Annotated in this window: 55 protein-coding genes and 2 pseudogenes; 20 read left to right on the forward strand and 37 right to left on the reverse strand. The window is 63.5% G+C overall.

The window, feature by feature from the left end:
* Positions 1-111: 111 nt before the first annotated feature.
* From AYJ54_RS46035 to ltnD, 6 genes are all read right to left on the reverse strand, one after another.
* Complete coding sequence (locus AYJ54_RS46035; protein WP_063709181.1) at positions 112-1,314, reverse strand: efflux RND transporter periplasmic adaptor subunit; 1,203 nt, start codon at positions 1,312-1,314, stop codon at positions 112-114.
* Positions 1,301-4,480 (reverse strand): efflux RND transporter permease subunit, encoded by a 3,180-nt coding sequence (locus AYJ54_RS46040; protein WP_063709182.1) that lies wholly within the window; start codon positions 4,478-4,480, stop codon positions 1,301-1,303. Before AYJ54_RS46040 ends, AYJ54_RS46035 begins: the two co-directional genes overlap by 14 nt.
* 339 nt (positions 4,481-4,819) lie before the next feature.
* Positions 4,820-6,511, reverse strand: a complete 1,692-nt coding sequence (locus AYJ54_RS46045) for a methyl-accepting chemotaxis protein (protein ID WP_063709183.1) — start codon at positions 6,509-6,511, stop codon at positions 4,820-4,822.
* Positions 6,512-6,680: 169 nt separating this feature from the next.
* On the reverse strand, positions 6,681-7,958 hold the full coding sequence (gene otnK, locus AYJ54_RS46050) for a 3-oxo-tetronate kinase (protein WP_063709184.1): 1,278 nt from the start codon (positions 7,956-7,958) through the stop codon (positions 6,681-6,683).
* Complete coding sequence (gene otnI / locus AYJ54_RS46055) at positions 7,955-8,737, reverse strand: 2-oxo-tetronate isomerase (RefSeq protein ID WP_063709185.1); 783 nt, start codon at positions 8,735-8,737, stop codon at positions 7,955-7,957. The genes otnK and otnI overlap by 4 nt, the downstream gene beginning before the upstream one ends.
* Before the next feature lie 14 nt (positions 8,738-8,751).
* On the reverse strand, positions 8,752-9,732 hold the full coding sequence (gene ltnD, locus AYJ54_RS46060) for an L-threonate dehydrogenase (protein WP_430641479.1): 981 nt from the start codon (positions 9,730-9,732) through the stop codon (positions 8,752-8,754).
* A gap of 42 nt (positions 9,733-9,774) precedes the next feature.
* Between ltnD and otnC the strand changes: the two genes are divergently transcribed.
* Complete coding sequence (gene otnC, locus AYJ54_RS46065; protein WP_063709187.1) at positions 9,775-10,449, forward strand: 3-oxo-tetronate 4-phosphate decarboxylase; 675 nt, start codon at positions 9,775-9,777, stop codon at positions 10,447-10,449.
* A 199-nt stretch (positions 10,450-10,648) separates the two neighbouring features.
* On the opposite strand, the gene AYJ54_RS46070 is transcribed toward otnC, so the two are convergent.
* The 6 genes from AYJ54_RS46070 to AYJ54_RS46095 form a co-directional block, all read right to left on the reverse strand.
* Entirely contained in the window at positions 10,649-11,353 is a 705-nt protein-coding gene (locus tag AYJ54_RS46070; RefSeq protein ID WP_063709188.1) for an ABC transporter ATP-binding protein, read from the reverse strand.
* On the reverse strand, positions 11,337-12,068 hold the full coding sequence (locus AYJ54_RS46075) for an ABC transporter ATP-binding protein (RefSeq protein WP_063709189.1): 732 nt from the start codon (positions 12,066-12,068) through the stop codon (positions 11,337-11,339). The genes AYJ54_RS46070 and AYJ54_RS46075 overlap by 17 nt, the downstream gene beginning before the upstream one ends.
* Positions 12,065-13,060, reverse strand: a complete 996-nt coding sequence (locus AYJ54_RS46080; RefSeq protein ID WP_063709190.1) for a branched-chain amino acid ABC transporter permease — start codon at positions 13,058-13,060, stop codon at positions 12,065-12,067. The genes AYJ54_RS46075 and AYJ54_RS46080 overlap by 4 nt, the downstream gene beginning before the upstream one ends.
* Entirely contained in the window at positions 13,060-13,938 is an 879-nt protein-coding gene (locus AYJ54_RS46085; RefSeq protein WP_063709191.1) for a branched-chain amino acid ABC transporter permease, read from the reverse strand. Before AYJ54_RS46085 ends, AYJ54_RS46080 begins: the two co-directional genes overlap by 1 nt.
* 192 nt (positions 13,939-14,130) lie before the next feature.
* Positions 14,131-15,375 carry an ABC transporter substrate-binding protein gene (locus tag AYJ54_RS46090; RefSeq protein ID WP_063709192.1) on the reverse strand — a complete coding sequence of 415 codons (1,245 nt, stop codon included), beginning with the start codon at positions 15,373-15,375 and terminating at the stop codon, positions 14,131-14,133.
* 89 nt (positions 15,376-15,464) lie between these two features.
* Positions 15,465-16,280: a putative hydro-lyase gene (locus tag AYJ54_RS46095; protein ID WP_063709193.1), complete on the reverse strand. Its 816-nt coding sequence runs from the start codon at positions 16,278-16,280 to the stop codon at positions 15,465-15,467.
* Positions 16,281-16,399: 119 nt separating this feature from the next.
* On the opposite strand from AYJ54_RS46095, the gene AYJ54_RS46100 reads away from it, so the two are divergent.
* The 4 genes from AYJ54_RS46100 (at position 16,400) to AYJ54_RS46115 (ending at position 20,696) form a co-directional block, all read left to right on the forward strand.
* Positions 16,400-17,317: a LysR family transcriptional regulator gene (locus AYJ54_RS46100; protein ID WP_063709194.1), complete on the forward strand. Its 918-nt coding sequence runs from the start codon at positions 16,400-16,402 to the stop codon at positions 17,315-17,317.
* 119 nt (positions 17,318-17,436) lie between these two features.
* The gene (locus AYJ54_RS46105) at positions 17,437-18,687 is read left to right on the forward strand and encodes a Zn-dependent hydrolase (RefSeq protein WP_063709195.1); all 1,251 of its coding nucleotides are present in this window, start codon (positions 17,437-17,439) and stop codon (positions 18,685-18,687) included.
* Positions 18,688-18,699: 12 nt separating this feature from the next.
* Positions 18,700-19,611, forward strand: coding sequence for an NAD(P)-dependent oxidoreductase (locus AYJ54_RS46110; RefSeq protein WP_063709196.1), 912 nt, complete (start codon positions 18,700-18,702; stop codon positions 19,609-19,611).
* Between the two features lie 11 nt (positions 19,612-19,622).
* On the forward strand, positions 19,623-20,696 hold the full coding sequence (locus AYJ54_RS46115) for a malate/lactate/ureidoglycolate dehydrogenase (protein ID WP_063709197.1): 1,074 nt from the start codon (positions 19,623-19,625) through the stop codon (positions 20,694-20,696).
* A gap of 234 nt (positions 20,697-20,930) precedes the next feature.
* Here AYJ54_RS46115 and AYJ54_RS46120 read toward each other — a convergent pair whose 3' ends face one another.
* Positions 20,931-22,004 carry a tartrate dehydrogenase gene (locus AYJ54_RS46120; protein WP_063709231.1) on the reverse strand — a complete coding sequence of 358 codons (1,074 nt, stop codon included), beginning with the start codon at positions 22,002-22,004 and terminating at the stop codon, positions 20,931-20,933.
* Positions 22,005-22,159: 155 nt separating this feature from the next.
* Here AYJ54_RS46120 and AYJ54_RS46125 point away from each other — a divergent pair, with 155 nt between their 5' ends.
* Both AYJ54_RS46125 and AYJ54_RS46130 read left to right on the forward strand, forming a co-directional pair.
* Positions 22,160-22,936: an SDR family oxidoreductase gene (locus tag AYJ54_RS46125; protein ID WP_063709198.1), complete on the forward strand. Its 777-nt coding sequence runs from the start codon at positions 22,160-22,162 to the stop codon at positions 22,934-22,936.
* A 158-nt stretch (positions 22,937-23,094) separates the two neighbouring features.
* Positions 23,095-24,510, forward strand: coding sequence for an amidase (locus AYJ54_RS46130; protein ID WP_430641476.1), 1,416 nt, complete (start codon positions 23,095-23,097; stop codon positions 24,508-24,510).
* A 138-nt stretch (positions 24,511-24,648) separates the two neighbouring features.
* Here AYJ54_RS46130 and AYJ54_RS46135 read toward each other — a convergent pair whose 3' ends face one another.
* The 3 genes from AYJ54_RS46135 to AYJ54_RS46145 form a co-directional block, all read right to left on the reverse strand.
* A complete protein-coding gene (locus tag AYJ54_RS46135) occupies positions 24,649-24,858 on the reverse strand; it encodes a hypothetical protein (RefSeq protein WP_136624394.1) in 210 nt (69 codons plus the stop codon).
* Between the two features lie 210 nt (positions 24,859-25,068).
* Positions 25,069-26,178 (reverse strand): amino acid ABC transporter permease, encoded by a 1,110-nt coding sequence (locus tag AYJ54_RS46140; protein ID WP_063709201.1) that lies wholly within the window; start codon positions 26,176-26,178, stop codon positions 25,069-25,071.
* Positions 26,179-26,180: 2 nt separating this feature from the next.
* Complete coding sequence (locus AYJ54_RS46145) at positions 26,181-27,368, reverse strand: amino acid ABC transporter permease (protein ID WP_063709232.1); 1,188 nt, start codon at positions 27,366-27,368, stop codon at positions 26,181-26,183.
* Positions 27,369-27,456: 88 nt separating this feature from the next.
* Between AYJ54_RS46145 and AYJ54_RS46150 the strand changes: the two genes are divergently transcribed.
* The 4 genes from AYJ54_RS46150 to AYJ54_RS46165 all read left to right on the forward strand — a co-directional run bounded on the left by AYJ54_RS46150 (position 27,457) and on the right by AYJ54_RS46165 (position 31,551).
* Complete coding sequence (locus AYJ54_RS46150; RefSeq protein ID WP_063709202.1) at positions 27,457-28,329, forward strand: MurR/RpiR family transcriptional regulator; 873 nt, start codon at positions 27,457-27,459, stop codon at positions 28,327-28,329.
* 3 nt (positions 28,330-28,332) lie between these two features.
* Positions 28,333-29,682, forward strand: a complete 1,350-nt coding sequence (locus AYJ54_RS46155; RefSeq protein WP_063709203.1) for an aspartate aminotransferase family protein — start codon at positions 28,333-28,335, stop codon at positions 29,680-29,682.
* 12 nt (positions 29,683-29,694) lie between these two features.
* On the forward strand, positions 29,695-30,708 hold the full coding sequence (locus AYJ54_RS46160) for an amino acid ABC transporter substrate-binding protein (protein ID WP_063709204.1): 1,014 nt from the start codon (positions 29,695-29,697) through the stop codon (positions 30,706-30,708).
* Between the two features lie 204 nt (positions 30,709-30,912).
* Positions 30,913-31,551: an aspartate/glutamate racemase family protein gene (locus AYJ54_RS46165; protein ID WP_063709205.1), complete on the forward strand. Its 639-nt coding sequence runs from the start codon at positions 30,913-30,915 to the stop codon at positions 31,549-31,551.
* Here AYJ54_RS46165 and AYJ54_RS46170 read toward each other — a convergent pair.
* The 10 genes and pseudogenes from AYJ54_RS46170 to AYJ54_RS46205 all read right to left on the reverse strand — a co-directional run bounded on the left by AYJ54_RS46170 (position 31,548) and on the right by AYJ54_RS46205 (position 38,465).
* On the reverse strand, positions 31,548-32,195 hold the full coding sequence (locus AYJ54_RS46170; protein ID WP_063709206.1) for a TetR/AcrR family transcriptional regulator: 648 nt from the start codon (positions 32,193-32,195) through the stop codon (positions 31,548-31,550). The two genes, AYJ54_RS46165 and AYJ54_RS46170, sit on opposite strands and share 4 nt — an antisense overlap.
* 121 nt (positions 32,196-32,316) lie before the next feature.
* Positions 32,317-32,538 (reverse strand): alpha/beta fold hydrolase, encoded by a 222-nt coding sequence (locus AYJ54_RS54240; RefSeq protein WP_082906146.1) that lies wholly within the window; start codon positions 32,536-32,538, stop codon positions 32,317-32,319.
* A gap of 379 nt (positions 32,539-32,917) precedes the next feature.
* A complete protein-coding gene (locus tag AYJ54_RS50415; protein WP_063709207.1) occupies positions 32,918-33,148 on the reverse strand; it encodes a YjiS-like domain-containing protein in 231 nt (76 codons plus the stop codon).
* Positions 33,149-33,849: 701 nt separating this feature from the next.
* Positions 33,850-34,230: a Rid family hydrolase gene (locus tag AYJ54_RS46180; RefSeq protein ID WP_082906148.1), complete on the reverse strand. Its 381-nt coding sequence runs from the start codon at positions 34,228-34,230 to the stop codon at positions 33,850-33,852.
* 79 nt (positions 34,231-34,309) lie between these two features.
* The gene (locus AYJ54_RS46185; RefSeq protein ID WP_063709209.1) at positions 34,310-35,122 is read right to left on the reverse strand and encodes an enoyl-CoA hydratase/isomerase family protein; all 813 of its coding nucleotides are present in this window, start codon (positions 35,120-35,122) and stop codon (positions 34,310-34,312) included.
* A gap of 12 nt (positions 35,123-35,134) precedes the next feature.
* Complete coding sequence (locus AYJ54_RS46190; RefSeq protein WP_063709210.1) at positions 35,135-35,953, reverse strand: ABC transporter permease; 819 nt, start codon at positions 35,951-35,953, stop codon at positions 35,135-35,137.
* Positions 35,950-36,223, reverse strand: a 274-nt coding sequence (locus AYJ54_RS54245) for an ABC transporter permease subunit (protein ID WP_430641477.1), incomplete at its 5' end; no start/stop codon positions are given. The genes AYJ54_RS46190 and AYJ54_RS54245, both read right to left, overlap by 4 nt.
* 1 nt (position 36,224) lies before the next feature.
* A pseudogene (locus AYJ54_RS54250) lies at positions 36,225-36,735 on the reverse strand (ABC transporter permease); the annotation flags it as partial.
* A complete protein-coding gene (locus AYJ54_RS46200) occupies positions 36,719-37,510 on the reverse strand; it encodes an ABC transporter ATP-binding protein (protein WP_201724344.1) in 792 nt (263 codons plus the stop codon). The gene AYJ54_RS46200 and the pseudogene AYJ54_RS54250, both read right to left, overlap by 17 nt.
* A gap of 10 nt (positions 37,511-37,520) precedes the next feature.
* A complete protein-coding gene (locus tag AYJ54_RS46205; protein ID WP_136624395.1) occupies positions 37,521-38,465 on the reverse strand; it encodes an ABC transporter substrate-binding protein in 945 nt (314 codons plus the stop codon).
* Between the two features lie 126 nt (positions 38,466-38,591).
* Between AYJ54_RS46205 and AYJ54_RS46210 the strand changes: the two genes are divergently transcribed.
* Positions 38,592-39,251, forward strand: a complete 660-nt coding sequence (locus tag AYJ54_RS46210; protein WP_161491959.1) for a MarR family winged helix-turn-helix transcriptional regulator — start codon at positions 38,592-38,594, stop codon at positions 39,249-39,251.
* A 50-nt stretch (positions 39,252-39,301) separates the two neighbouring features.
* Here the strand turns inward: AYJ54_RS46210 and AYJ54_RS46215 are convergent, their stop codons facing one another.
* The 10 genes and pseudogenes from AYJ54_RS46215 to AYJ54_RS54260 form a co-directional block, all read right to left on the reverse strand.
* Positions 39,302-41,491: a xanthine dehydrogenase family protein molybdopterin-binding subunit gene (locus tag AYJ54_RS46215; protein WP_347337256.1), complete on the reverse strand. Its 2,190-nt coding sequence runs from the start codon at positions 41,489-41,491 to the stop codon at positions 39,302-39,304.
* Positions 41,488-41,952, reverse strand: a complete 465-nt coding sequence (locus AYJ54_RS46220; protein ID WP_063709215.1) for a (2Fe-2S)-binding protein — start codon at positions 41,950-41,952, stop codon at positions 41,488-41,490. Before AYJ54_RS46220 ends, AYJ54_RS46215 begins: the two co-directional genes overlap by 4 nt.
* 35 nt (positions 41,953-41,987) lie before the next feature.
* Entirely contained in the window at positions 41,988-42,380 is a 393-nt protein-coding gene (locus AYJ54_RS46225; RefSeq protein ID WP_063709216.1) for a RidA family protein, read from the reverse strand.
* 28 nt (positions 42,381-42,408) lie between these two features.
* Entirely contained in the window at positions 42,409-43,122 is a 714-nt protein-coding gene (locus tag AYJ54_RS46230; protein ID WP_063709217.1) for an ABC transporter ATP-binding protein, read from the reverse strand.
* Positions 43,119-43,883 carry an ABC transporter ATP-binding protein gene (locus AYJ54_RS46235; RefSeq protein ID WP_063709234.1) on the reverse strand — a complete coding sequence of 255 codons (765 nt, stop codon included), beginning with the start codon at positions 43,881-43,883 and terminating at the stop codon, positions 43,119-43,121. The genes AYJ54_RS46230 and AYJ54_RS46235 overlap by 4 nt, the downstream gene beginning before the upstream one ends.
* Positions 43,884-43,893: 10 nt before the next feature.
* Positions 43,894-44,772, reverse strand: coding sequence for a branched-chain amino acid ABC transporter permease (locus AYJ54_RS46240; RefSeq protein WP_063709218.1), 879 nt, complete (start codon positions 44,770-44,772; stop codon positions 43,894-43,896).
* An 11-nt stretch (positions 44,773-44,783) separates the two neighbouring features.
* Positions 44,784-45,656 (reverse strand): branched-chain amino acid ABC transporter permease, encoded by an 873-nt coding sequence (locus tag AYJ54_RS46245; protein ID WP_063709219.1) that lies wholly within the window; start codon positions 45,654-45,656, stop codon positions 44,784-44,786.
* 24 nt (positions 45,657-45,680) lie between these two features.
* A complete protein-coding gene (locus AYJ54_RS46250; RefSeq protein ID WP_063709235.1) occupies positions 45,681-46,808 on the reverse strand; it encodes an ABC transporter substrate-binding protein in 1,128 nt (375 codons plus the stop codon).
* Positions 46,809-46,898: 90 nt separating this feature from the next.
* Positions 46,899-47,072: substrate-binding domain-containing protein (locus AYJ54_RS54255; protein ID WP_430641480.1), on the reverse strand; the 174-nt coding region annotated here is incomplete at its 5' end.
* 1 nt (position 47,073) lies between these two features.
* A pseudogene (locus tag AYJ54_RS54260) lies at positions 47,074-47,942 on the reverse strand (LacI family DNA-binding transcriptional regulator); the annotation flags it as partial.
* An 81-nt stretch (positions 47,943-48,023) separates the two neighbouring features.
* Between AYJ54_RS54260 and AYJ54_RS46260 the strand changes: the two are divergent.
* From AYJ54_RS46260 to AYJ54_RS46285, 6 genes are read left to right on the forward strand one after another with little or no spacing between them, the layout of a single operon-like run.
* Positions 48,024-49,169 carry an acyl-CoA dehydrogenase family protein gene (locus AYJ54_RS46260; RefSeq protein WP_063709220.1) on the forward strand — a complete coding sequence of 382 codons (1,146 nt, stop codon included), beginning with the start codon at positions 48,024-48,026 and terminating at the stop codon, positions 49,167-49,169.
* Positions 49,170-49,183: 14 nt separating this feature from the next.
* Positions 49,184-50,722: an AMP-binding protein gene (locus AYJ54_RS46265; RefSeq protein WP_063709221.1), complete on the forward strand. Its 1,539-nt coding sequence runs from the start codon at positions 49,184-49,186 to the stop codon at positions 50,720-50,722.
* Positions 50,723-50,732: 10 nt separating this feature from the next.
* A complete protein-coding gene (locus AYJ54_RS46270; protein ID WP_063709222.1) occupies positions 50,733-51,512 on the forward strand; it encodes a citryl-CoA lyase in 780 nt (259 codons plus the stop codon).
* Between the two features lie 11 nt (positions 51,513-51,523).
* The gene (locus tag AYJ54_RS46275; protein WP_063709237.1) at positions 51,524-51,991 is read left to right on the forward strand and encodes an acyl-CoA thioesterase; all 468 of its coding nucleotides are present in this window, start codon (positions 51,524-51,526) and stop codon (positions 51,989-51,991) included.
* Positions 51,992-51,993: 2 nt separating this feature from the next.
* Positions 51,994-52,755, forward strand: coding sequence for an enoyl-CoA hydratase/isomerase family protein (locus tag AYJ54_RS46280; protein ID WP_063709223.1), 762 nt, complete (start codon positions 51,994-51,996; stop codon positions 52,753-52,755).
* Between the two features lie 3 nt (positions 52,756-52,758).
* Positions 52,759-53,403, forward strand: a complete 645-nt coding sequence (locus tag AYJ54_RS46285) for a flavin reductase family protein (RefSeq protein WP_063709224.1) — start codon at positions 52,759-52,761, stop codon at positions 53,401-53,403.
* Positions 53,404-53,472: 69 nt separating this feature from the next.
* On the opposite strand, the gene AYJ54_RS46290 is transcribed toward AYJ54_RS46285, so the two are convergent.
* Positions 53,473-54,060: a TetR/AcrR family transcriptional regulator gene (locus AYJ54_RS46290; RefSeq protein ID WP_063709225.1), complete on the reverse strand. Its 588-nt coding sequence runs from the start codon at positions 54,058-54,060 to the stop codon at positions 53,473-53,475.
* 140 nt (positions 54,061-54,200) lie between these two features.
* Here AYJ54_RS46290 and AYJ54_RS46295 point away from each other — a divergent pair, with 140 nt between their 5' ends.
* Together AYJ54_RS46295 and AYJ54_RS50420 are read left to right on the forward strand one after the other, a co-directional pair.
* Positions 54,201-55,463 (forward strand): epoxide hydrolase family protein, encoded by a 1,263-nt coding sequence (locus AYJ54_RS46295; protein WP_082906152.1) that lies wholly within the window; start codon positions 54,201-54,203, stop codon positions 55,461-55,463.
* A gap of 712 nt (positions 55,464-56,175) precedes the next feature.
* Positions 56,176-56,322, forward strand: a complete 147-nt coding sequence (locus AYJ54_RS50420) for a hypothetical protein (RefSeq protein ID WP_347337257.1) — start codon at positions 56,176-56,178, stop codon at positions 56,320-56,322.
* Positions 56,323-56,615: the final 293 nt, after the last annotated feature.

Below are 56,615 nucleotides of genomic sequence, written 5' to 3' on the forward strand. Positions count from 1 at the left end.
GCCGCCTCAAACACAGTGAGAGCTGGACTCGCGGAGAGTCCCCCTCACCCGGAATCCGCGCTCCGCGCGCATTCCGACCTCTCCCCGCAAGCGGGGCGAGGTGAAGAAACCTCAGCTCCTCGGCGCCTGCTTCTCCGACGCGGTGGCCGGCTTGCCCTTGGCGCCGGCGCCGACGACACGGACCTGATCGCCGTCGGAGAGGCCGTCCGGCGGGGCCGTGATGATGCGGTCGTCCGGGGCGATCCCTGAGGCGAGCTCGATCTCGCGGCCGAGATCGCGCGCGATCGTTACGGTCTTGAACAACACCTTGTCGTCGGGGCCGACGGTCGCGACCCGCAGGCCATTGCTGTTGAAGATCAGGGCGCTGGCGGGAATGCTGAGCGGCGCGGAATCGCGCTGCAGGCTCAGCTTCACGCTGGCATAGCCGCCGGGCATCAGCTCGCCGCTCGAATTGTCGAGCCCGAGCTGCATGCGCGTGGTGCCTGAGGCGACGTCGACGGCCTGCGAGGAGGCTTCCACCGTGGCCTGGAAGGTCCGGTTCGGGTACTCCGGCAGGGCGATGGTGGCCTTGGCACCGATCTTGATCGCCGGCACGTAATTCTGCGGCACGTTGACGTAGACGCGCAGCTTGGTGATGTCAGAGATCACGAACATCGCCGGGCCCGAGCCGCCGCCGGCGTTGATCAGCGCGCCGACGTCGGTGTCGCGCGCCGTGACAACGCCATCGAAGGGTGCGGTGATCTTCTTGTAGCCAGCCAGCGCTTCCAGCCGCTCGACATTGGCCTGGCCCGAGTGGACGGCAGCGTTCTTGTTAGAGAGGTCCGCAGTGCGCTCGTCGATTTCCTGCGCGGAGACGAAGTTGGAGGCGACCAGCGTCTTGCGCCGGTTCAAGGTCGCTTCCGACAGCCTTGCGCTGGCCTGCTGGCTGGCGAGGTCGGCGCGGGCCTGCAAGAGCTGCTGGTCGAGGTCGGGCGCCTCGATCTCGGCGATCACCTGCCCTGCCTTGACGCGAGCGCCGATGTCGGCGCTCCAGCTCTTCAGATAGCCCGAGACGCGGGCGAAGATCGGGGCGCGGTAGTAGGCCTCCAGCCGGCCCGGCAGATCGATGGTGGCGTTGAGGCCCCTGGCATTGGGCAGGGTCACCGCGACGCTGGGAACGGCCTGGTCATCGGTCCATTCCTTCAGCTTGGAGCCCTGTTCCTCGCGGGCGCGGATGCCGGTGCCCACCACGAGGCCTGCCGCAATCAGAGCCACCACGCCGAAGATGCCCAGTTTCCGGTGCGACGCCGGCGAGCGGGGTTCAGTGGGCGACATGCGGAGTCTCCAATGGGGCGGCGGCTTTGGCGCCTTGTTTCTTGTGTACCATGCTGAACACCACGGGAACAAACATCAGCGTGGCGAAAGTTGCAAAGATCAGGCCACCGATCACGGCGCGGCCAAGTGGCGCATTCTGCTCGCCGCCCTCGCCTAGCCCTAAGGCCATCGGCGCCATGCCGATGATCATGGCGAGCGCCGTCATCAGCACCGGGCGGAACCGGACGAAGCCGGCTTCGAGCGCGGCCGCGACGGGATCGCCGAGTTCCTCGTAGCGCTCGCGGGCGAAAGAGATCACGAGCACGCTGTTGGCGGTGGCAACACCCATGCACATGATGGCGCCGGTGAGCGCCGGCACCGATAGCGTGGTTTCGGTCGTGAAGAGCATCCAGATGATGCCGGCGAGCGCGGCCGGCAGCGCAGTGATGATCACGAAGGGATCGGACCAGGACTGGAAGTTCACGACGATCAGGAAGTAGATCAGCACGACGGCCCCGAGCAGGCCGAACAACAGGCCGGTGAAGGCGCTGTTCATGGTCTGCACCTGACCGAGCAGCACGACCGAGGAGCCCTTCGGCACCTCCTTGGCCGTATCGGCAATCACCTGGCGAATGTCGGCGGCGACCGCGCCGAGATCGCGGCCCTGCGTGGTCGCAAAAATCTGCACCATCGACTGGATGTCGTATTGCGACACCACCGCGCTCGACGTCGAGCGCTTGATGTCGGCGATGCCGCCGAGGATCGGCGACTGCGAATTGCCGCTGGCCGTGATCGGCAGCGTCTGCAGCGCGCTGAGCGAGTCGATCTGATATTGCGGCGTCTGCATCACGATGGAGTAGGACACGCCGTTATCCGGATTGAGATAATAGGTCGGCGCGACCTGCGACGAGCCCGCGAGATTGACCACGAGGCTGTTGGTGACGTCGCGCTCGGTCAGGCCGACATATTGCGCGCGGGTGCGGTCGACATCGATGTTGAAGGTCGGGTTGTTCGGCGACTGCTGGATGCGCGCATCGGCGACACCGGGAATCCTGCGCACCTTCGCCAGCAGCTTGTTGGCATAGGCGAAGTTGGCGTCGAGATTGGCGCCGCGGATCTGGAGGTCGATCGGCGCCGGCGCGCCGAAGTTCAGGATCTGGCTGACGATGTCGGCCGGCAGGAAGGCGAAGCTGATGCCGGGAAACAGCCGCGGCAATTGCTCGCGCAGCAGCCGCACGTGCTCGTCGGTCGGCTTGTGGCCCTCCTTCAGCTTGATCTGGATGTCGCCATCCTGCGGGCCGATCACGCCGGTGTTGTTGTAGGTCATGTTGATGCCGGAGATCGGCATGCCGATGTTGTCGGTCATGGTCTCGATCTCACCCGGGATCAGCTTGCGGACCGCCTTCTGCACATCGGCGAGCTGGTTGGCGGTTTCCTCGACGCGGGTGCCGACCTGGGTGCGGACATGCATCAGGATGTTGCCGGCATCGACCGCGGGGAAGAAGTTGCGCCCGAGGAACGGCACCAGCGCAAAGGACGATCCGACCACGCAGAGGAATCCGATCACGAACACCGCGCGGTGCGCGAGTGCGAGGCCGAGGAGGCCGCGATAGCCGCCGCGAATGCGCTCGAACCGCGCCTCGAAACCGCGCTGGAACCACACCAGGGGATTGCGCGACTTCGGCGGCGCGCCCTCGTGATGGACATGCGCCTGCAAGAGGTAGTTCGCCATGGTCGGCACCAGCGTGCGCGACAGGATGAACGACCAGATCATCGCGAACATCACGGCTTCGGCCATCGGCACGAACAGGAAGCGCGCGACGCCGGTGAGGAAGAACATCGGCACGAACACGATGCAGATGCAGAGCAGCGAGACGAAGGCCGGCGTCACGATCTGGTTGGCGCCGTCGAGGATCGACTGCTCGACCGGCTTGCCCTGCTCAAGGTGGTAATTGATGTTCTCGATGGTCACGGTGGCGTCGTCGACGAGGATGCCGACCGCAAGCGCGAGACCACCGAGCGTCATGATGTTGAGCGTCTCGCCAATCGCCGAGAGCATGATGATCGCGCCAAGCACCGACAGCGGGATCGAGACCGCGATGATGATGGTCGAGCGCCAGCTGCCGAGGAACAGGAGGATCATGACGCTGGTGAGCAGCGCCGCGATCACGCCTTCGAAGGCGACGCCTTGAATCGCGCCGCGCACGAACACCGACTGATCGCCGATGAAGCCGATCTTCAGCGCATCTGGCATCTGATCCTTGACGTCGATCACCTTCTGCTTGATGCCCGAGATGATGTCGAGCGTCGAAGTCGCGCCCGCCTTCAGCACCATCATCAGCACCGAGCGGTTGCCGTCGACGTGGACGATGTTGGTCTGCGGCGGATTGCCGTCGCGCACGGTCGCGACATCGCGCACATAGACCATCGCGCCGTTGACCGTCTTGATCGGCAGATTGCCGAGCTCGTCCATCTTGAGCGGCGAGTTGTTGAGCTGGATGTTGTATTCGAACTCGCCGATCTTCTGGGTGCCGACCGGCGTGATCAGGTTCTGGGCGGCGAGCGCGTTGGCGACGTCCTGGCCCGAGAGCGCGCGCGCCTGCAGCGCGGTCGGATTGAGATCGATCTGGACCTGGCGCTGCTTGCCGCCGAATGGATACGGGATCGCCGCGCCGGGCACGGTGACCAGCGGCGTGCGGAGCTGGTTGATGCCGATATCGGCGAGGTTCTGCTCGGTAAGCCCCTCGCCCGACAGCGCCACCTGGATGATCGGTACGGTGGACGCCGAATAGTTCAGGATCAACGGCGGTGTTGCGCCCGGCGGCATCTGCTTGAGCAGCGTCTGCGAGATCGCGGTGACCTGGGCATTAGCGGTGCGGATGTCGACGTTGGGCTGGAAGAAGATCTTGATGATGCCAAAGCCGTTATAGGAATTGGCGACGATGTGCTCGATGTCGTTGACGGTGGTCGTCAGCGCGCGCTGGAACGGGGTGGTGATGCGGCCGGACATCTGGTCCGGTGGCAGGCCGGTGTACTGCCAGACCACGCCGATCACGGGAATGCGGATGTCGGGGAAGATGTCGGTCGGCGTCCGCAGCGCCGCGAGCGGGCCGATGATCAGCAGCAGAAGCGCGAGCACGACAAACGTGTAGGGCCGGCTCAGGGCAATGCGGACCAGAGCAATCATTCGCCAGACATTTCCAAATCAGGGGGACAGGGAACGCGCCCCCACGGGTTCCTCGGCCGATTTACCCGAACTGCAACCAAATGGCCAACGAAGGCGCGTCATATGCAGTCACTTCCCTGCTATCGCAGCGCGAAATCGCATTCCAGCTATGCAGGGGGACGGGCAAACTATCTCGGAGTCGTCCCGGCGAAGGCCGGGACCCATAACCCCAGGGAGCGGTTGCGGCGCGAGCTGGCAACCCCGAGTCTTTGCCAAACCACGTCCTGTGGTTGGGTCCCGGGCTTCGCCGGGACGACGTTGGAGGACGACGTTGGAGATTGTGGGTCGCGACGTCGAGTGTTACGCCGCGCGGACGTTGGTCAGGAACTTGCTGACCTCGGTCTTCAGCCGGCTCGAGTCGTTCGACAGCATCTGCGCCGCCGACAGCACCTGCGAGGACGCTGTCCCGGTCTCGGTCGCGCCGCGCTGCACGTCGGTGATGTTGGAGGAGACCTGCTGGGTGCCTTGCGCCGCCTGCTGCACGTTGCGGGCGATCTCCTGGGTCGCGGCGCCCTGCTCTTCCACCGCGGCAGCGATGGCCGAGGAGATTTCCGACAGACGCTCGATCGTCGAGGAGATCTCCTTGATGGCGCCGACCGAGTCGTTGGTCGCCGCCTGGATGCCGGCGATCTGCTGGCCGATTTCACCGGTCGCCTTCGCGGTCTGCTCGGCGAGCGCCTTCACTTCGGAGGCCACCACCGCAAAACCGCGGCCGGCTTCACCGGCGCGTGCCGCCTCGATGGTCGCGTTCAGCGCCAGGAGGTTGGTCTGGCCGGCGATGGTGTTGATCAGCTCGACCACGTCGCCGATGCGGGAGGCTGCCTTCGAGAGCTCGCTGACGCGATCGGTGGTGGCGCGTGCCTGGCCGACGGCATCGCCCGCCATCCGCGCCGATTCCTGCACCTGGCGGCTGATCTCGCCCACCGACGAGGCCATCTCCTCGGTTGCTGATGCCACCGACTGCACGTTGGTGGAGGCTTCTTCCGAGGCCGCCGCAACCGTGGTCGCCATCTTCTGCGAGCGGTCGGCGGTCGAGGTCAGCGTCGAGGCCGAGGCTTCGAGCTGGGTCGAGGCCGACGACACGGTCTGGACGATCTCGCCGATCATCGACTCGAACTCGCGGGTGATGTTGTCGACGCGGCGGCCGCGCTCGATCTTGGCTTCGGCGTCGCGCGCGGCGGCCTCGTCGGCCGCCTTCTTGGCGATCAACGCCTCCTTGAAGACCTGGAGCACGTCGGCCATGGCGCCGATCTCGGTCTTCTCGCCGCGATGCGGGACTTTCGCGGTCAGGTCGCCCTTGCCGAGCGCCTGCATCGGGTCGGTGATCGAGTTGATGCCGCTGGAGACGTCGTGGACGAGGTAGAAGCTGACGCCGATGCCCGACAGGACCGCAGCGCCCAGGATGATCGCGACGAGGATAAAGGCGTTGTAATAGGTATCGGCGGCATCCGCGGCGGCCTGGTCGCCCCCCTTGGTGTTCAGCTCGATGTCCTTGGCCAGGATGGCGTCGGCTTCAAGCCCAATCTTATTGACCGTCTTGGTGTTCAGCTCATGCGCCTCGTGCGGGATCTTGCCGGCCTCCTGACGCGACAGCGCCATGACTTGCTGGGTGCCTTTCTTGTACTCTTCCCAGGTCTTGGACCACTGATCGTAGAGAGCGCGCTCCTCGGGCGAGGTGATCATCGTCTCATAGGTCTTGCGGAATTTGGTATTGGCCTCGACCACCGACGCGAGCGTCTTCTCCGCCGCGAGCTTCTCCTCCAGCGTCTCCGACAACATGTGCTCACGGATCACGTTCCGGTAAGTAATGACGCCGGCACGGAGATCGCCAATGACGCGCACGCTGGGCATCCAGCTCGTGGTAATGTCGACCGTATTCGCGTTCATCGACCGCATTTTCATGACAGCGAGCAGGCCCATGCCCGTCATCGCGACCAGCAGGAACGCCACGACGCTGATGATCTTGGCGCGAATGGAGATCTTTGAGAACATAATCGGGTCTCGTTGTGCTGGCGCGGCCGCGCGTCGGGGAATTTTACGAATCAACCAAAGGGAGCAGCGCCGACATCAAACCGCAGAGCACCTGCGCAAATGTTAACTACGACTCCGTACGACTACCGAAGCCGAAAGAAGTGAACGAGGGGCTAAGAGCGCTCTGCGCTCAGCGCATGAGCCTAAGCGCGTCGGAGAAAAACTCCGGCCCGCCGAAGTTGCCTGACTTCAGTGCGAGCACCATGTCGCCTGCCTCAGCGCCGACTGCGCGCAACACCGGCACGCCCGCGGCAATTTCCACCCCCACGAGAAATCCGGGAATCCTCAACCGGTCGACCACCGCACCGGATGTCTCGCCGCCTGCGACAATCAAGCGCCGCACGCCCGCCTGCACCAGGCCCTCGGCGATGTCGGCCATGGCTTGCTCGATGGCATGCCCGACCGCATCGCGGCCGTGACGCGCCTGCACCGCGGCGACGGCTTCCGGCGTGGCGCTCGAGGCGATCAGCACCGGGCCACCCGTGAGCCGCGGCTTCGCCCAGGCGAGTGCGCGCTCGGACTCTTCCCTGCCCGCAAAAATACGGTCCGGGTCGAGATGCAGAACGGGCATGACCGCTTCGGCCCGAGCGATCTGCTGGAGCGTCGCCTGCGAGCAGCTTCCGGCAAGGCAGGCCGCGGGTCCCCCGACCGCGGCGCCCGCTTTGCCACCGGCTGCGGTCGACTTGACCTTGCCTGTCGAAACCAGCGCGCGCGCCAGCCCGAGGCCCATGCCGGAGGCGCCGACCGACAGCCGATGCTCGGCGGCGACGAGGCCGATGGTCTCGAGGTCGCGATCGAACACGGCGTCGATGATCGCAGCGCCAATGCCCTTGCCCGATAGCTCGGCAAGCCGCGCCCGCACGGCATCCGCGCCGCGCGTGACCGTCGCTAGGTCGACGAGACCGACTTGCGTCTTGCTCTGGCGCGCCAGCACCCGCACCAGGTTGGAATCGTGCATCGGATTGAGCGGATGATCCTTCAGCGGGCTCTCGTTCAACGGCACGGCGGCGACGAACAGGTTGCCCTGGTAGACCGTGCGCCCGGTCTCCGGAAAGGCGGGTGTCACCAGCACGCCTGCTTCGCCGCAGTCGGCGCGCAACGCATCCATCACCGGTCCGATATTGCCGGCATCGGTGGAATCGAAGGTCGAGCAGATCTTGAACAGCACGTGCCGCGCGCCGCGGCCCCGCAGCCATGTCTCCGCCGCGCGCGAGCGCGATACGGCAAGACCCGCCTCGATCGATCGGCTCTTCAGCGACACCACGACGGCGTCGACCTCGGGCAGCGCCAGGTCATCGGCAGGCACGCCGATGGTCTGCACCGTCCGCAGGCCCGCGCGAGTCAGCGTGTTGGCGAGGTCCGAGGCGCCGGTGTAGTCGTCGGCGATGCAGCCCAGCGCAAGGGTCACGGCTTCACTCCCGCATACGGCTTGAACCAGGCGAGGCCATCGGTGGTCTTGCCGCGTGGATTGTATTCGCAGCCGACAAAACCGGGATAGCCCAGCCGGTCGAGTTCAGTGAACAGGAACGGATAGTTCAGCTCCTCGCCGTCGGGCTCGTTGCGTGAGGGAATGCTGGCGATCTGGATGTGGCCGATGATCGGCATCATCTCGCGCAACCGCATCGTCACGTCGCCATGGATGATCTGACAGTGATAGATGTCGAACTGGAGCTTCAGGTTGGGGAGTCTCAACTCCTGGACCACGTCGCGCGCGAAGCCGAAGTCGTTGAGGAAATAGCCGGGCACGTTGCGCGAGTTGATCGGCTCGATCACGATGTCGATGCCGTGCGGCCCGAAGAATTCTGCAGCCCACGCCACCGATTTGTAGAAGGCCTCGATCGCGAGGCGATCGCCGCGATTGGCGATACCGGCCATCAGGTGCAGACGCTTGACGCCGGTCGCCTTGGCGTAGGGCAGCGCCGTCTCGAGGCTCTGCTTGAGATCGGCGAAACGTGCCGGAAGCGCTGCAAAGCCCTTCTCGCCGGCATTCCAGTCGCCTGGCGGCAGGTTGAACAGGGCCTGCGTCAGACCGTTGCGCTTGAGCCGCTCGCCGACCGCCTCGGCCGGATGCTCGTAAGGAAAGAGGAATTCGACGGCGGTGAAGCCGGCTTGCGCAGCGGCATCAAAACGGTCGAGGAACGGCACCTCGGTGAACATCATCGAGAGATTGGCGGCAAAACGCGGCATTGGAGTCCTCTTGCTTACTTGTCGCCGGGCAGCTTCACGCCGGTGACCTGGGCGTACATCCGCGCTACCGACGCATCGTCGTCGCGGCCCATGCCGGCAGCGGCCGTCATCAGGAACATCTGGAGCGCCGCGGCGGAGACCGGCACCGGGAATCTGGCGCTCCGCGCCATGTCCTGGATGATGCCGAGATCCTTGACGAAGATCTCGACCGCGCTGCGCGGCGTATAGTCGCCGTCGAGGACATGCGGCATGCGGTTCTCGAACATCCAGGAATTGCCGGCGGAGGCCGTGATCACCTCATAGACCTTGCGGATGTCGAGGCCCTGCTTGGCCGCGAACGCCATTGCCTCGGAGGCGGCAGCGATGTGCACGCCGGCGAGAAGCTGGTTGATCATCTTGAAGGCGGCGCCTTGGCCTGCGGCATCGCCGAGCTCGTAGAGCTTTGCAGCCATCGCATCGAGCGCGGGCCGCGCCTTTGCAAAGGCTGCGGGACTGCCGGAGGCGAGAATTGTCAGCTCGCCTTGCGCGGCGCGCTGCGCCCCGCCGGAGATCGGCGCGTCCAGATAATGCCGGCCGGTCGCCTCCAACTGCTTTGCCAGGCGCCGCGCCACGTCAGGATCCATGGTCGCGGAGGATATAAAGACGCTGTCCTTCGGCATGGTCTCGGCGGCGCCGTCCTTGCCGAACAGGATGGCCTCGGTCTGCGCGGCGTTGACGACGACGCTGACGACGATGTCGGCGCCTTTGGCTGCCTCCGCCGGCGTTTGGGCGCCCGCACCGCCATCCCTGACGAAGCGCGCCACGGCGTCCGCCGAAACGTCGCAGCCGGTGACGGCAAGCCCAGCGCGTTTCAGCGAGGTCGCCATGCCAAAGCCCATCGAGCCGAGCCCGATGACGGCGACGCGCTGATTTTGTGACGTGGAGGCGGACATGCAGCTGATCCTCTGGAACGTTCCCCGATGGCCGGCTTTGGTGGGCGGCTTGGCAAACCGAATATCACGGCTTGGCCGCGCTGCCAAAGCATGAGACAAGCAGGCATGACGGCCATGAGCAACGAAACACGGCTTCGCGAGGATATCTGCCGCTTCGGACGCTCTTTGTTCGAGCGCGGACTGACACCGGGCTCCTCCGGCAATATCAGCGTCAAGCTTCCTGACGGCGGCTGGCTGGTGACGCCGACCAATGCCTCGCTCGGTTTCCTCGATCCGGCGCGGCTATCGCGGCTGGATGAGCGGGGGCGGCTCATCTCCGGCGATGCACCGACCAAGGAAGTTCCACTGCACACCGCGCTCTATGACACGCGCGGGACCGCGCGCGCGATCGTACATCTGCACTCGACACACTCGGTCGCGCTCTCAATGCTACCCGAGATCGACCCGCGCGCCGCGCTGCCGCCGATGACCGCCTATTATTTGATGAAATGCGGCGCCACCGCGCTCGTGCCCTATTACCGGCCCGGCGATCCGGCGGTCGCGGATGCGATCAAGGGACTGGCAGGGAAATATTCGTCAGTGCTGCTCGCCAATCACGGCCCGGTGGTCGCCGGCGACACACTGGAAGCCGCGGTGTTCGCGACGGAGGAACTGGAAGAGACGGCGAAGCTGTACCTGCTGCTGCGGGGGATGAACCCGCGCTATCTGTCGCCGGAGCAGGTGACGGATCTGGTGAAGGTGTTCGGGCTGACGCTGCCGGAGCATGGGCAGCATCACTAACGCCCACTGTTATGGGCGCGATCGTGTCCCCACCCACAACTGTCATTCCCCGCGAAAGCGGGGAACCCAGTATTCCAGAGACGCCCAACGTTCCTCGCACCGCCGCGGCGTACTGGATCGCCCGCTTTCGCGGGCGATGACACTGCGAAAGTCGCGTGCGCGTGCCTGGATTGCTTCGCTGCGCTCGCAATGACGGCGGCTACAGCCCCAGATACGCCTTGCGCACGTCCGGGTTGCCCTTGATCTCCGCGGACGGGCCCTGCATCAGCACGCGGCCGGTTTGCAGGATGTAGGCGCGGTCGGCGATCTCCAGGCACTCGGCCATGCGTTGCTCAACGATCAGCACGGTCATGCCGGCATCGCGGATGCGCTGGACGGCCTGGAAGATCTCGTCGACCAGCTTCGGCATGATGCCCTGCGAGGGCTCGTCCAGCATCAGAAGCCGCGGGCGCGTCATCAGCGCGCGGCCGATCGCGAGCATCTGCTGCTCACCGCCGCTTAGCGTCTCGGCGCGCTGCTCGAGGCGTTCGGACAAGCGGGGAAACAGTTTGAAGACCAGATCGAGCGGCCCCTCGCGATCTGCCTCGCCGCGGTAGAGATAGCTGCCGAGACGAAGGTTGTCGCGCACGGACAGGCGGGGGAACAGGCGTCGGTTCTCCGGCACATAGGCGATGCCGGCGGCCGTGATATGATGCTGCGCCATGCCGTCGAGGCGCTTGCCGTCGAAGGTGACGGTGCCCGAGCGCGGGCGCTCGGCACCGGCGATGGATTTCAGCAGCGTCGACTTGCCCGCGCCGTTGGCGCCGGCGACACAGACGATCTCGCCCTTGCTGACCTCGATCGAGACCGCGGAGATCGCGACCAGGCCCTGATAGGAGGTCGTGACTTCATGCACTGACAGCATGACGATCTCCCAGATATGCGCTGATCACCTTGGGATCGCGGACGACGTCGGCGGGCTTGCCCTCGACCAGCACCTTGCCGAGGTCGAGCACGATGGCGCGGTCGACCAGCGGCATCACGATCTCCATGACATGCTCGACCATCAACACGGTGATGCCGGCATCGCGCACCTTGCGCACCAGCGCGACGCCGGTCTGCGCCTCGGTCGGCGTGAGGCCGGTGAGGACTTCGTCGAGCAGGAGCAGTTTCGGTTCGGTCGCGAGCGCGCGCGCGACTTCGAGGCGGCGCTTCTCGGCCGGCACGAGATCGCTTGCGAGCACGTCGGCACGCGCGGCAAGGCCGGTGAACTCCAGGACCTCATGCGCTTTGCGGCGCGCTTCCCGCATCACCGTGGTGCGCACCAGCGCCCCGACGATGACGTTGTCGATGACCGTCATGGTCTCGAAGCTTTTCACCACCTGGAAGGTGCGACCGACGCCGCGCTGGCAGCGCTCCGCCGCCGGCATCCTTGTAACGTCTTCGCCGTCGAACCAGATCGAGCCTTGCGTGGGCGGCAGCACGCCGGCGATGAGATTGAAAAGCGTCGACTTGCCGGCGCCGTTGGGACCGATCAGCCCGACGATCTCGCCGCGGCCGACCAAGATCGAGACGTCGCTGTTGGCGACGAGGCCGCCAAAACGCTGCCAGACGCCGCGGGTTTCCAGGAGCGCGGTCATCGTGTGGCCCCCTTGACATGGTTCTTGGCCTTCGCGCGCGAGAACAGGCTCACCAGGCCTTGCGGCAGAGCCAGCGAGATCAGCACGATCAGCGCGCCGTAGACGATGAGATCAACGCCGCGCCCGGAGCCGCCGATATAGGAGCGCGTCAGCTCCGTCATCGGGATCAGGATGGCCGCGCCGAGCACCGGTCCCCAGAGTGTGCCGATGCCGCCGAGCACGGCCGGCAACGCCATCAGCAGCGAGAACTGGAAGCCCATGACGCTTTCGGGATCGATATAGGCGAGATACTGCGCGTAGAAGGCGCCACCGATGGCGACGAGGAAGGCGGAGACCGCGGCCGCGCCCATCTTGGAATTGAATACGACGACGCCGAGGCTTTCAGCGGCGTCCGGATTGTCCTTCACCGCACGCCACCAGAAACCCCATTTGGAGTCTTCGAGCCACCAGGTGACGAACCAGGCGAGGCAGCACAGCGCCAGCGCGAAATAGAAGTACGGCAGCTTGCTGCGCATGAACTGGAATTTCAGCCAGCTGTCACCGCGGACTGGAATGGTGATGCCGAGCGCGGCGCCCGCCCAGTCCCAGTTCTGGAACAGCAGCAGCCCGATCTCGGCGATGACGATGGTCGCGATCACGAAGTAATGGCCGCGCAGGCGGAAGAAAGGATAGCCCAGCGCCATCGCGATGATGGCGGCGAGCACGCCGCCGCCGAGCATGCCGAACCAGGGCAGCACGCCGAACTTGGTGAACAGGAGCTCGGTCGTGTAGGCGCCGATGCCGAAATAGAGCGCGTGGCCGAGCGATATTTGGCCGCAATAGCCGGAGAGGATGTTCCAGCTCTGCGACAGCGCCGCATACATCAGGGTCAGGATCAGAATGTTCTGGACATAGACGTCCTTCACGAACAATGGCGCGAGCCCTGCCAGGACCGCGAGGACAGCGGCGATGAGAAGGTCGCGGCGGCGCCGCACGGCGAAACTCTTGTCCATCACATCGACCCGAACAGGCCGCGCGGCCGGATGAAGACGACGAGCAGGTAGACGGCGTAGATGCCAACCGATTTCAGTGACGGCGGCAGCACCAAGGCCGTGACGGCTTCGACGAGGCCGACGATGATGCCGCCGGCGAAGGCGCCGAACACACTGCCGAAGCCGCCGAGCGCGACCGTGACATAGGCGATCAGCGCAAAGGACGCGCCGACGTCGGGATAGATGTAGAAGAACACCGCCATGATCGCGCCGGCGAGACCAACCAGCGCGGCCCCAAGGCCCCAGCCCAGCGCGAACACGCGGTTCTTGTCGATGCCGACAAGCGCGACCGCGCCGGGATCTTCACGAGTCGCCTCAAGCGCGCGGCCGAAATCGGTGCGGTTGATGAAGAAGTAGAGGCCGGCAAAGGCTGCGATCGAGACCAGCGCGCCGATGAGCTGCGGCTCCGGCAGGAAGATACCGGCGACCGACACCGTCTTGCCGCCGAGCCAGGACTGCGGAATGCTGCGGTAGTCCGGCGTGAAGAAGAACTGCGCGAGCCCGCGCATGACGATGGCAAGGCCGAAGGTCGAGAAGATCTGCACCATGCCGGCGTTCGCTTTGGCACGCATGGCAAAGCGTACTATCAATAGGTAGACCACCGCCCCGAAGACGAAGAGCGCGGCAGCGACCAGCGGCGCCGACAGCAAGGGGTCGATCGCGAAGAACGCGAACAGGAAGAAGGTCGCGTACATCGCGATCATCAGGAACTCGCCATGGGCGAAGTTCACGACGTCCATCAGGCCGAAGATCAGCGCGAGACCGACGGCGATCAGCCCGTAGAGCAGCCCCATCAGGAGGCCGCTCGCGAGACTCTGGATAATGGCTTGGGCTGTCACCGTTGTTGCGCCTCTGCTCCTGCGTTACTCCGATGTCGTCCTGGCGAAAGCCCGGACCCATAACCACGAATCCATCGATGGGATGAACGACAGCCGATCTTCGCAGAAACGCCTGCCTGTGGTTATGGGTCCCGGATCTGCGCTCCGCTTCGCTGCGCTTGTCCGGGACGACGCTGGGAGATATCTCGCCACTTACTTCATCGGCCAGATCGCTTCGGCGATCGCGGCCTGCGGCGGGAAGACGGTGACGAACTTGCCGCCGACATATTGGAGGAGCACCGGGTCGGCGTCGTTGTTCTGGCCCATCTCGTCGAACTTGACGCGCTTCCAGGGCATGATGGTCTGCTCGCCCGGGATGTCGGTCGCGGCAAGCGCGTCGCGGATCTTCTCGCCGTCGGTCGACTTGGCGCGGTTGATCGCGTCCGCCAGGATGATCAGGCCCATGAACTGGCGCGAGGTGAGATCATTGAAGTCCTTGCCCGACTTGGCCTTGAACATCTCGTTGATCTTGCCGACCATCGGGCGCTTCTGCGCGAGGTCGAGCGAGAAGGTGCCGCGGGAGATCACACCTTCGAGCTTGTCGCCGACCGCGTCATAGAGCGCCTTCTCGGAGAAGCCGGCGTCCTGCGCCACGATCGCGTTCGGTTTGTAGCCGAGCTCAGCCATGGTCTTGACGAGGAGGATGCCGTCGGTGGTGTAGCTCGAGGGCATCAGCACGTCGGCATTGGCGGTCTTGAGCTGCTGCACTTCGGCCGACAGCGACGGCGAGTTGGCGCGGTACTTGATGTCGGAGACGATCTTGTAGCCGCGCTCGCCGGCGATCTTGGCCTGGGCGTTGCCGGAGTCGGTGCCAAAGATGGTGTCCTCGTGGAACAGCGACAGCGTCTCGATCTTGGTGCCCTTCTTCTTCATGGCATCGAAGAAGTCGAACATCGCGGCCGAGTACATCTCGTCGTGCGGGGCGGCACGGAAATAATATTTGAGGCCGCGGCGATGCAGGCTCGGCGAGGAATTGTCGGCGGACACGAACGGGACCTGGTAGCGTTCGCAGATCTGGCTGACGGTCACCGCGACCGCGCTCTGATAGGTGCCGATGATGGCGCAGACCTTCTCCTGGGTGATCAGGCGCTCGGCCTCGGCGCGCCCCTTCTGCGGATCGGCCTGATGGTCGGCGAATACGAGGCGGACTTTTGCGCCGCCGAGGCCCGGCAGGCCCTCGCCCTTCGCCAGCGGCAAGTCGAAATCGGCATCCTTGTTGATGACCTCGAGCGCGGTCTCATAGGCCTTCTGGGCATCGACGCCCTGCTGCGCGCTGCCGCCGGAAAACGGATAGATGACGCCGATCACCACTTCCGAGGTCTGTGCGCGTGCAGCGAACGGCACCAGCGCAGCAGTGGCGGTGGCACCTAACAGCACGTCGCGGCGAGTGATCGTCATGGCAAAGTCCCCTGTTACTAAATTCCGGGTGATCGAATGAAACGATTGATTGATGCGGTAAAGCCTGAAGAAGCGGCAATCGCTGCCCACTAAATCACGGCCATGTTCCTGTTCTTCAGATCCGTCACCAGCATCAGTCCCGGCGAATGCGTGATCGCGAACGGAAGCTTGGCGGCATTGATGACCGATTGCGGCGTCACGCCGCAGGCCCAGAACACCGGGATCTCGTCATCGGCGACCGGCACCGGATCGCCGTAGTCGGGCTTGGCGATGTCCTTGATGCCGATGAGGTGCGGATGGCCGAGATGCACGGGCGCGCCGTGCACGGCGGGATAGCGCGAGGTGATCTGCACCGCGCGGATCGCGTCCGCCGGCTTGAACGGACGCATCGACACCACCATGGGGCCGGCGAACGGGCCGGCCTCGCCGCAGGCGATGTTGGTACGATACATCGGCACCCGCACATTGTGCTCGATGTGCCGGATCGGCATGCCCTCATCGAGCAGCGCCTCTTCGAAGGAAAACGAGCAGCCGAGCACGAAGGTCACGAGATCATCGCGCCAATAGCTGGATACGTCGGTCGGCTCGTCGACCACCTCGCCGTCGCGCCAGACGCGATAGCGCGGCACGTCAGTGCGGATGTCGAGATCGGCCCCTAACGCGGGGATGTGCGGACTGCCGACATCGGACATGCCGATGATCGGGCACGGTTTCGGATTGAGCTGGCAGAAGCGATGAAAGGCGCTGGCGTATTCCGCCGGGAGGATCGCCAGATTGCCCTGGACGAAGCCGGGGGCGATACCGGCGGTGGAGCCGACCTGGCCGCCACGGTAGCCGAGCCGGGCCTGACGGCTCGGGAGGGTGTCGGGCGTTTCAGTTTGCTGCGCTGCCACCAAAACAGTCATTTGATCGACCTGCCTATAAACTCGACAAGGACAGCCAACACCAAGCGTGCTATAAAGTCTAATCGTCGTTTCTAATCAATATCGATAAAGCTGATTTATCGATCGGGAAATTCCCTTCAATGCTGGACTTCAGATCGATCGAAACGTTCCTCTGGGTCGTGAAGCTCGGCAGCTTCCGCGGCGCTGCGGCGCGGCTCAACACCACCCAGCCGGCGATCTCCCAGCGCATCGCCCAGCTCGAGCGCGAGATGGGCGTGAAGCTCCTCAACCGCGATCATCGCGTGGCTTCGCCAACGCCGAGCGGCCGGCAGATGATGGTCTATGCGGAAAAGCTGATCGGCTTGCGCGCCGCGATGATGGCAGAGGTCGGCGATCGCTCCGCCATGCGCGGCGTTATGCGGCTCGGCGTCGCCGAAACCATCGTGCACACTTGGCTGCCGCGGCTGGTGAAGAGCGTGAACGAGGTCTATCCGAACCTGTCACTGGAGATCGAAGTCGACATCACGCCGAACCTCACCGCGCGCCTGCTTGCGCAGGAGATCGAGCTTGCCTTCGTCGTGGGGCCGCTATCGGCCTCCGGGGTGCACAACCGCGTGCTCGCCGACTATCCGATCGGCTTCCTTGCGAGCCCCTCGCTCGGACTCGGCAAGGGCCCGGTGACCCCGGCCGAGCTTGCGCGGTTCCCGATCATCACCTTCCCGCGCAAGACGCGGCCCTACGAAGTCGTGCGCGAGGTGTTCGATCGGCCGGAGCTGCCGCCAATTCGCTTGCACGCTTCGGCTTCGCTCGCCACCGTCATCCACATGGCGGTCGAGGGGCTCGGCATCGCCGTGATTCCGTCGGCGATCGTCGAGAACGAGCTCGCCCACGGGCGGCTGCAACTGCTCGACACCGACCTGAATATCGCGCCGCTGACGTTCACGGCGAGCTGGCTCGCCTCGCCCGACGTCGTGGCGGTGGAGCGCGTCGCCGAGCTTGCGCGGCAGATTGCGCAGAGCAGCCTCGCGGTTGACGCGGCGGTGACGGCGCGTCATTGAACGAGAGCCGGACTACTCCCGTCATTCCGGGGCGACGCGTCAGCGTCGAACCCGGAATCTCGAGATTCCGGGTTCGCCCTTCGGGCGCCCGGAATGACAGCGACAAATGGAATAGACGCATGAGCCGAGCCGCCACCAACCTGCAAATCGATTCCGCCCGCCTCTGGGGCTCCATCCACGAGACTGCGCAATTCGGCGCGACGGCCAAGGGCGGCGTGCGGCGGCTGACCTTGAGCGCCGAGGACAAGCAGGTGCGCGACTGGTTCCGCAAGGCCTGCGAAGACGCCGGGCTGGAGGTGCATGTGGATGCGCTCGGTTCGATGTTCGGGTTGCGCAAGGGACGTGACATGTCGAAGCCGCCGGTTGGCATCGGCTCGCACCTCGACACGCAGCCGACCGGCGGCAAATATGACGGCATCTTGGGCACGCTCGGCGCGCTCGAAGTCATCCGCACGCTGAACGACGCCGGCATCGAGACCGAAGCGCCAATCTGCGTCGTCAACTGGACCAATGAAGAAGGCTCGCGCTTTGTGCCGGCAATGATGGCCTCCGCAGCTTATGTCGGCGACTTCACCACCGACGACATCCTGTCGCGCAAGGACTCCGAGGGCACGACCGTCGGCCAGGCACTCGACGGCATCGGCTATCGCGGCGACAAGCCGGTCGGCTTCCAGAAGCTCGGCTGCTTCGTCGAGCTGCACATCGAGCAGGGCCCGATCCTGGAGGCCGAGGGCAAGACCATCGGTGTGGTTGATTCCGGCCAGGGGGTGCTGTGGTACGACGGCAAGATCACCGGCTTCGAGAGCCACGCAGGATCGACGCCGATGCCGCTGCGGCGCGATGCGCTGGCGACACTGTCGGAGATCGTGCTGGCGATGGAGGCCACCGCCAAGAAGCACGGACCTAACGCCGTCGGCACCGTCGGCGAAGCCATCATCGCCAACCCCTCGCGCAATGTCATTCCCGGCGAGATCGCCTTCACAATGGATTGCCGCAGCGCCGATGCCGCCATCATGGACGCGCTCGATCGCGACTTGCGCGCCGCCATTGCCGAGATCGCCGCGCGCCGCAAGGTCGAGGTGAAGATTGATCTCGTTTGGCGCAAGCCGCCGACGCACTTCGATCCGAAGCTCATTGCAGCCGTCGAGAACGCAGCCAAGACGCTCGGCTATTCCAGCCGCCGCATCACCTCCGGCGCCGGCCACGACGCCTGCAATCTCAACACCGTTATTCCGGCCGCGATGGTGTTCGTGCCCTGCAAGGACGGCATCAGCCACAACGAGCTGGAGGATGCCACGCAGCCCGACTGCGCCGCGGGCACCAACGTTCTGATGCACACCGTGCTGGCGATCGCCGGCGTTGCGTCCTGATCGGAGAGAGTCATGCGCGGAGTTTTCGTCGACGCCAACGAAGCCCTGGCCGTGATCATGGAGCGGCTGGAGAAGCCCGGCGATCCCAAGGTGCGGATCCACCGCGATCCCAATATCAAGCCCGAGCAATACCCCGAGATCCTCGACGGCGACGAGATCGCAATCGTCGACCACACGGCGCTGCCGACCGAGGTCGCGAGGAAGTGCACGGGCCTCAAGCACGTGGTGTTCCTCGGCACCGGCGCGCGCAGCTACATGAATCCGGAGGAGCTTAGCCAGCTCGGCATCTCCGTGCACCTGATCAAGGGCTACGGCGACACGGCGGTGGCGGAATCCGCGATCGCGCTGATGTGGGCGTCGGCCCGCGTCATCGCGATGATGGACCGCGAGATGCGCGTCGGCAACTGGCTGCGTGAGGACGGCATGCAGCTCACCGGCAAGACGCTTGGCCTTGTCGGCTTCGGCGGCATCGCCGCGGAGGTCGCGCGCATTGCGTCGGGCAGCGGCATGAAGTTGATCGCCTGGAACCGCTCGCCGAAGAGCCATCCGGGCGTCGAATTTACCGATCTCGACGCGGTGCTGGCCAGAAGCGACGTGGTGTCACTGCATCTGCTGCTCAACGACGAAACACGCAGCATGATCACGCGCGAGAAGATCGCGAAGATGAAGCCGGGCGTCGTCCTGATCAACACTGCGCGCGGCGCCATCGTCGATGAAGCCGCGATGATCGATGCGCTGAAGTCGGGCCACATCCGCCATGCCGGCCTCGACGTCTTCAACATCGAGCCGCTGCCTGCGGATCATCCGCTGACGAAATTGCCGAACGTGACGCTGTCGGCGCATTCGGCCTTCCGCACGCCGGAGGCGAGCGAGAACCTGATTTTTGCGGCGTGGGAGCACTGCCGCCGGCTCGCAAAGGGATAAGAACAACAACAATGGCCGATTACCGTACCATCAAAGCCGAACCGCTCACCAACGTCATCCGTGCCATCGCCAAGGCCGGCGGCTCCACGGACCGCGAAGCGGATCTCGTCGCCACCAATCTCGTCGAAGCGAACCTCAAGGGCCACGACTCTCACGGCGTCGGCATGATCCCGCGTTATGCCGAAGCGGTCGCCGAGGGCGGCCTCGCCGTGAACCAGTACGTCAAGATCGTGATGGATACGGGCCCCCTGCTCACGCTCGACGGCCTCACCGGCTACGGCCAGGTGATGGGCCATGAGGCGATGGAGCTGGGCGCCGAGCGAGCCAAGCGCAACGGCGTGTGCGTGGTCGGCCTGTCCAACGCGCATCATATCGGCCGCATCGGCCACTGGGCCGAGCAGTGCATCGACCATGGCCTCGTATCGATCCACTTCGTCAACGTGATCTCGCGGCCCATCGTTGCGCCCTGGGGCGGCAGCGATGCGCGCCACGGCACCAACCCGTTCTGTGTCGGCATACCGCGCAAGGACAAAGAGCCCATCGTGCTGGATTTCGCCACCAGCAAGATCGCGCAGGGCAAGACCCGCGTCGCCTTCAACAAGGGCGTCGAGCTCGAGCCCGGCACCATCATCGACAATGAGGGCAAGCCCACCGTCAATCCGCGCTACACCGTGATCGCTCCGCACGGCGCCATCTTGCCGTTCGGCGAGCACAAGGGCTCTGGGCTCGCGCTGGTGTGCGAGATCCTGGGCGGCGCGCTCTCCGGCGGCGAGACCGTCAAAGGCCCTGCCGACGGCAAGCGCCGCGTCCTCAACGGCATGCTCTCGATCATCATCGACCCGACCAAGCTCGGCACCGCCGAGAACTTGGCGCGCGAAGTCGAGAGCTTCGTCGCCTGGCACACCGACTCGCCCCCCGGCCCCGGCGTCGACAGGGTGAAGATCGCCGGCGACCCCGAGCGCGAGACGAAGAAGAAGCGGCTGGCCGAGGGCATCCCGGTCGATCCCAACACCTGGCAGGAAATTCTGGATGCCGGGAAGAAGTTCGGCCTCGATCAGGCGGCGATCGAGAAGATCGCGGGCTGACACTGCCGGACACAGCGCGTTCGACATACGATCGCGCCAACTGCACAACTGTCGTCCCGGACAAGCGCAGCGAAGCGAAGCGCAGATCCGGGACCCACAACCACAGGAAGCAGTTCGGCGAAGACTCGGAGTTACCAGCTTCGCGCTACAACCTCTCCCTGGGGTTATGGGTCCCGGCCTTCGCCGGGACGACATCGGAGTTGGTTGCGGCTACGGAGCCAACTTCCCACAGCCCTACTCCACCATCTCCGCGACCGCCTTGCCGCAGGCCGTCGTGTCGGCATTGCCGCCGAGATCTTTCGTGCGCAGCGTGCGTTCGGCGAGGGTACGCTCGATCGCATCGAAAATCGACTTGCCGGCTTCCTTCTCGCCGAGATGCTCGAACATCATCGCGCCCGACCAGATCATGCCGATCGGATTGGCAATGCCCTGCCCCGCGATGTCCGGCGCCGAACCGTGCACCGGCTCGAACACCGATGGGAAATCGCCCTCGGGGTTGATGTTGCCGGACGGCGCGATGCCGATCGTGCCGGTGCAGGCAGGACCGAGGTCAGAGAGAATGTCGCCGAACAGGTTGGAGCCGACCACGACGTCGAACCAGTCCGGATGCAGCACGAAGTTCGCGGTCAAAATGTCGATGTGGTACTTGTCCCACTTCACGCCCGGGAACTTCTTCGCCATCGCCTCCACGCGCTCGTCCCAATAGGGCATGGTGATGGAGATGCCATTGGACTTCGTGGCCGAGGTCAGATGCTTCTTCGGCCGCGACTGTGCGAGCTCGAAGGCGAATTTCAGGATGCGGTCGACGCCGGTACGGGTCATCACCGTCTGCTGGGTGACGAACTCGCGGTCGGTGTCGGGGAACATCCGGCCACCAACGGAGGAATATTCGCCTTCCGTGTTCTCGCGTACCACCCAGAAATCAATATCGCCGGGCTTGCGGTTTGCCAGCGGCGACGGCACGCCCGGCATCAGCCGTACAGGGCGCAGGTTCACATACTGGTCGAACTCACGGCGGAATTTGATCAGCGAACCCCAGAGCGAGACGTGATCGGGGATCTTGGCCGGCCAGCCGACCGCGCGAAAGTAAATCGCGTCATGCTTGCCGATCTTCTCTTTCCAGTCGTCCGGCATCATCTGGCCGTGCTTCTCGTAATAGTCCCAGGACGAGAAGTCGAAATGGTCGAAATGCACGGCGACCCCGTGCTTCTTCGCCGCCGCCTCCAAAACGCGCAGACCTTCTGGCATCACTTCCTTGCCGATGCCGTCGCCGGGAATGACCGCAATCCGGTATTGCTTCTTGCTCATCGAGAACGTCCTTGGTTGGTCCGGCAGCTGCCGCCGTTCGATCGCACTGCAATGGACCAAACTCGCCGACAGTGCAACGCTGCACTGCAATGTTGACCATGGCGCGGCCGACCGCCTACTGATTTCATCCTGTTCCCACCAATCGAGTAATCCGCATGGACCTGCATCTGCGTGGCAAGCGCGTCCTGATCACAGGCGCGTCCAAGGGCATCGGCGCAGCCGCCGCCGAGGCGTTTGCCGAGGAAGGCTGCCATCTCCTGCTCGCCGCCCGCAGCGGCGAGGCGCTCAAGGCGCTGGCCGCTCGCCTGCGCTCCGCGCACCAGATCGATGCCACGACGAGCGTTGTTGATTTGCGCAGGACTGAGGATGTCGCGCGCCTCGCCAAGGAGGCCGCCGACATCGACATCCTCGTCAACAATGCCGGCGACATTCCCGGCGGCTCCATCGACAAGATCGACGAAGCGACCTGGCGCCACGCCTGGGAATTGAAGGTGTTCGGCTACATCAACCTCACACGGCAGATTTATGCGCAGATGAAGGCGCGCGGCGGCGGCGTGATCGTCAACGACATCGGCGCGGCCGGCGAGAAATTCGACGCCAACTACATCTGCGGCAGCGCCGGCAATGCCGCGCTGATGGCCTTCACCCGCGCGCTCGGCGGCAAGAGCCTCGCCGACAACATCCGTGTCGTCGGCATCAATCCCGGCCCGGTCGGCACCGATCGTCATGTCACGCTGCTCAAGACGCGGGCAAAACACCAGTTCGGCGACGAGAGCCGCTACAAGGAATTCCAGAAGAGCCTGCCGCTTGGAAGGCCTGCGCATGCGCGCGAGATCGGCGACCTCATGGCGTTCCTGGCATCGGATCGTTCCGGCTACACGTCGGGTGTGATCTACACAGTCGATGGCGGCATCAGCGCGGGGTGGGGTTAGTTGGCGAAGTTCACGAGAGCGAACTGACACACAGTCATTCCGGGGCGCCCGAAGGGCGAATTAAGGTGCGCAGTTGCGCAATTGAGAATCTCGAGATTCCGGGTTCGATGCTGCGCATCGCCCCGGAATGACGAATGAAGAACGGGGGAGTTACAGAGTTGTCAGAGTTGATCCGCGAAACCGCCTGCGCCGTCGTCGACAAGCTGCGTTCCGGCGATGTCTCGCCGCTCGAGCTGCTTGATGTGCTGGAGAAGCGCATCGCCGAGGTCGACGGCAAGGTCAACGCGCTGCCGACGCTGTGCTTCGATCGGGCGCGGGATAGCGCCAAGGCGCTGATGCAGAAGCCGGCCGGCGCGCGCGGGCTGCTCGCAGGCCTGCCGGTGCCGATCAAGGACCTGACCGATGTCGCGGGCGTCTTGAACACGCAGGGCTCGCCGATCTTCAAGGACAGCATCCCCGCGAGGTCCGACCTTATGGTCGAGAACCTCGAGGCCAACGGCGCGGTGGTCTACGCAAAGTCCAACACGCCCGAATTCGGCGCCGGCGCCAACACCTTCAACGAGGTGTTCGGCGCAACGCTCAATCCCTGGGATACGTCGAAATCGGCGGCCGGCTCCTCGGGCGGCGCTGCGGTGGCCCTTGCCACCGGCATGGCCTGGCTTGCGCAGGGCTCCGACATGGGCGGCAGCCTGCGCAGCCCCGCGAGCTTTTGCGGCATCGTCGGCATGCGGCCGAGCATCGGCCGTGTCGCGCACACGCCAAAGGCAGCCGTCGATCGCAACCTCGGCGTCCAGGGACCGATGGCCCGCAACGTCGAGGACCTTGCGCTGCTGCTTGATGCCATGAGTGGCGACTATGCGGCTGATCCGCTGTCGCTGCCGGCGCCGGCAACCTCGTTCCTGACGGCCGCGCGCTCTGCAAAGAAGCCGAAGCGCATCGCCTATTCGCCCGATCTCGGCATCACGCCGGTCGATCCCGAGGTGAAGGCGATCACGCGCAAGGCAGCGGAACGCTTTGCCGAAGGCGGAGCCACCGTCGAGGAGGCGCACCCGGATTGGCGGGAGGCTCATGAATGCTTCCACGTGCTCCGCGCCTTCGACTTCGCGATCAGTAAGGCGCAATTGCTGCGGACCAAGCGCGACCTGCTCAAGCCCGAGGTGATCTGGAACATCGAGGAAGGGCTCAAGCTCACGGTCGAGCAGCTCGAACGCGCCGAGGCGCAACGCGTCGGAATGACCGCGCGTGCGGTCGAGTTCTTCAAGACCTACGACCTGCTTCTGGTGCCGACGACGATCGTGCCGCCCTTCCCGGTCGAGAACCGCTATGTCGCGGAATGCGCCGGCAAGAGGTTCGACAATTACGTCGAATGGCTCGGCATCGTCTACGCCATCACGCTCGCCTGCTGCCCATCGCTGTCGCTGCCCTGCGGCTTTACGGAGTCCGGCCTGCCGGTCGGCGTGCAGGTCGTCGGCGCTCCACGCGGCGACGCACAGGTGCTTGCGGGCGCAAAGGTGCTGGAGGACATTCTGGGCTTGCGCGGGACCACGCCGATTGAGCCGAAGGTGAAGAAGTAACGCAGCCTGCACCGGCGGGAACTTTGGCGGCCCGTCCGGTGCCAGCATCCTTGCCATTAGATCGACTCTAGATCACCCCTTACCGGCATCCGATAAGTGGCCGGGCGAGTCACGGGTGTTCGACGCCTTGGTTGGATCCTAGTCGTTCGCTTTCGGCCCGCCGTGATACTGATGCGCATCGTAGCCCGCGTCCTCCGTTGGAGCGGCGAAACCGAAGGAGTTCGGATGCGCCTCCGATATCTGGACGGCGGCTTCCGAAGCCATGTGTGGATGGTGCACCACGTCGTGGGCAGCGGCGGCGGAGCAAAGCGCGACCAGCATGGCCGACGCGGCGAGAACAGACTTCATCATAATTCTGCATGCCTCTTGTTGAGTGCCACCAGCAAAATGCAGATGGATTTCGCAGCGTAGGATTCCCAGTCTGAGTCGAGGTTCGTGTTATAGGCGTGGCATAAAGAATAAGCTGCCGACGATCCGCGCTTTCCCTTATCGAGCTTGCGTGCCTGATCCCGCGACAATGCCGCCTGTGCCGCCTTGTCCAAAGCAAAAGAAGGCGGATCACCTCGACACGGTATGCGCCTCCAGGCTGCGGCTATAGCGCGACATCGCGAAGCAGAAGGCGAAATAGATCGCGGCGACGAAGATGTAGACCTCGACCGAGAACTGCTGCCAGGCCGGATCGATGATCGCGGTCTTGGCGGTCGTGAGCAGGTCGAAGATGCCGATGATGAGAACGAGGCTGGTATCCTTGAAGAAGGCGATGAAGGTGTTGACCAGCGGCGGGATGACGTGGCGGATCGCCTGCGGCAGGATGATCAGTCGGTTCTTGCGCCAGTAGGACAGCCCCAGTGCGTCGGCGGCTTCATACTGTCCGCGCGGCACGGCCTGGAGGCCGCCGCGGACGACTTCGGCAAGATAGGCACCCGCGAACAGGATGATCGCGATCTGCGCGCGCAGCAGCTTGTCGATGTTGAAGCCGCCGGGCATGAACAGCGGAAACATCACGCTTGCCATGAACAAGAGGCTCACCAGCGGCACGCCGCGGATCAGCTCGACATAGAGCACGCAGAGCGAGCGGATCGCCGGCAGTTTTGAGCGCCGGCCGAGTGCGACGAGAATTCCGAGCGGAAAGCCGAAGGCGAGACCGAAGGTCGCGAGAATCAGCGTCACCGGCAATCCGCCCCAGCGGTCCTGCGAGACGAACGACAGGCCCAGCACGCCGCCCCACATCAGCACGCTGATCAAGACGAGCGCGCCGATCCAGAAGTAGATCAATTCGCGCCGCCACCAGGCGCGGCGGGTGGAGAGGTAGTACAGCGCAATGAACAGGAGCACCGACAGTGCCGGCCGCCACTGCTCGTCGAACGGATAGGTGCCGAACAGGATGAAGCGGTACTTTTCAGGGATGATGGCCCAGCAGGCGCCGAGACCGCGCACCGCGCGGCAGGCGCTGGAGTCGTTTGCCGGCGTGAGCCAGACCGCGTTGGTGATGCCCCATTGCACGAAGCTGAAGAGGCCCTTGGCGAGCACGGCCAGCAGCACCAGCGAGATGATGGCGTTCGGGATCGACGAGAACAGGTTCGTGCGGAGCCAGTGCAGCACCGGATTGCCCGTCTGAGGGCGGCGGGCGGCGCGTGGCACTTCCGGAATGTCGGTGATCGCCGTCATAATCAGCGCTCCACCAGCGCGATGCGCGCGTTGTACCAGTTCATGAAGAAGCTGATCCCGAGGCTGATGGTCAAAAACACCGCCATGATCAGCGCAATCGCTTCGATCGCCTGCCCGGTCTGGTTCAGCGTGGTGTTGGCGACCGAGACCACGTCCTGGTAGCCGATCGCGACCGCGAGCGAGGAGTTCTTGGTGAGATTGAGATACTGGCTCGTCATCGGCGGCACGATCACCCGCAGCGCCTGCGGCAGGATGATCTGACGCAGCATGAAGCTTCGGCGCAGGCCAAGCGCATTCGCGGCATCCCACTGTCCGCGCGGCACGGACTGGATGCCGCTGCGCACGATCTCGGCGATGAAGGCCGAGGTGTAGGTGACGAGCGCGATCAGCAGCGCAAAATATTCCGGCGCGAGCGTCAGCCCGCCGACGAAGTTGAAGCCGCGCAGCTCCGGCCAGGCGATGCTCCAGGATACGCCGAGCAGCACGGACACCAGCGTCGGCAGCACAACGATGAGGCCGAGCGCAATCGGCCAGGACTTGCGGGGCTTACCGTCCTGCATCTGCTGCGCGATTTGCCAGCGCCGAATGACATAGAACGCGGCAAGGCCCAGGGCGGCCGTGCCGAGCACCCAGAGCAGCGGCGCTCCGATCGGGATCCACGGCAGGATGAGGCCGCGATTGGACAGGAACACGCCGTCGATCGGCCGCCACGCCAAGCGCGCGGCCGGCAGCGCCTGCATCAGCACGTACCAGAACAGAAGCTGGAGCAGCAGCGGAATGTCGCGCAGCACTTCGACATAGACGGCGGCGAGCCGCGATAGCAGCCAGTTGGCCGACAGCCGCGAGATGCCGATCAGCGTACCCAGGATGGTCGCGAGCACGATGCCGACCACGGCGACGCGCAAGGTGTTGGCGACGCCGACGACGAAGGCCCAGAAGTAGGTGTCCTTCGGACTGTACGAGAGGATGCTGTCGGCGATGGGCATGCCGGCCTCGCGGCCGAGGAAAGCAAAGCCGGTGGTGATGCGGCGGGCCGAGAGATTGGTGACGGTGTTGGACCAGAGGAACGCGATGACCGCGACCGCGATCCCGACGACAAGGACTTGCCAGAACAGGCCTTTCAGCTCGCGCTGTCCCCATGCGCCAAAGAAGCTGCGGCGCGGCGGCGGCCTGGGATGATCGGTGGTCACAGCACAAAAATCCTTCGTCAGAAGCGGTGATTTCCGGCAGCGTACGTCAACTGTTGCACCAATCTTCAATTCGTGCAACAAATGTTTCATGGCCGAGCCCGCGAAATCCTCGCCCTTGAGCGAACTCTGCAGCGCATTGCCATCGCTCCCCCTTCGGCTGCAGGAGGTCGGGCGCTTCGTCGCGGCCAATGATTATGATGCCACCACCCGTTCGATGCGCGATCTCGCCGCCGAAGCCGGTGCCGACCCTGCCGCGTTCACGCGCCTTGCCAAGGCGATCGGCTATTCCGGCTGGGAGGAATTGCGCGCGGCGCTGACGGAGGCGCGGCGTCCGCCGCAGACGGCGCCCTTCTCGGGCCGCGCCAAGAGCCGTCGTCCCGGCCCGAACGCCGACGTCACGCTCGTCGCCGACAAGCTCGAGGCCGAGGCCGCCGGCCTTCCGCGCATTCCGGCCCAGTCGATCGCGGATGCGGCCCGCGTGCTGCACGGCGCGAAGCGGATCTGGATCGCCGGCTATCGAAGCTGCCGCAGCGTTGCGGAATTGCTCAATTACGAACTGCGGCTGTTCCGACCCGACCAGGTCCAGATCGTCGGCGGCTCCGGCCCCGATGATCTCGATCTCGGCGCCTTCCGTCCCGGCGAAGCGGTCATTGTCGTCGGCTTCATGCCGTATACGCACGCGAGCGTCCGCGTCGCGCAGGCTGCCTATCGCGCAGGCGCAACGCTGATCGCGATTGCGGATAGCGTGACAGCGCCGATGGCTGAAGGCGCCGATCACGTGCTGCTGTTCGAGGCGGCTTCCCCGCCCGGATTCTTTCCGAGCCTGACCGGCGCGATCGCAATCGCGCAGTCGCTGGCCGCGGTGACGTTCTCGCTCGGCGGCGCCGCCGCGAAGAAGCGCCTCCAGGACGTCGAGGCGCGCCTCGCCGCGGCGTCCACCTACGTCTCAGAGAAAGGTTGACCCATGGCCGCTCGCACCAGCCGCGTGCTGCACCGCTCATTGCGCGAAACGCCGCCCAAGGCGATCGGCGGCGAAGGCGTCTATCTCTTCGCCGAGGACGGACGGCGCGTGATCGATGCCTCCGGCGGCGCGGCCGTCTCCTGCCTCGGCCATCAGCATCCACGCGTGATCGCGGCGATGGCGAAGCAGGCCTCGACGCTGGCCTATGCCCACACGGCTTTCTTCTCGTCCGAGCCAGCGGAGGCGCTTGCCGAGACGCTGGTCGGCCATGAGCCCGGCGGTCTTGCCTACGCCTATTTCGTCAGCGGCGGATCTGAGGCGATCGAGGCCAGCATCAAGCTCGCGCGGCAATATTTCATCGAGCGCGGCGAACCGCAGCGGCAGCATTTCATCGCGCGGCGGCAGAGCTATCACGGCAACACGCTCGGCGCGCTCGCCGCCGGCGGCAATGCCTGGCGCCGCGCGCCCTATGCACCGCTGCTCTCGGCCGCCTTCAGCCATGTGACGCCGGCCTTTGCCTATCACGAGAAGCACGACGGCGAATCGGATGCACAGTTCGTGGCGCGGCTTGCCGCCGAGCTCGAAGCCGAGTTTCAACGGCTTGGCCCCGACACCGTCGCGGCGTTTCTCGCCGAACCGGTCGTCGGCGCCACCGCGGGCGCCGTGACGGCGCCGGACGGTTACTTCCGGGCGGTGCGCGAGATCTGCGACCGCCACGGCGCGCTGCTCATCCTCGACGAGGTCATGAGCGGCATGGGCCGCACCGGCACCACGCACGCCTGGGAGCAGGAGGGCGTCGCACCCGACATCCAGGCGATCGCAAAGGGGCTCGGAGGCGGCTACCAGCCGATCGGCGCGATGCTCGCGAGCGGCAAGATCATCGACACGATTCGCACGGGAAGCGGCGCATTCCAGCACGGCCACACCTACCTCGCGCATCCCCTCGCCTGCGCCGCTGCGCTCGCAGTGCAAAACGTGATCCGCGAGGACGGCCTGCTCGATTGCGTGAAGGAGCGCGGCAAGCAGCTCGAGCAGCGCCTCACGGAACGTTTTGGCAATCACCGCCATGTCGGCGACATCAGGGGTCGCGGGCTGTTCTGGGCGATCGAGCTTGTCGCCGATCGCGCCAGCCGCACCTCGTTCGATCCCGCGCTCAAGCTACACCAGAAGATCAAGGCGGAGGCGTTCGCCAACGGGCTCGGCTGCTATCCCGGCGGCGGCACCGTTGACGGCGTCCACGGCGACCATGTGCTGCTGGCGCCGCCCTATATCGCTTCGGCAGAAGAGATCGACCTGATCGTCGACAAGCTCGGCACGGCCGTCGACAACGTGTTGCGTAGTGTCAATCACTGAGGGGAGACTAGCATGATGAGGAAAGTGGTTATCGCGGCAGGCTTGCTCGCGGCATCGACAACGGTCGCGTCGGCCGCGACGCTCGACACGGTCAAGAGCCGCGGCACACTGGTGTGCGGCGTCAGCACCGGATTTGCCGGCTTCTCCGCGCCGGACTCGCAAGGCAACTACAAGGGCCTCGACGTCGAGTATTGCCGCGCGCTCGCGGCCGGTGTGCTCGGTGATCCGAACAAGGTGCGCTATGTCGCGCTGACCGCGCAGAACCGCTTCACCGCGCTGCAATCGGGCGAGATCGACGTGCTCTACCGCAACTCCACGCAGACCTATTTGCGCGGCGTCACGCTCGGCCTCCGCCAGGGCCCGATCAACTTCTACGACGGCCAGGGCTTTGTCGTGAAGAAGGACCTCGGGGTGAAGGAGCTGAAGGATCTGAAGGGTGCGACCGTCTGCGTCGCGCAGGGCACCACCCACGAGGTGACGCTCGGCGATTACGGCCGCGCCAACGGCATCGATTGGAAGCCCTTGGTGTTCGACCGCGTCGACACCATGTACCAGACCTTCTTCGGCGGCCGCTGCGATGCCATGACCCAGGACGCCTCCGCGCTCGCCGGCGCAGTGACGACCGCAGCGCCGAACCCGGCCGACTACGTCGTGCTGCCGCAGACCATCAGCAAGGAGCCGCTCGGGCCCTTCACCCGCAACGGCGACGAAGTCTGGAGCGACATCATCACCTGGCTGCATTACGGGCTGATCGAGGCCGAGGAGCTCGGCGTGACGCAGGCCAATGTCGATGAGATGACGAAGTCGACCACGCCCGCGATCCAGCGGCTGCTCGGAACCTCCGGCGATCTCGGCTCGCGGCTCGGGCTCGACAACAAATGGCTGGTCACGGCGATCAAGGCCACCGGAAATTACGGTGAGATCTATGAGCGCAACGTCGGCAAGGCGAGCCCGCTCAAGCTCGAGCGTGGCCTTAACGGCCTCTGGAGCAAGGGCGGCTTGATGTACGCCGTTCCGTTCAAGTAAGGCTCGGTGCGGCTTTCACCTCTCCCCGCTTGCGGGAGAGGTCGGATCGCATCGAAGATGCGATCCGGGTGAGGGGAGCTTCCACGAGTCCAACCCCTCACCGCCCTCGCGAAGACTCCCCCTCACCCACCCCTCTCAGCGCGAGCGGAGCTCGTCGCGGTCCCGTAAGAATGGGGAGAGGGAGAAGAAGCAGCGACGACCTCCATGCGCATCGCCCTCATCCACGCCCTCAAGCACTCCATCGCACCGATCGAGGCTGCGTTCGCAAAGGCCTGGCCGCAGGCGCAGCTGATGAACCTGCTCGATGACAGCCTGTCGGCGGATCTGGCGCGAGACGGCGAGCTCAACGATGCCATGACCGAGCGCTTCCTGGCGCTCGGCCGCTATGCGGCCGCGACGGGAGCGAACGCGATCCTGTTCACCTGCTCGGCCTTCGGTCCATGCATCGAGGCTGTCGTGCGCGCGCATGCGCCGAAGCCGGTGCTGAAACCGAACGAGGCGATGATCGAGCAGGCGGTGACGATGGGCAAAAGGATCGGCCTGCTCTCGACCTTCCCGCCGACGCTGGTCTCGATGCCGCCAGAGTTTCCTGCCTCCGTCCAGGTCGTGCCGAAGCTTGCCGAGGGTGCGCTTGCCGCACTCGACCGCGGTAACCGCGCCGAGCACGACCGGCTGATCGCGGAGGCCTCGCGCGATTTGCGCGACTGCGACGTCGTCGCGCTCGCGCAGTTCAGCATCGCTGCCACGGCGCCGCTGGTCGCGGAGGCAACCGGCCGCCCCGTCGTGACCACGCCGGACAGTGCCGTCGAGAAGCTGATGAAGCTGCTTGGGGCGAAGGCTTAAGCGCCTGTCTTGTCCCTGCGCCGCGCGTCCTTGATCGCGGCCGCAAGCGCGGTCTTCGTTTCGTTGACGAAATCCTCGACCAGCTCCTCGCGCGTGGTGTGTGCGGACTGACCGGTGAGCATCCCCTGCTCGGCCAGCATCACCACGCCGTGCAGCGCCGCCCAGATCTTGAGCGCCTGCCGCTCGCGTAAGTAACCCACCGCCGGTGCTTCCAGGGCCTCGATCACGAGCGCAAGCGTCTCGCGCGTGGCCTCATGCAGCTCGCTGCCCTTGGCCGCGCAGGACACCGTGCGCGAAGCGAACATCAAGCGGTAGATGCCGTTGCGGCGCAGGCCAAAATCGAGTGTTGCCAGGGCCAGCCGCGACAGCTTCGATTGCTTCGACGGCCGCGCCATCGCCTCACGCAGCACGGCGGTGAACTGCCGGAATGCCTCCGCCGTCACCGCGGCGAGCAGCGCCTCGCGGTCGGCAAAATGCCGGTATGGCGCCGGCTGCGAGACGCCGAGTTCTTTCGCCAGCGCCTTGATGCTGATCGCCTCTGCCCCGCCCTGCTCCGCTTCGCGCAAGGCGGCCTTGATCAGGGCATCGCGGAGATCGCCGTGATGATAGGTGTTCTGCGGCTTGCGAGCGAGCTGTGACGGCATGTTGAAGCGAAACCTATTGGTCTGTCGGGCGATCGCTGAGAATGCGACCTTAGCGAAATCAGGCGCTTACGTCACCCGATCAAATTGAATGTGAGAGACTTGTAAGCGATTAGCTGCGAACTCATCGAGCGCGTCTACCAATTGTTGCGAAACGATTCTCATTCCGTGAGAGCCATTTTCGGGCTTCCACGAACCCGCCGGCCGAATGACCGAAGATGACAGCGCGATCGATGCCCAGAAGATCGCAGAGTGAAGCAATGTCGTCGGCCATCTGCTCGAGCGTGCAAAAGGCAAGCGAAGGGCATCCGGAGCGGCCCTGGCCTCGAAGATCTACGTAGACCACCTGCGCATATCAGTGAAGCGGTCCAAGGCCTGGCATCAAGTAGCCATGATCAAAACCAAGGCCGCCATGCAGCCCGATGAGCGTCGGCTTTGCGGCGAGATGCCTTCCGAAGCTTGAAGACCGGCGCCTTCGACTTCGAAATAGATGCCAATGCCATTTACCCTGGTGTGCGTGAATTCCCTCGCGATGCAGAGCTAGCTGCACTGGTGGTGCCTACTCCGGCCTCGGGGGTTGCGGCAGCTCGCGCTCGACCGGACAGGAGTCATCGGCTCGCTGTCCTGACCGACCCGAGTTGGCGAAGACTCATCTTTCAGCAGCGCTTGCGCGGCGACGACGCCGGCGACCAGGGCCGACGCGCAGACGGCTGCGACGATCCACTTCATCTAAAATCGATTTCACCTCTAACGGCGTTCGCTATGTCGGAGCGGTTGAGCCCCATGTCGCGCAGGGCTCGATCATCGAGCGCCTCAAGCTCGATCATGGCGCGGCGCATCGCCCTGCGTTTTCTTATCCCGTTCCACAGGGACACCGTCAGCGTGGAACAGACGGCAAGCACGAACTGTGGAAACGCGGCCGCGAGGGTCGCAGATTGCCGCACGATGTCGGTCATCCGCGTTGCCGGCCCGGACGGAGGTGTATGCTGGGTCGCTCGCGACGGCGGCGCGGAAAGCGGCGTCCCCCGCGAGGCGAATTGGTCCGAACGGCTACGGCCATCCGGTCGGTCAAGCACCCCGGGTGGCGCTTCATCGCATGATAGTTGCTTGGAGAGCGGCATCGTTGTCTCCCATGCCTTGAGGTCTGGGCGATACTGCTGCTGCGATGTTTCCTGAACATTTCGGCGCGAGATAATCGAGCTATGCCTGTAATGCGCCCTATCGCGGATTCGACACTGCGAGCTGTACCGAATGAGGCCCTGGGTTCATTCACTCGATCGTCAGATGCCTCGACGGGCAGCGTGAAGACATAGTCGACGCCCCACTCGTGCGGATGATGGAGGGGCGCGCTCGCGTGCCTCACTCAAGTCCAGGAATGAAGCGCCTTATGAGAGCTGCAGCCGAACGGCTCCCAGGAGTTGATCGAGCTGTCGCGTCAACTGATTGATCGCGCGTTGATCGACCTCAAGGAGGTGCTGCTCGGATTTCGTCCTCGGGCCAGCTTTTCATGTGCGCTTTGGAGCACCTCGAGCGGCCGGCCCTGCAACTACCGCGAACGTCCAATCATCCGGTCAGAGCCCGTGCGAATGAACTGTAGCAGCGCCGCAGAAAGACGAACAAAAGGATCGGTGGCCGCAGGCATGGCAAAAAAGGCTTCTCAGTGCGAAGGCACGAACGCCACGGCCTCGATCTCCACTCGTGTCCCCGAACCAAGGAGTGACCCGGCTCCGACCGCCGTACTGGCGGGCGGTTCCTGGCAATCCTTAAACGCTTCGACGCGGACCCGGTTAAAGCCCTCGTAGTCGGCCAGGTCGGCAAGATAAGATGTGGTCTTCACAATATCCGACAGTGAAGCACCATGTTTCGCCAGCGCGCGGGCGATGCGGTCAAAGATGCGACGGGTCTGAACTTCGATGTTGTCGCGAGCGTCGTCGTCGACGCAAAGGATGCCCGACAATAAAAGGAGATCTCCACTCGCTCCAAGCGGGATACGGCGGGCTGGCGAATATCGCGGTCTATCTGTGTTTGTCATCGACATGAGCTTTGGCCTTCTCCCTTACGCTTGATATACGCCTTCACTTGAACGATCGGTCGCCGCGCTTCGAGGACGGGCGAATTCAGATCTTCGAGCTCTGGGCCGGAGCCGGAGCGGCACCGGTCGCATAAGCGGGGCGCCGCCGTTCAGCGAAAGCACGAAGCCCCTCTTCCGCGTCGTCGGTTTGCAGCAACCGCTTTTGCAGCGCGCCTTCGAGCGCCAGCCCTTCCGCCAGCGAGCGGTCCAATCCGTGCTGGATAGCCCGCTTCGCGGCCTTGACGGCAAGCGGCCCGTTCGCCGCGATGCGCTCCGCGATCGCGAAGGCGGTATCGAGCAGCGCGTCGGCGACGACAATGCGGTTCACCAGCCCGATCCGTTCCGCCCGCGCCGCGTCGATCGCTTCTCCGGTCAAGATCATCTCGAGGGCGCACCCCACCGGAACGAGCCGGGGAAGCCGCTGGGTGCCGCCGCCCCCAGGCAGCACGCCCCACCGCACCTCGGCCAGCCCGAACCGCGAGTCCGGCGTACAGACGCGTATGTCGCATGCCATCGCCAATTCCAACCCGCCTGCGATGCAATGGCCTTGAATCGCGGCGATGACCGGCTTGGTAATCTCGTCGGCAAGCGTCATACCGCCGAAGCTGATCGTGCTTTCGCAGCCGCGCAGGGCGATGTCGCGGCGCCACGGCATGTACGTCTTCAGATCGCCACCCGAACAGAAGGCCCGTCCGCCCGCACCGGTCAGAATGGCGACACGCAACGTCGCGTCCGCCTCGAACGTCTTCCAGACCTCGGCGAGCGCCCTATCGTGCTCGACGTCGAGCGCGTTCATGGCTTCAGGCCGATTGATCGTGACCAGGGCGACGGCACCCTTCCGTTCGAAATCGATGGACATGATCGGTTACCTTCAGGTCCGGCGTTGAGGCATCAAAGCCCAGGATTCAAAAGCGGCGAGCGCGGCGTTGAGGGTAAAGCCGAACGCACCGACGACAGCCAACAGACCGAAGACTTCGGCTGCGTTGAAGTTGCGTTGAGCCATGAGGAGCAACGCACCCAACCCAGGCATGAGCGTCAGCATTTCCGCCAGCAGCGACACGATGATGGCCAAGGGGGCGGCCACGCGTACGCCCGTCAGAATTGACGGCAGGAGCGCCGGCAGGAAAACCTTGGTCGTTCGGGCAAAGGCACCGAGCTGCAATGATCGCGTCGCTTCGAGAAGAGTGGGATGCAGCGATCGCACGCCGGAGGTGGTATTGAGCAGAACGGGCCAGAGCGCCGCGAAGGTGATCACGAACAGTTTCATCGCATCATTGACGCCGATGATCAGCGCCGCGACCGGCACGATTGTGGGGGGCGGCAACGTGCGCAGAAACTCCAGCGTCGGCCCCAGGCAACGCGCCAGAAGCGGCGAGGCGCCGATCAGCCTGCCGATGCCCACGCCCAATGCCGTGGCAAGGACAAGAGCCACAGTGACCGATTGAAAAGTCACCAGCACGGCCGGAAGAAGATCCCCCGCAGTCGTTCGGACGACCAGGGCCGCGGCCCATTCGGACGGAGGTGGGAAGTATGGCGACCGCGGATCGCCCAGGACCTGCCACAGCGACAGCATAGCGATCAGCGGCACCAACCCTTGCAGCGCCGAGAACGCATGGCCAGCCGCGTGGAAGGCCCACTGGCGCCGCTTGCCTTCGACCCGAGCATGCGCAGACGCGTTGATTGCGATCATGGCTGCCGAAGCTCCCGAATTCCGGGGAACAGCCGTGCGAAGGTCACCCGCAGGCATGCGTTGAGGAGAATGCCAAGGCCACCCGTGGCAACGAGGTAACCGAACATGAGGCCTGGCTGCAGAGCCTCCTGCGCCGCCACCAGCCCCCAGCCAAGCCCGGCCGGATTGCCAACCATCTCCGCGATGACCGCGATGACGAGTGCAAGACCGAGCGCGACACGGGCGCCGACAATGGCGGATGGCAGAACCGCGGGAAGGACGACCTTGCCGNGCCGTTGCATCCGCGACAGGTGCAGCGTGGCGGCTGTGTCGAGGAGCCTTGGGTGAACGGCCTTCGCCCCTGCGATGGTGTTGACGATGATCGGCCAAACGCTCGCGAATACGATCACGGTGATTTCCGTGTGGACGGTGAATCCGAAAAGCAAGACCGCGACCGGAACGAACGCCACCGCCGGCAAAGGCCGAAGCAGCTCGAGCGACGCGCTGAAGAATCGATGGACAGTCCGCGAAAATGCGAGCGCGAGCCCGATGGCCGCTCCAAGCATGCTCGCAATGGCCCATCCGGCCAAGGCGCAGGCGACCGTGTGCACGGAATCGCCGATGATCTGACCGGATCGGATCGCGCCGTATAGCGCCTGGCCGACCTCTGTCGGCGCAGGAAGGAATTCGAACCGGGTCGTCGCGGCCCTGACGCCGACTTCCCATGCCACGAGAAACGCCACTGCGGTCGCGAGCGCCGGCACGTTGAGCACCACCCCTGAACGTCTAAGCATGGATCTCATGGCGAAACGCCTCGTAGAGCTGATGACGCAGGCGGAGGTATTCGGGCAGCTCCTTCGTCGCGATCTGGTCCCGCGGCCGCGGGAGTTCGACGGTGATGCGCCGCGCGATGTGGGCCGGGCTGCCTTTCAGAAGGATGATCGTATCGCTGAGATAGATCGCCTCCTCGATGTCGTGGGTGACGAACACCACGGTCGCCCCTGTTTCGGCCTGAACGGCCAGCAACTGGTCCTGCAGGGAGGCCTTCGTCATCGCGTCCAGTGCGCCGAACGGCTCGTCCATCAAGAGAGCGCTGGGCTCCATGGCAAGCGCCCGGGCGATCTGCACCCGCTGCTGCATCCCACCCGATAGTCGCCACGGGTATTCATCCTGAAATCGCTCGAGGCCGACCATGCGGATGGCGTCCTGAACCTTTCGATCGAGCTCACCGTCACGAAGGTGCCCTTCCACGCCCAGCGCAACGTTTCGTCTCACGGTTCGCCACATCAAGAGCGCATGTCCGTAGTCCTGGAACACCATGGCCATGCCTGGAACCGGACACCGGACATCGCGCCCCTCATAGACGGCACGACCGGAGCTGTAGGGCGTCAGCCCCGCCAACGTCCGAAGGAGGGTCGTCTTTCCGGTACCGGAACCGCCGAGGATCGACACGAACTCGCCTCTTCCGATCTCAAGATCGAGATCCTCGATGATCCGACGAACACCCGGCGCACCTGGCAGGTCGATGCAGAGACGCTCGCACTCAAAACTGGGTTGGGTTGTCATGATCAGCGCCAATCGTCCCGTGTCACTTCAGCACCAGATTGGATGCATTCAACTGAGCGGTGAGTTGCCCGGTCTCCCGCGTCGCCTCGATCCACGCCGAGACATCCTTTGCGGTCAACGATATGGCGTACGTTGGCAGCACGATGCTTTCGATGACGTCACTCGGCAGACGTGTCCATTTGGCAAGGATCTCGCGCGCATCTCCCGCCTGAGCCGCGATGAAGGCCCTCGCCTCTTCGAGCGCGGCGACCCAGCGCGCGATCACGTCGGGATTTGCGCGCGCCCAGGTGCCGTTCGCCATCCAGCACGTCAACGTAACGGGATCCCCGACCTGCAGCATCGGGTCGCCCAGATCGATGTGGCCCGCCTTCCTGAGCGCGCTGACGAATGGCTCGACCGCCTCAACGGCGTCGACTCGTTGCGCCTTGAGCTGGTCCGCCATGTTGGGGAACATCATCTCGATGAAGCGCACGCCTTTCGGATCGACCCCGCCACGCTTGAGCGCAAGCAAGGTCGCGATGTGGACGACGCCATTGATCGATGGCGTGCCGACCGTCTTGCCGTGCAGCTGGCTGATCGAGGTGACCCCGGACTGACTGCCGGTCATGAGTCGCATCTGCGGGTTGGCTGCGGTCTCGATCGTGTTGCCGCACAGGCCCACGACATCGAGACCGCCCGCCGCCGCCTTGACGATGTCGATTGCGGTGGCGCCCGAAATATCCAACTGACGCCCAAGCGCGCCGATCGTCGTGGAGAGGTTCTGAACCGTCATGATATCGACGTCGAGACCTCTCTCCAGAAAGATGCCCTTGTCCTTTGCCACCCAGAGCGGAAGCCAGGCCGACGAGACCACCGAAGCGACGCGGATCTTGATGGGCGCTGCGCCGCTGTGCGCAAAGGCGCGGGATACGGGGTTCGCGGCGGCCATGCCAAGCAGGCCGAGAATGGTGGAGCGCCTCGTGGGCATCACGCTTCCTCCGTGTCGCGCTGCGCCCCTGTTGAGCGCATCGGTCCGTTGCTTTATGAGTTTAGGCAAGAAGTATCACATAAAGATACTTCACATCAAGATACTTTAGATGAAGGGACTATGGACGTGAACCGGGACGCAATCGACAAATTTGCTGGCGAATGGGCGACGGAGTGGCCGGCACTCGACGTTTCGCACCTGCAGACCGTCGGCCGGATCTGGCGCATCAGCGAGCATCTGCGCCGGCGGTTCGAGGTGTGGCTTCAGCCTCACGGATTGAATTGGGAGACTTTCGACGTGATTGTTTCCCTGCTCCGCCGCGGTGCGCCGTATCGCATGCGGCCGACGGAGCTCAGCGAGGCCTGCCTTTTGACGTCCGGCGCCATGACCAATCGTCTCGATCGCGTCGAGCGCGCCGGCCTGATCGTCCGACGTCCCGCCCCGGACGACCGCCGGTCGGTTCAGGTCGAACTCACGCCGAAGGGGATCGCCTTGGCAGACCAGGTGATCCAACCGCACTTCACCGCTGCGCGACAGCTTCTTGAATGCCTCGACGACAAGCAGCGTCAGACTCTCGCCCATCTCCTGCGCGAAGTCCTGACCACGCTCGAGCCGGCCAACGATGCAGCGGCCGGCAGCAACCGCGTGACCAAGGCCTCGTCCGGCGCGCCCGCGGTAGCAGGCGACGTCCCGCCACGGCGATCCAGGCTCGGCCCGGCGGCGGGCGAGGGCCACTCCGCGTCGAAACGCACAACCAAGGGCAAGCGGGCGCGCCGCCCCGCATGAGGCACGCGCAGCGCTGCATGGGATCGTCGGCGCCGATCGATCCCCCGTCCTCATGTGGACTCGATCGGCAAACGTCTGATGCGACGTCGAGTTGCCGCGAAGATCGCGTTCGTCACCGCCGGCGCCACGATAGCGGTCGCCGCTTCGCCGAGGCCGCCAGGTTCGGCGGCGCTCGGCACGATGTAAGTCTCGATGCGTGGGGCTTTCTCGATGCGCATCGGCAAATAGGTATCGAAGTTGGATTGCTCGACGCGCCCGTCCTTGAACGTGATCACCCCGCGCAGCGCAGCGGTCAGGCCGAATATCGTTCCGCTCTGCACCTGCGCATCGATCATGACCGGATTGATCGGCAGGCCGCAGTCCACCGCGCAGACGACGCGTTCCACCTTGACGGTGCCCTTCTCGTCGACGGCCACTTCGGCCACGAGCGACAGGTAGCTCCCGAAAGCGAACTGGACGGCCACCCCGCGGCCCTTTCCAGCGGGCATCGGCTTGCCCCAACCGGCCTTCTCTGCCGCAAGATTCAGAACGGCGAGAGCACGTGGATTGTGCCCAAGGAGATTCCTGCGGTATTCGACGGGATCCTGGCCCGCCGCGGCGGCGAGTTCATCCACGAAGCTCTCGACGACGAAGACATTATGCGCCGGTCCCACGCCGCGCCAGAACCCGGTCGTCACGCCGGGCGGTTCGGCCCGAACATAGTCGACCAGAATATTGGGTAAGGCATAGGGCGGCTCGGCGGCGCCCTCGACGGCATCGAAATCGAGGCCGTTCTTGAAAAGCGCGGGCACGGCGCGCGCGATGATCGAAGAGCCACACACCCGATGGTGCCAGGCGACCGGCTGTCCTGCGGCATCGAGGCCAGCCGATATCCGATCGTAGTAATAGGGACGATAGATGTCGTGCTGGATATCCTCCTCGCGACTCCAGATTACTTTCACAGGACCGTCGACCTGCTTGCCGATCTGTACGGCGAGGAGCGTTCCATCCGGCTCGAGCCGGCGACCAAAGCCGCCGCCGATATACTGGTTGTGAATGATCACGGCCTCCTGGGGAATGCCGAGCAGGGCCGCGACCGCCGCTTGTGTGACAGTCGGGATTTGCGTCCCGACCCAGATCTCGCAGGAGTTTTTCCGGACATGCACGGTGCAGTTCATGGGCTCCATGGCAGCGTGCGCCAGGAACGGAAGCTCGTAAGTCGCCTCGATGCGTCGCGCGGCGCCAGAGAATGCCTGTTCAAAATGTCCTTCGTTTCGCGCCACAGCGCCGGGAGCTTCGGACGCTCGCTTGAGCTGCTCGACGAGCATCTTGCTGTCGACGGACGCATTGGGGCCGTCGTCCCACGTGATGGCGGCAGACGCCAGGCCTTTCTTCGCCGCGCCCATGTGGTCGGCAACGACGGCAACCGCCTCGTCAGTCGTGACGACCTGGCGTACGCCCTTCGTCGCGAGCGCAGCAGCCTTGTTCACGTTCCTGGGCCGTCCACCAGCAACAGGCGAAATCGCGACCGCGGCAACTCTAAGGCCAGGCAAGATGACGTCGATACCGAATTGAGTCCGACCGGAGACCTTGTCGGCGGCTTCGATCCTCTTTGGGGATCTTCCGATCAGCTTGAACTGTTCCGGCGGCTTGAGCTTGATCTGATCGGGCGCTGGAGGCTTCAACGTGACGGCGGAGCGCAGCAGACTGCGGTAGGGGAGCGACTTTGCCCCCGAGGAATCGAAGACGACCCCGTTCTTTACGCTGCAAGTCGATGCCGCGACGTTCCACTGTTTCGCCGCCGCCGCGACCAGCATCAGGCGTGCCGCAGCACCCGCCAACCTCAGAGGCCGCCAAAAACCTCGAATTGACGCCGACGCGCCCGTCGTTTGCTGGCGCAGGATCGGAATCGGATTGGCATAAAGGGCATCGTTCGGCGGCGCGTGTTCGACCGTGACCGCGTCGAGATCGACCTCGAGCTCCTCCGCCAGAAGCATTGACATGGAGGTATAAATCCCCTGCCCCATCTCGACGCTCGGTATGGTCAAGTGCACGCGACCATCTGGCTCGATGCGGACGAACGCGTTGAGAGCCGGATCATTCTCCTTACTAGCGGCTTTCGACCAGGAAGGCAGCGCGACCGCCAGGGCGAGACCGCCCGCCGCCGTCGCTCCGACCTTGAGCAAGCTCCGGCGTGACAGCCTCGCCGGGTAACTGCGCGCTACCGATAGCGGCAGTCTCTCGGTTTCCGGTGCCATCATGGCTGCTTTCCTTTCGCCGCCCGCTTGATGGCGTCACGAATGCGATTGTAGGTACCGCATCGGCAGACATTGCCGGACATCGCGTCGTCTATCTCGGCATCCGTCGGACGGGGCGTGCTGGCCAGCAGCGCCACGGCAGACATGATCTGCCCCGATTGGCAATAGCCGCACTGGACCACGTCGAGGTCGAGCCATGCCTCCTGGACCTTACGGCCAAGAGCGGTGCCACCAATGGCTTCGATGGTCGTCACCGAGGAGTCGCCGACGCTATCGACGGTGGTTATGCAGGAGCGGGTCGCTACACCATCGATGTGAACCGTGCATGCGCCGCACAGCGCCATCCCGCACCCGAACTTCGTGCCGGTCATTTTGAGGACATCGCGAAGCACCCACAGCAAGGGAGTATCGCCGTCCACATCCACGGTCTGCCGTGTGCCATTGATCTTGAGCGCGTATGTCATTCTTTCGCCGGTTAAATGTCGTGAGATGGTTGCGATCATGCCGAAGCAAGCGCGACGGCTTCGATTTCCAGCAGCAATCCGTAATGAAGAGACGCCACTCCGGCGACTGCCCTCGCCGGCCGGACCTCACCGATCCAGTCGGCGTAGATCTGGTTGAAGCCCGGCCAAAAGTTCATATCGGTCACATAGACACGCACCTGAAGGAGCCGGCTTCGATTGGTTCCTGCAGCTTCGAGGCATGCATCCACATTGGCGAGTACCTGCTCGGCCTGCCGCTCGAACGGCTGGTCGCTCATGGGCTTCCCATTCACATCGACCGGAAGCTGTCCAGAAACGAACACGAGGCCGGCGGCCGTGCAGGTGTGGGAATAATGGCCGGCAGGCGGACGCAGCCGGGCGCTGTTTGCCAATACGATACTGTGCTGCATGTTGCTGCCTTCGATGTCTGCGTCCAGTTCAGTAGAACTGCATCAGGACTTTGTTATCTGCCAATTCGTCGGGAGCGGTTTCGTGGATGATCGCGCCCGATCGCATCACCAGGACGCGATCAGATATCTTGAACGCTTCCTTCACGTTCTGCTCCACCAGCAGGATTGACAGTCCCAGCTGCTGCTGAAGCCGGCGGATTGGCTGCAGCAGATCTTGGAACAGTTTCGGCGCCAATCCGATCGACGGCTCGTCCATCAAGAGACAACGGGGGCGGCTCAGCAAAGCGCGTGCGATGCTGACCATCTGTTGCTGTCCCCCCGAAAGCGTGCCCGCTCGGCGGGCGTAGAACGTCTTGATGCGGGGCAAGATCGACATCACCCACTCGACACGCTCGGACTGTTCTCGCTGCGGAACGTCGGTCGCCCACATCGCGAGCCGAAAGGTCTCATCGACCGTAAGGCCCGGGAAGATGCCGCGGCCTTCGGGCACGAGGCCAATCCCCAGGGCTGCCATTTTCTTGGGCTCGGGACGGTTCAGGCGCTGGCCGTCGACCGATATCTCTCCACCCTGGCGGGAGACCACCCCGAATAGCGCGTTCAACAGGGTCGACTTGCCCGCGCCGTTGTGACCGACGAGGCAGAGCACCTCGTTCCTGCGGATCTCCAGGCTGACATTGTCGAGAACGACGCGGCCCCCGTAGCCAACCCGGAGATTCTGAACGCTGATGAGAGCATTGGTCATGAGTTGCGTTCGCCGAAATAGATCGATGACAACTCCGGATTCCCGAGTATCTCCTCGGGCTCGCCGTCGGCCAGGAGACGCCCCTGATCGAGAAAACTGATCCTGTCGGAGATGCTCACGACGATCTCGAGGTTGTGCTCGATGATGCAGATCGTGATGCCGCGGCGAACTTCACTGCGCAACAGCGCCACGAACCGTTCGTAAGACCTGGGATCGAGCCCCGACGCCGGCTCGTCGAGAAGCCACATCTTGGCTTTGGTGGCCATGATGCGAGCCACGCTCAGAAACTTGCGCTCCGCGTATGCCAAATCGTTCGCGCGCACGTCGGCTTTGTGAAGCAGGCCGGTAGCGTCAAGTATTTCGTGCACTCTTTGGTGTCGCTCCGCGCCGCTGCCCGCCTCGGATTGCCAGAACCAGGCACTCCTCTCCATGACCGTGAGCACGTTCTCGAAGACCGTCATGTGGGAGAAAAGACGGAGATCCTGGAATGTCCGGGCAACCCCGAGGCGAGCGATCTTCCACGGCGCGGTGCCGACGATCGACTCTCCCTGCCAGCGGATGTCGCCCGCGGTCGGCCTGAGATGGCCCGTGATCAAATTGAAGAGCGTTGTCTTCCCCGCTCCGTTCGGGCCAACTAGTGTCGTGATAATCCCTTCGCGCAGATGAAGCGATACGTCCTCGACGGCCTTCACGCCGTCAAAGCTTTTGGTGAGATTGGCAATCTCCAGAAGAGTCGCCGTCAGGGCTGGCGATTTCGACATTTGCAGCACGTCACGCCTCCCCGCGCTTCACGCCCATCAGGCCGTCCGGCTTGAAGATCATCAGGAGAACCATCGCGAACCCATAGATCATCTGCTGCACGGATCCAATTTCGGTGCGCGGGAGGAATGGCAGATAGGTCAAGGCAGCCGGCAGCAGCGTGAGAAGCACCGCTCCTACAATCGGCCCCCACACCGTTCCGATGCCGCCAACGATAACCATGGCCATGAAAAGCGTTGAGGCATCGATGGTGAAGCTCTCCACGTTTATGAAGCCGAGGTAGTCGGCATAAAGGACGCCGGCAACGGCGCAGATCGAGGCCGAGTAGAACACCGAGAGCGTCTTGATGAGCGCGACATTTTTACCGAATGCCAGGGCGGCCGACTCGCTGTCCCTGATGGCCTTGAGGCTGCGACCAAGGCTCGAACGAACGATCGCCGTGGTGAGCACAACCACCAGGGCCAATGTTACGGCGGCAAGCCCGAGAAATTCGACGGGATCGCCGAACGCGTGTCCTCCGATGCTTGCCGGCGGGACGCCGACGAGTCCGCCTATGCCGCCTGTGACCGACTTCCACTCAGAGAACACCGTTGCGGCGAGGACCTGAAAACCGAGAGAGGCCGCCACGAAGTAGTCGCCTCGTACCCTCAAGGCGGGCAAGGCCAAAGCAGCCGAAATCAGTCCGGCGACGATCATCGCGGCCAGCAACTGAAGGAGTAACGAATCCGTCCATTGCAAGGCAATGAATGCCGCGACATATGCGCCGACGCCGAAGAACACTGCATGAGCCAGCGAGAAAATGCCCGCATATCCCATGATGAAGTTCAGAGTTATCGCCAGAATGGCATTGATGCAGACCAGCGTGGCAAGGTTCACGAGATAGGCAAACACGATGGCGATCCTCAGCTAGTCACGACGCGGCCGAAAAAGCCAGATGGACGCAGCACGATGAACGCGAACAGAATGAGGAACGTAACCGCCTCGCTCCACTGCGGATCGAACCTCCACAACGCCAGATTTTCTGCAATGCCCAGCAATAGTCCCGCGCACGCAGCGCCGCGCAGGCTGCCGACGCCGCCGACGATGGTGGCGGCGACGCTGATCAGCATGACGCGGCCGCCGATCGCCGCATTCAGCCCCGACGTCATGCTGGTGAGCACCGCGGCGGGGACGACGAGCACGGAGCCGAGCGCGAACGCACATGTGGACACGGCCCTCGGATTCAACCCAAAGGTCCTCACGAGCCCGGGACTCTCGGAGAGAGCACGAAGCGCGATCCCGATGTTGGTCTTGCTGAGAAATAGCTGGAGCGCGACGAAACACGTCACCGCGGCGACAACGGCAATTCCCGCCGTGGGAGCCACGTAGAGTCCGGGCACGAGTTCGACGCTCTTGCTCAGTGCCGAGGGCACCGAAATGAAGCCGCGTCCGAAGATTGTCCCAATCAGGTTCTGAATGACCACGGCGACGCCGAAGGAGCCGACGAAGATCGTAAAGAACGATCCGTCGGTACTCTGGATCGGGCCATAGACATAACGGTCCAAGGCGATCCCGAACACCACGACCACGATACAGGCCGCAAGAATCGAGATCGGCCACCAGACCAGAAGGACCGCATAGAGATAGTAGAATACGTACGCACTGATCGCGAAGCTCGCGCCGTGCGCAAAGTGAAAGATCTTGGTGGCCCCGAAGATGAGCGAGAAACCGACCGCGGTGAGGCCGTAGAGCGCGCCGACCTGGATTCCGTTGATGATGAGCTGGAGAAGAAGCATTGTTCCTCGCGCAGGCGTCAGAAGCTAGGGTGCCGCAACAATCTCGACGACGGCCGGTTCGCCGTCCACTTCGCTGATCTGCATGGCGGATCGGATCGTGCCGTCCTTCTCGAAGGTCACACGCCCACCGACCAGATCAAACGTTCCGATCTCTCGACGTTTCGCCAGCAGGTTCTTGCCCGTGATCGGCAAGCCGGCTTTCTGCAGGGCTGACGCCAAGGTCCCGAACAGGAGCACGGCGTTGTAATAGTTTGCGGCGTAGGCGGTTGGCGCCCTGTTGGTCTTGGCCTGATATTCCCGCGTGAACCGCTTGGTCACCGGATCGCCTGAATTCCAGTCGATTCGCTGCGTCGTGAAGAGCGCCCCCTTCGCCTCGGGAAGACTGGCGATGGCGGGAATCGCAAACCCCGAGTAACTGGCGAGCTGCTGCGTAACTCCATTGTCACGCAGCTGCTTGATGATCTGCGATTGCTGGGCGCCGAACGAGGCGATGTAAACGACATCCGGCTTCGCATCGCGCACCCGCGCCGCGACCCCGCTGAACTGTTGGGCATTCGATGGGACGGACAGTGCCTCGGCAAGCACCGCGCCGAGCGAAGGCAGACTGGATTCGAGCTCACGCTTGATCGACTGGCCGAGCGGATCATCCACGTAAACGAGGACAAACCGCTTCAATCCCCGCTTCTGAACGAGGTAGGGAGCCATCGCCCGCACCTCGAAATTGGCGAGCGGGATTACGTTCCAGAAATACTCACCGAGCTCGGCAAGATCGGGACCGACGCCGCCGCCATTGACGGCAACCGTGTGGCTTCGCGCGGCCGTCGTCGAGATCGCCTTGGACACCCCGGTGAACGCTGACAGGACATAGCTCACCTTCTCGACGTTCACGAGCTTGTTCATCGCAATCACGCCCTGTTGCGGGAGCGCCTGGCTGTCCTCATAGGCGATCGACAGCTTTCCGCCGAGGAACTTCGCGTCGTTGAGGTGGGAAACCGCGAGCTCGGTAGCCCCCATATAGAGATCGCCGTAATCGGCATTGGCGCCGCTCAGGGGAAAGATCGCTCCAATACGAAAATCCTCGGCTGACGCCCGCCCCGCCGAAGAGACGAGCAACGAGAATGCAAGAACCGCGACCTTCCGAAGGAGCAACATCGCAAACTCCTCACTTACCACCATTTACGAAAACGATTTCGCAATCTAGGTCGCGCCGCCTCCGCTTGTCAAGCGCGAGAATGTCGCCTTTCAGATTTCGTTGGCTGCGACCAATTGGCCGCCGTGGGATGAGCGCAGGATCAGCTCGGGCGACCAGATTTCCTGCAGCTCCTTGGGCGAACGGCCGTCCAAGAGGGCAAGAAGCAGCTCGACCATCCGGCGCCCCGCCTCAAACGTCGGCGCGGAAAACGTGGTCAGAGGCGGNGGGTTTAGATAGGGCCCAAGCGGATGGTTGTCGCACCCGATGACCGGAACATCCGCTCCCGGACGCCTGCCCGTTTCGGCGATCGCCTGCATCGCACCGGTCGCAATCAGGTCGTGACCGCACATGATCGCCGTCGGAGGATTGCTCATTGCGAGGAGCTGCCGGGCACCGTTCAGCCCGCCCTCTTCACTGGTGCTGGTTTCGACCACGAGATCAGCATCGAACGGCAGCTTGGCTGCTTTCAGGGCCGCGCGATAGCCCTCCTGCAGAAGGTGGCTGATCATGAGGTATCCCGGCGTACTCAGCAGACCAATCCGGCGATGCCCAAACCCTACGAAACGTGCCGTGCCGTTGCGTCCGGCGACTGTTCGGTCGATATCCACGAAGGGAAACGGCTTGCCGGTCTCGCTTCTGCCCAACGCCACAAACGGCACGTTACGTTCCTGGAGGTAGCGGATCCGGGGATCGTCGCGACGCGTGCGGCCAAACATCACGCCGTCGACCCGCTGCCGTTCGACCAGCCGGCGGAAGCTCTCGAGCTCCGTCTCCAGCGTTCGTCCCGCGACGATAATCAGCTGAAACGGAGTCTGACTCAGGCTCTGGTCAATTCCCATGAGCAGGTCCAGGAAGAACGGATGAGCGAAATGGGTTTGTGGAGGCGACAGGACGAACCCAATGGTCTCGGACGTTTGCGTCCGGAGCCGCCTCCCCGCCGGATCCGGCGAAAAGCCAAATTTTTCCGCCGCTTCCAACACACGCCGTTTCGTCGCATCGCTCACATCGCCACGGTCATTGATTGCCTTGGAGACCGTCGACACGGCCAGGCCCAAATGCCGGGCAAGCTCTACAATATTGATCCGCTGCTTCATCCAAGCCTCGTTGTCGCCAACACTTGACACATGACTTCGCCGGCGTCTAGGTTATTTACGAAATCGTTTTCGGAGATTTCCATGATCGACCTTGCTTCGCATGAAATGGCGATGCTCCGCCAGACGGTGCGAGGATTTGTCCGCAACCGGCTGGAGCCACTCGAACAGCAGATCGAGACCGACGACAACGTGTCTCCGGACCTGCTGGCCAAGTTGCGCGGCGAGGCCTCGGACCTTGGTATCTACGGGTTCAATCTTCCGCCTGAGCTCGGCGGTTACGGTCTTCCCGTCTCCGCGCAGGTCGGAATTCTGGAAGAGGTCACCCACACCTCCGTTCCCCTGTCCGAGGTCGTTGGATTCCTGCCGCTATCGCTGATCCATCTCAACGAGGAGCAGCGCGACCGTATTCTTCCCGACCTGGTTTCCGGGCGCGCGACGATGACTTACGCCCTCACTGAACCGGATGCCGGTTCAGATTTGAGCGGGATTCGCACCAAGGCGGCGAAGGTCGACGGAGGCTGGCGCCTCGAAGGCGCGAAGCAGTTCATCTCAAACGTCGAAACCTGCGACTACGTGATCGTGCTGGCGGTCAGTGATTCCACAGCTTCTCTCAAGGGGCGGCTGACCACGTTCATCGTCAAGCGCACCAATCCGGGGCTCGCGGGCCTGACGCGCTACAAGAAGATGGGGTGGCACGGCTATCATTTGAACGGGTTTTCGCTCGAAGACTGCTTCGTTCCGGATGAGGACGTTCTTGGCCGGCCCGGCGACGGCTTCCTGGTCATGATGGCCTCGATCAACCACGACAGAATCCTCTCTGCCTGCCGATCGCTGGGACTGGCGCAACGCGCGCATGACATGTCCGTCAATTACGCGAAGGAGCGTCGCGCCTTCGGCTCGCAGCTTGCAGGCCATCAGGCCATTCAGTTCATGATCGCCGACAACGATGTCGAGATCGAAGCGACGAGAGCACTCATCTATCGTGCCGCCGAATTATGCGATCAGAATGATCCGACCTCACGGATCGCGGTGTCCAGGGCCAAGCTGTATGCGAGCGAGATGGGATGCCGCGTCGTAGATCGCTGCCTCCAGATCTTCGGCGGGATGGGTTACATGTGCGAGCTCCCCATTGAGCGCTTCTATCGGGATGCCCGCGCGTTTCGATTGGGCGAAGGCACATCCGAGATGCAGCGGATTCAAATCGCCCGCCAAGCTCTCGCCAACTGACGCAGGGGATCACAATGAGTGGAACACCGGCCCCCTTTTTCGGGCTGCTTGATGACTACGTCGACGAGCCGGCGATCTATTTGGGCGATTACATTGCTACGCGCAAAGATCTCACCGAAGCATCGAACCGCGCCGCCGCCTTTCTGAGCAGCCTCGGGATGAAGCGTGGCGACGTGATCGCGCTCTGGCTGCCGGATGGCCCGACCTGGCTGCAGTTCCTGTTTGCCGCCGCGAGCCATGGGATTCTCGTCGTTCCGATCAGTACGAGATATCGACGCGCCGAAGCGCTCCATGTCATCGCGTTGTCTCGTGCAAAAGCCGTCGTGGCGGCGACCAACTTCCTTGATGTGGCCTTCGCGCAGATCGCCCGCGATATCCAAGGTGAAGCAGCCACTCTCGAACACGTCGTTGAGGTAATCGACCCAACCCGTTTCCACGCGGGCGCCGATGGTCATCTTGAAGCTGCCGGCCAGCCGGGAGACTTGCTCTGTACCTTCAGCACGTCCGGAACGACGGGTGCGCCGAAACTTGCCATTCACGACCAGCAGAGCTGCCGCACCCATGCCCTCACCGTCGCTTCTGCATTCGACATCCATCCCGGAGACAAGACGCTTTGTGCATTACCCCTCTATGGGGTCCTGGGATTTGTCCAAGCCATCGCGACGTTGGCGGGCGGTGGGGCCTGCGTTCTCATGCCGGTCTTCAAGGCGTCCGAAGCCGCATCGGCGATCGAGCGGCATGCGGTCACCCATGTGTTTGGTTCCGACGGGCTGCTGGATGCCATCTTCAACGTCCCTGCGGCGAAACTCTCGACGTTGCGTGCCGGGGGCTTTGCGGATTTCGCAGGTCTCACCGATCGGGTGATGAGGACTGCCGAAGATAGATGGGGCCTGCGTCTGGTGAGCGTGTACGGCTCATCCGAAGGCTTCGCGCTCATGGCCGCGCGCTCGCCCTCCGAGCCAATCGAAGCCAGATCAATACCTGGCGGTCGTTTGCTATCCGGCGAAATGGCCTTTCGTATCGTCGAGCTCGAGAGCGGAGCGCCGGTACCGCCCGGCGCAACCGGCGAGTTGCAGATACGCGGATACAATGTAATGCCCGGCTACCTGAACAACGAGGCCGCAACCGCGCGGTCGTTTACATCCGACGGCTGGTTCAGAACCGGTGATTTCGCCTATGCGCAGCACGAGGCGTTCGTCTTCCTTTCGCGCATCGGTGACGGCCTGCGCTTGCGCGGTTATCTGGTCGACCCAAGCGAAATAGAGGCGTTTCTCTGCCGGCACCCGGTTGTGTCGGCCGCTCAGGTCGTTGGCGTGCGTATCGAGGGAGAAGGCGACGTTGCGGTCGCCTTTGTTCGCGCCGACCGCAAGATCGGCGAGACGGAGCTTCTCTCCTACTGTCGAGAAGGCATCGCAAACTACAAGGTCCCGCGTCGCATCGTTCAGGTCGACGGGTTTCCGGTCATCGACGGCCCGAACGGGACGAAAATCCGCAAGGCGACCCTAAGAGAGCATGCCTCCCAGCTCCTCAGCTCCGCTCCGATGATCACTTGATGAGGTTGAAATGAAACGACACGAGATCAAATCAGACATCGCCTGGGCGACTCCCACTCAAATCAAGGTCCATGGCCTGGATCTCTGTTCCGAGATCGTCGGGGTCGTCGATTTTGGACAAATGGCGTTCCTGGAGATTTTCGCTCGCCTTCCAAGCGCGAACGAAGCTCGCATGTTCAACGCCATGATGGTGATCCTGGTCGAGCACGGAATTACGCCCTCTTCTCTCGCCACGCGCATGACCTACTGCGGCGCGCCAGAGGCCGTCCAGGCTTCGGTCGCTGCGGGACTATTGGGGTTAGGTTCTGTATTTGTGGGCTCGCTGGACAACGCGGCGAAGATGCTCCAGGACGCCTTGCCCGACCCACAGGCGTCCGTCGATCTCAAGGAAGTGGCGGCCAACATCGTCAGTGCCTACAGAGGCCGACACGAGATTATTCCGGGCATCGGCCATCCCTTTCACAAGCCGATCGATCCGCGCACACCGGCGCTGTTCAAAGTCGCTCAAGAAACCGGCTTTCGCGGTCGTTACGTGGAGCTCATGGAGAACATCGGAGCAGAGGCAAGCAAACAATACGGCCGACCGCTCCCCGTGAACGTCACCGGCGCAATGGCAGCCATTGCCTCGGAGTTCAAGCTGCCCTGGAAGATGTGCCGCGGACTGGCAGTGGCAGCTCGTGCGGTGGGGCTTGTTGGGCACATCATCGAGGAAATGCGTCAGCCCATGGCCGAGGAGATCTATTATCGGATCGAGCACGAGGCCACCGAGCACTCCCGCCCACGCGAGTGAAGGAGCGTCGGATGAGTAGAGATCCGGCTTTTCCCACTCCTTCGACTCAAAGGCCAACGCCGGACCGTTTCCGGTTCTGGAGCCGCGAGAAGCTGCGGAACGCAGATACAGATCAGTTCCGGCACGTCAACAATGCCTCGATCGCCAGCTTCCTGGAAGGTGGTCGCATGGAGCTCTTTGCAGCTCCCGCAATAAGTCGCCTCATGAACGGATTAAACGTCGTTGTCGGACGGCTGAACATCGAATTTCATGCCGAGATCTTTTATCCTGGGCAGCTGGATATCGGCTCGACGGTCACCCACATCGGCCGTTCGTCGTTCGAGGTCCTGCAAGCCATCTTCCGCGACGGTACGTGCGTGGCTTCCGCTGTAGCGTCTTGCGTGCTGCTTAAAGCGGGAAAGCCGCATGCCATTCCGAACGACATCCGGCGACACCTCCTCGGAGACCTCGGCGATTCCTCCAATTCGGCGGGAGCTTGAACATGGCCGTCCTGTACAGCCGCGACGGCGCAGTCGCCATTCTCACCTTGAATGATTCGCAGCGACGCAATGCCCTTTCCAGGGCTTCGGTCTCGATGCTGCTTGAGCTGCTGGAGAGGTCTCGCGTCGAAAAAGCACGAGCCATCGTGATCGCAGCAAATGGACCCGTATTCTGCGCGGGCGCCAACATAGACGACCTGAAGGACGGTTGGATGAGCGGCGCTCCCGATCCGACGGATCCCGCTCTTCTGTTTCGCGCATTGGCCGAGGAGTCACGTCCCACGATAGCGGCGGTTCAGGGCGGAGCTCTCGGCGGTGGATTTGAACTGACTCTCTCCTGCGATCTTGTGGTGATGGGGGCGGAGAGCTACTTCGCCCTCCCGGAATTGGGGCACGGTGTGATCCCCAACACTGCACTCGCTCGCCTCTATCGGGTCGCCGGTACCCGACGTGCGATCGAGTTGATATTGACCCGCCGCCGATTGAGTGCAGTTGAGGCCGTCGAATGGGGGTTGGCAAACCGCCTGGTCCCAACGGCTGACGTACTTTCAAGCGCAATCGACCTCGCGCTGAGTATCGTTCAGTCAGCGCCGCCAGGGGCCATAGCTGCCGCAAAGCGAAACCTTGCCCACCACGGCGAAACGGATTGGGCGCGAGTGGTATCTTCGCCCCAAGATGTTCCACCCGCTGAGTGGCGAGAAGGATTGCGATCCTTCGATGAACGGCGCAAGCCCAGCTATGATAAGTTCTGGCAGGACATGTAAGCAATGGAGCAAAAGGAAACCCGCGCCGCGCCGAAGGACATTCACTTCTACGAGCCGGCCAAAGGGCATGGCCTGAAGCATGATCCTTTCAACGCCATTGTCGCACCGCGACCGATCGGCTGGATTTCCTCGCGCGATGCCAAGGGCAACATCAACCTCGCGCCGTACAGCTTCTTCAACGCCTTTTGCTACACGCCAGCGATCGTCGGCTTCTCCTCGACGGGCTGGAAAGACACCATTGCGAACGTCCAGGAAACCAGGGAGTTCTGCTGGAATCTCGCAACCATTGATCTCGCGAGGCAAATGAATGCGACCGCAGCTCATGTCGCCCGTGAGGTCAACGAGTTCGCAATCGCCGGACTGACGACAACGCCGAGCAAGTTCGTCAACGTGCCGCGCGTGGCGGAAAGCCCGGTGTCCTTCGAGTGCAGACTAACAGAAATCATCCAGCTCAAGGGCGCGGAGGGCGAACAAGCGGAGGCCTGGCTGACGCTCGGCGAAGTTGTGGCCGTTCATATCGATAAGGCTTTTATCAAAGACGGCGTCTACCACACCGAGCTCGCGCGCCCGATCGCACGCGCCGGCCGGCGAGGAGACTATTTCGAGGTGACACCCGAAACTATGTTCGAAATGGTTCGGCCGGACTAACCGCGCAGCGGCGCTTGGGCCGCCATCGCCTGGTCTCTGGAAGACGATTCCGTTGTCGTGCGATTCCACCTAGAGCCCCAACCCGGTCAAGAACGCATCGATCTGTCGCTCAAAACGGGGGCGCTCATAATCCACCAGCGCCATGCGCCAGAGGCCTTGCAAGTACGTTGTAATGACCAGAGCAATGGTCCGCGAATCCAACGAAGGGGGCAGCAATCCCTTGTCTCGATCCCGACTCAGTTGTTCGCGCAGGAACAGCTGCAAGTTTTCCAGGCTGCCCTCAGCGCGTTTTCGCAGATCAGGCTCCGACAACACCTCTTCGGTCGCCATTGCGGCAAGCATGCAAAGAGGGGACGGTGTACTCGGGTTGTCCAGACAATCGAGGACAGCGTTGAAGAATGCGCGAATTCCTTCAGCCGCGGTGCGCGCCGAGAGCAACGCCTGGATCCGCGTACGGACGACCGTGTCCTCGTAGCGCTGCAGGCACGATAGATAGAGCTCCTTCTTGCTCTTGAGGGTGTTGTAGAACGAGCCTTCGCCGATATCCATGACCTTCAAGAGATCGCGCAATCCGGTCTCGGCGTAGCCGTTCTTCCAAAACAGCCACATCGCCTTGTCGAGCGCCCTGTTGTAATCGAATGCAATTTTGCGTGCCATCACAGGATCATACACAAATTTGTAGCAGTCGCTAAAAAATTCCTTGCGGATGCCAATCGTTCGACACTAATGTTGTAGCAGTTGTTACAAAATATCACTCGCCGAGCGGTTCACGCTGGTGGGGTCATCTGGAGTTGAATATGTCCGCTGTTGCTATGTCGCCGGGTTCGCGATCGCTTTCCGCCGGCGACCCTGACGCTCGCTTGGCGTTGGTGCTGCCCCCGGCGCCGGACAGCCTCGCGCCCTTCGACGTCCGTATTCCCCAAGCCGCCATCGACGATCTGCGCCTGCGGCTCAGCATCGCCAGATGGCCCGACCGTGAGACAGCGAGCGACTGGTCGCAGGGAGTGCCGCTATCTGCCGCAAAGTCGTTGGTCGATTACTGGATCCACGACTATGACTGGCGGAAGTTCGAAGCGCGCCTCAACCGCTTTCCGCAGTTCCGCACGCGCATTGACGGTGTCGGCATTCATTTCATTCATGCACGCTCGCCTCATGCGCAGGCCCTCCCCATTCTCCTCACCCATGGATGGCCGGGTTCGGTGGCGGAATTTCTGGACGTCATCGACCGGCTGACTGACCCGACAAGATTCGGCGGACGGGCTGAAGATGCTTTCCACGTGGTCGTACCGTCGATACCGGGCTTCGGCTTCTCCGACAAACCCACTGAGCAGGGCTGGAATCCGGCGCGCATTGCGAGAGCCTGGGCGATGCTGATGCAGGAGCGGCTCGGGTATGGCCGCTGGGTGGCGCAGGGAGGGGATTGGGGCTCGGCCATCACCCATGCCATGGCCAGCCAGCGCCCGCAGGGCTTGTTGGCCGCCCATGTCAACCTGCCTCTTGTCGTCCCCAAATCGGCTCCGGCGCAGCCAAGCAAGGAAGAACTAAAGGCCCTGGAAGACATTGAGTACTATCTCAATCAAATGGCCGGCTATGCCGACCAGATGAATACGCGACCACAGACGATCGGTTATGCGCTGAACGACTCGCCGTTGGCGCTCGCCATGTGGATGTACGAGAAGTTCTGGGAATGGACCGATAACCGTGGCCTTCCGGAAGATGCCCTCACCTGTGATCAGATGCTCGACGATATTTCCCTCTACTGGTTCACCGGCACAGGAACCTCGAGTGCGCGCCTCTACTGGGAAGGTGTCGGAAACACGATCCGGGAAAACAGCTTCTTCTCGAGTTCGCGCGCCTCGTCCGACCCAATCGATCTTCCGATGGGGGCGACCATCTTCCCTGGCGAAACCTTCCTCGCCCCGCGATCCTGGGCCGAAGCAGCCTACCCAAACCTGTTTTACTGGAACACAGTAGACAAGGGTGGACACTTCGCCGCTTTCGAGCAGCCGGAAATCTTCGCGAAGGAAATGTGGCAAGCCTTCAGACCATTCCGAGGCTGAGCCACAGACCGCATCGCAGACGAAACCATCGTTGCCGCGACATGGACGGTAAGCCGCACCGATCGGGCTTGCAATTAGTACCGCTCCACCTCAGGCGAGCAGAACTTCCTCATCCGATCTCGCCTCTGCGTCATAGACCTTAACCTGCAGCATTGGAAATCGCCGCTTTAGATCTCTCGCACCCGTCTGGGCGCCCTCCTTCGTCGTGAACTCGGTCTTGATTCGGCCGTCGACGACAATCGCGTAGCCGGCCGTCGGTAAGTCACAAGTCGATCTAGACATAAGCGAATATCCAAATGTAACGTTAGGTCCGTCCTGGGACGGCGTCATTTTTTCTGTGAGTCTCGCAAGCGGAGCAAGTGGAGAAGCCGGACATTTTCGCCGTCGCTTCGCAGCTTAGTGGCGTGGTATCGCATGCCGGCGCAGAATAGGCTGTCCCTCCCGGTGTCCTCGTCGCCCCCCGCCAAGCCCGGCTTTCGCAAGAAACGAGTTCAGCAAAGCTGGAACACCTTACTGCGTTCGGTTTGTGACTGGCGAGCCGCCCGGTAGGCGCGACGCAAACTGGCCACTGCACCCGCGGCGGTTCGGATCGCTTTCTTCGTAGCGACGATCGTCACGGTAGTCTCGCTGGCAAACGTCGCCTATCAGGTGGTCCGCAAGCTGACCGAGCTCCTCTTTTTCGTGGGCGGGGCTCTCGACAAGGTGCCGAGCGATGGGGCCCGCGCGGGCCTTCGTACGCCGTGGCTTCCAGGTGATGGCAGGCGAGCGCTGCGGCGATCACCTCGTCACGGCGTACCTCGCCAAGGTCAACGCGATGAAGCGGCAGTTTTTGCGGCTTGCGGTCAACAACCAAAACTAGCTGAAGGATGAACGCGGTGGAATCGCTCGCTGGCAGATCAATGGCACCGATGGAGCTGCCGCAGCCTCAATTGCTTATTGCAGAGGAAAAAGGGTCCCACGTAAGCCTTTAGCCCTAGGCGCGCACGCGCCGAGCGCGCTAGGCGGATGTACGGCCTTATCACTCCAGTTCTGGTGGACGGACCATAAGGCGCAGCGCGAAGCGACGATCCGGTCCTGTGTCTCGCGAAACAGCCGCTCCCTAGTCCCGATGAGTTTCAGGCGTAACCAAGTTTCGCCATTTCTGAAACTGCC

The organism is Bradyrhizobium centrolobii (assembly GCF_001641635.1).
Classification (GTDB): Bacteria; Pseudomonadota; Alphaproteobacteria; order Rhizobiales; family Xanthobacteraceae; genus Bradyrhizobium; species Bradyrhizobium centrolobii.

Excerpts from the sequence above, each read along its gene's own strand:
- AYJ54_RS46230 (WP_063709217.1), bottom strand. The coding sequence starts at position 43,122 with ATGACCAATGCTCTCATCAGCGTTCAGAATCTCCGGGTTGGCTACGGG.
- AYJ54_RS46265 (WP_063709221.1), top strand. The coding sequence starts at position 49,184 with ATGAGTGGAACACCGGCCCCCTTTTTCGGGCTGCTTGATGACTACGTC.
- AYJ54_RS46125 (WP_063709198.1), top strand. The coding sequence starts at position 22,160 with ATGGACCTGCATCTGCGTGGCAAGCGCGTCCTGATCACAGGCGCGTCC.
- AYJ54_RS46235 (WP_063709234.1), bottom strand. The coding sequence starts at position 43,883 with ATGTCGAAATCGCCAGCCCTGACGGCGACTCTTCTGGAGATTGCCAAT.
- AYJ54_RS46155 (WP_063709203.1), top strand. The coding sequence starts at position 28,333 with ATGGCCGCTCGCACCAGCCGCGTGCTGCACCGCTCATTGCGCGAAACG.
- AYJ54_RS46220 (WP_063709215.1), bottom strand. The coding sequence starts at position 41,952 with ATGACATACGCGCTCAAGATCAATGGCACACGGCAGACCGTGGATGTG.
- AYJ54_RS46160 (WP_063709204.1), top strand. The coding sequence starts at position 29,695 with ATGATGAGGAAAGTGGTTATCGCGGCAGGCTTGCTCGCGGCATCGACA.
- AYJ54_RS46035 (WP_063709181.1), bottom strand. The coding sequence starts at position 1,314 with ATGTCGCCCACTGAACCCCGCTCGCCGGCGTCGCACCGGAAACTGGGC.
- AYJ54_RS46110 (WP_063709196.1), top strand. The coding sequence starts at position 18,700 with ATGCGCGGAGTTTTCGTCGACGCCAACGAAGCCCTGGCCGTGATCATG.
- AYJ54_RS46080 (WP_063709190.1), bottom strand. The coding sequence starts at position 13,060 with ATGGACAAGAGTTTCGCCGTGCGGCGCCGCCGCGACCTTCTCATCGCC.
- AYJ54_RS46260 (WP_063709220.1), top strand. The coding sequence starts at position 48,024 with ATGATCGACCTTGCTTCGCATGAAATGGCGATGCTCCGCCAGACGGTG.
- AYJ54_RS46090 (WP_063709192.1), bottom strand. The coding sequence starts at position 15,375 with ATGACGATCACTCGCCGCGACGTGCTGTTAGGTGCCACCGCCACTGCT.
- AYJ54_RS46070 (WP_063709188.1), bottom strand. The coding sequence starts at position 11,353 with ATGCTGTCAGTGCATGAAGTCACGACCTCCTATCAGGGCCTGGTCGCG.
- AYJ54_RS46215 (WP_347337256.1), bottom strand. The coding sequence starts at position 41,491 with ATGATGGCACCGGAAACCGAGAGACTGCCGCTATCGGTAGCGCGCAGT.
- AYJ54_RS50420 (WP_347337257.1), top strand. The coding sequence starts at position 56,176 with ATGGGGCCCGCGCGGGCCTTCGTACGCCGTGGCTTCCAGGTGATGGCA.
- AYJ54_RS46100 (WP_063709194.1), top strand. The coding sequence starts at position 16,400 with ATGCTGGACTTCAGATCGATCGAAACGTTCCTCTGGGTCGTGAAGCTC.
- AYJ54_RS46150 (WP_063709202.1), top strand. The coding sequence starts at position 27,457 with ATGGCCGAGCCCGCGAAATCCTCGCCCTTGAGCGAACTCTGCAGCGCA.
- AYJ54_RS46225 (WP_063709216.1), bottom strand. The coding sequence starts at position 42,380 with ATGCAGCACAGTATCGTATTGGCAAACAGCGCCCGGCTGCGTCCGCCT.
- AYJ54_RS46120 (WP_063709231.1), bottom strand. The coding sequence starts at position 22,004 with ATGAGCAAGAAGCAATACCGGATTGCGGTCATTCCCGGCGACGGCATC.
- AYJ54_RS46075 (WP_063709189.1), bottom strand. The coding sequence starts at position 12,068 with ATGACCGCGCTCCTGGAAACCCGCGGCGTCTGGCAGCGTTTTGGCGGC.
- AYJ54_RS46140 (WP_063709201.1), bottom strand. The coding sequence starts at position 26,178 with ATGACGGCGATCACCGACATTCCGGAAGTGCCACGCGCCGCCCGCCGC.
- otnC (WP_063709187.1), top strand. The coding sequence starts at position 9,775 with ATGACGGCCATGAGCAACGAAACACGGCTTCGCGAGGATATCTGCCGC.
- AYJ54_RS46245 (WP_063709219.1), bottom strand. The coding sequence starts at position 45,656 with ATGCTTCTTCTCCAGCTCATCATCAACGGAATCCAGGTCGGCGCGCTC.
- AYJ54_RS46115 (WP_063709197.1), top strand. The coding sequence starts at position 19,623 with ATGGCCGATTACCGTACCATCAAAGCCGAACCGCTCACCAACGTCATC.
- AYJ54_RS46180 (WP_082906148.1), bottom strand. The coding sequence starts at position 34,230 with ATGTCGATGACAAACACAGATAGACCGCGATATTCGCCAGCCCGCCGT.
- AYJ54_RS46135 (WP_136624394.1), bottom strand. The coding sequence starts at position 24,858 with ATGAAGTCTGTTCTCGCCGCGTCGGCCATGCTGGTCGCGCTTTGCTCC.
- AYJ54_RS46045 (WP_063709183.1), bottom strand. The coding sequence starts at position 6,511 with ATGTTCTCAAAGATCTCCATTCGCGCCAAGATCATCAGCGTCGTGGCG.
- AYJ54_RS46095 (WP_063709193.1), bottom strand. The coding sequence starts at position 16,280 with ATGACTGTTTTGGTGGCAGCGCAGCAAACTGAAACGCCCGACACCCTC.
- AYJ54_RS46285 (WP_063709224.1), top strand. The coding sequence starts at position 52,759 with ATGGAGCAAAAGGAAACCCGCGCCGCGCCGAAGGACATTCACTTCTAC.
- AYJ54_RS46275 (WP_063709237.1), top strand. The coding sequence starts at position 51,524 with ATGAGTAGAGATCCGGCTTTTCCCACTCCTTCGACTCAAAGGCCAACG.
- AYJ54_RS50415 (WP_063709207.1), bottom strand. The coding sequence starts at position 33,148 with ATGACCGACATCGTGCGGCAATCTGCGACCCTCGCGGCCGCGTTTCCA.
- AYJ54_RS46270 (WP_063709222.1), top strand. The coding sequence starts at position 50,733 with ATGAAACGACACGAGATCAAATCAGACATCGCCTGGGCGACTCCCACT.
- AYJ54_RS46170 (WP_063709206.1), bottom strand. The coding sequence starts at position 32,195 with ATGCCGTCACAGCTCGCTCGCAAGCCGCAGAACACCTATCATCACGGC.
- AYJ54_RS46105 (WP_063709195.1), top strand. The coding sequence starts at position 17,437 with ATGAGCCGAGCCGCCACCAACCTGCAAATCGATTCCGCCCGCCTCTGG.
- AYJ54_RS46185 (WP_063709209.1), bottom strand. The coding sequence starts at position 35,122 with ATGTCCATCGATTTCGAACGGAAGGGTGCCGTCGCCCTGGTCACGATC.
- AYJ54_RS46250 (WP_063709235.1), bottom strand. The coding sequence starts at position 46,808 with ATGTTGCTCCTTCGGAAGGTCGCGGTTCTTGCATTCTCGTTGCTCGTC.
- AYJ54_RS46290 (WP_063709225.1), bottom strand. The coding sequence starts at position 54,060 with ATGGCACGCAAAATTGCATTCGATTACAACAGGGCGCTCGACAAGGCG.
- AYJ54_RS46190 (WP_063709210.1), bottom strand. The coding sequence starts at position 35,953 with ATGATCGCAATCAACGCGTCTGCGCATGCTCGGGTCGAAGGCAAGCGG.
- AYJ54_RS46165 (WP_063709205.1), top strand. The coding sequence starts at position 30,913 with ATGCGCATCGCCCTCATCCACGCCCTCAAGCACTCCATCGCACCGATC.
- AYJ54_RS46295 (WP_082906152.1), top strand. The coding sequence starts at position 54,201 with ATGTCCGCTGTTGCTATGTCGCCGGGTTCGCGATCGCTTTCCGCCGGC.
- AYJ54_RS46205 (WP_136624395.1), bottom strand. The coding sequence starts at position 38,465 with ATGCCCACGAGGCGCTCCACCATTCTCGGCCTGCTTGGCATGGCCGCC.
- AYJ54_RS46280 (WP_063709223.1), top strand. The coding sequence starts at position 51,994 with ATGGCCGTCCTGTACAGCCGCGACGGCGCAGTCGCCATTCTCACCTTG.
- otnI (WP_063709185.1), bottom strand. The coding sequence starts at position 8,737 with ATGCCGCGTTTTGCCGCCAATCTCTCGATGATGTTCACCGAGGTGCCG.
- AYJ54_RS46040 (WP_063709182.1), bottom strand. The coding sequence starts at position 4,480 with ATGATTGCTCTGGTCCGCATTGCCCTGAGCCGGCCCTACACGTTTGTC.